Consider the following 57,671-nt stretch of genomic DNA (forward strand, 5'->3'; position numbering starts at 1 on the left):
CACAAAGCTTTGCTTAAATCGTAATCGAATGATTGATTATGGCTATGGAGATGGAGATGACCGCCCGCATGCTTCAGAGCATGGGAAGGTCACAAATGCACTCGCTCATGTTCTTTCGTCAGTTGGGGAGAAGTAATAGAAAAGCTGTAGACATCAAGTGTCTACAGCTTGTTTGTTTTTTAAGAAAATGCTTGAGAGGCAAGAAAATAGAAAAGGGCGGGATCATTTAGTTTTTCTTTCCCGCGAATCATCATAAAAGGCGCTACGTTTGTTTTTGTAAATCCTGCTTCAACAAGTATTTCATGCAGGCGTTCAGCAGTTTCTTCATGCATATCTATACGAATTGCCCCTGAATAAGACGAGATGAGTGATTGGATGAGCGAGAGAGCGGTTTGTTCATCGTTTGCTGTAAGCGGTCCAATCATTAGATTAGCAGGGGTTTCGATGCCAAATGCAAATCCAGTTGTTTCATGATGCTCATTCTTTGCGATCAGCCGGAACGATGCTCGTTCCATTCGCTTTCTTATAAAGCTTGATCGATTGGTGCCTGCACCTTTTTCGTCAAGTGCTTCAATAGACGGAAGGTCCGCTTCATCAGCAGGAGAAAGGTGAATCCCGCCTGACACACGAAAAGCCGATGGATTCGTAGTCTGTGCTTTGTATGTATGAATATAGCCGGCCGTTTGAAATCCGATTTTTTCGTAAACGGGCTGTCCTTGTACAGTAGCAGTTAAAACGACAGGAACACTTTGGTCGCTCCGGCGAAGCAGGGTGTCAATCATTTTCCGCGCAAGGCCTAAGCCGCGATGCGTCTCAGATACAATAACGGCACCAATTGATGCTGCTTTATCATATTGGAAAAGTCCCGCACATGAGATCACTTGTCCATCTGTTGTTGAAAAACCTGTAAAATATCCGTTTGTTAAAAGAGATGTAAGCTCATCCTCATTGTAATCAGGCCAGTCGACCTCTTTTGACAATGCGATCAGATCGGGTATGTCATCAAGGGTTAAGGTTCGTTGTACAACGTTTTCCAATACACGCAACTCCTTCTTAGCTGATTTCATCTATATGTATCGTACCATATGAAAGATAAGAAAAAGGAAAGGAAGATCCTTTTCCTCTCAGCGTGTATCAAAAAAGAACCCCCAATGACGGAGGTTCTCATCTTAATGAACATTAAAATATCGAGCTTCAGGGTGGGAAACGACGATCGCAGAAACAGATGCTTCAGGTTCCATCATGAATCCTTCTGTCAGATGGATGCCGATTTTTTCAGGCTGAAGCAGCTTGAACAGCTTTTCCTGGTCCTCAAGATTTGGACACGCTGGATAACCAAAGGAATAGCGCTGCCCTTGATATTTCGCTTGGAATCGTTTTTCCATTGTAAAATCGACTGGGTCAGGGAATCCCCATTTGTCACGAATCACTTGGTGGGTTCTTTCAGCTAGTCCTTCTGCAAGCTCAAGTGCCAGAGCTTGGACGGCATGCATTTTTAAATAATCTCCTTCCTGCTTAAATTGCTGCGCGACTTCACGTATACGCGCGCCGGCTGTGACGGCGAATAAGGCAATATAATCTTTCTCGTTTTCATCACTTTTCCGTACATAATCAGAAATGGAGCGGTACGGTAGCTTCTCCTGCCTTGGAAATTGGAACGTTTCAATGATGCGGTCAGGTTCTTCAGGATCATAAATATGCAAATCATTTCCGTCTGAACTGGCAGGGAAGAATTGATACACAAATGCTGGCGCAAACCAGTTTTTCTCTCTGCCTTCGTTTAGAAGATCTGTGACAAGCTGTTTTAATTCCAATGCTTTTGGGTGCTGTTCAGCTAATAAAGTTTTGACCTTTCCCTTTAAGCCGAGATGATGACCAATGAGCATTTGTTCATTCACATAAGGCATAATATGATGCAAATCGATGTCTCTCACATAATGGCGTGTGGTATTTTCTGGCGTAAATACCGGTGCTTGCGGGAGAGATGCGCGTTTTTCTAGTAATTCAATGACAGCTTTCGGCTGCTTTCCTTCTTTCTTCTTGATAGGTGCCGCTGGCTCCTCTGGCGGCTTTGTTTGAAATTGCAGTGGATTCGCTTTTAACTCATTGGCTAACGATAGTCCGTCCATGGCATCTTTTGCATAAAGTACAGGTCCATCATAATGAGGCGAAATTTTCATTTTCGTAAATTTACGAGAAAGGGCAGCACCGCCGACCAAAATAGGAACAGAAATATTGGCTTTTTGTAAATCTTGAGCGGTTAGTACCATTTGCTGGGCGGACTTCACAAGTAAGCCTGATAATCCAATCATATCTGGTTTTTCCTTTTGCACAGCTTCAATCAATGTTTGAGGTGTCACCTTGATGCCGAGGTCGACCACTTGAAAGCCATTATTGCTCAAAATGATGTCGACAAGGTTTTTCCCGATATCATGGACATCTCCTTTTACGGTCGCAAGCAGAATTTTTCCTTTCCCGCTCGCATGCTGCTTTTCCATATATTGCTCAAGAAACGAAACAGATGCTTTCATGACCTCTGCCGATTGAAGCACCTCGGCTACAATCAGTTCGTTTTGATTAAAAAGACGACCAACTTCAGCCATTCCCTGCATTAACGGGCCATTGATGATATGAAGCGGCGATTCATATTGCTCCAAAGCAAGGGATAGATCATCGATGAGACCTTCTTTCGTTCCCTCGACGACGTAGAGCGCCAGCCTTTCATCAAGTGATAAGGAGATCTTTGGTTTTTTCTCCGTTTTCTTTTTACCGCGGTAAAATTGGGTGAATTCAGCCAGTGTTTGATCATTTGTTTCATAAAGCAAGGATTCAGCTAGTTTGATTTCTTCCTTTGGAATGGAAGCGAAGCGTTCAAGTTTTTCTGTATTGACAATGGCATAGTCAAGCCCTGCTTGCACGCAGTGATACAAATAGACGGCATTTAAGATTTCTCTGCCAACAGGCGGAAGCCCGAAAGATACGTTACTGATGCCTAAAATGGTGAGGCACTCAGGCAGGGTTTCCTTGATCATTTTAATGCCTTTGACCGTTTCTTCAGCGGCGCCAATATATTGCTCGTCTCCAGTGCCTACGGGAAAGACAAGCGGATCAAAAATGATGTCACTTGCGGGAATTCCATACTTCCTCGTTAGCAAATCGTGAGAACGTACAGCAATTTCAAGCTTTCGTTCTGCTGTCACGGCCATTCCTATTTCATCAATCGTGCCAACAACAAGTGCACCGCCATATAGCTTCACAAGAGGAAGAATCTCTTCAAAGCGTTCCTCGCCATCCTCAAGGTTGATGGAATTGATGATGGCTTTCCCTTGAGAATAGGTGAGTGCCTTTTCAATCACGTGTTTATCCGTTGAATCAATGACAAAAGGGGCTTTCACCTTTTTCATGGCTTCTTGTAAAAAGCCTTCCATGTCTGCTGCCTCATCACGGTCTGGGTCGGCGAGACACACATCAACGACGTGAGCGCCATTTTTCACTTGAGCACGAGCAATTTCTGCTGCTTCTTCAAACTTTTGTTCCGCAATGAGCCGTTTGAATTTGCGAGAACCAATGACATTGGTCCGTTCGCCTACAAAAAGAGGACGCATCGAATCCTCATAAATAAGAGGCTCAATTCCTGATACGGTATGCTGCGGCGATTCGCGAGTGATATGACGCGGCTGAAGCGTGCGTACTTCATCTGACAATGCTTGAATATGCGCAGGTGTAGTCCCGCAGCAGCCGCCGACGATATTTAACCAGCCTTCCTTAGCAAAGGCGGCGATTTTCTTAGCAAGAGAGACAGGGGATTCATGATATTGGCCTTCTTCATCTGGGAGACCAGCATTCGGATAGCAGCTCACCGCTGACTTTGCAATGGAGGATAGCGTGCGAATATGGTCTGTCATAAATTCTGGACCAGTCGCACAGTTAAGGCCCACACTGATGGGTTTCATATGCTCAAGAGAGATATAAAAGGCTTCAATATCCTGGCCAGCAAGGGTGGTGCCCATCGGTTCAATCGTTCCTGATACCATGAGTGGTAATTGAATGCCCGTCTGCTGAAAGGCTTCTTGAATCCCTTTGAATCCAGCTTTTACATTCAGCATATCTTGGCTTGTTTCTAAAAGAAGGGCATCACACTTTCCGTCAATCAGAGCGCGGGCCTGCTCTTCATAGTTTCTGACGAGCTCACTGAAGGTTGTGCCGCCTGTCACAGATAATGTTTTCGTTGTCGGGCCCATTGCGCCTACAACAAAACGAGGCTGCTCCGGTGTGGAGAAACGGTCTGCTTCTGCCTTTGCCAGCTGCGCAGCTCGAACATTGAGTTCATAGGCAAGGTGGCCAAGCCCATATTCATCAAGAACGAGCTCTGTCGCGCCGAACGTATTTGTTTCAATGAGGTCAGCATTTGCTTCGAGGTACTCCCTATGGATCTTAGAGATGATGTGAGGGGCTGTCACATTCAAATACTCGTTACAGCCCTCATACTCTTCTCCGCCAAAGTCCTCTGCTGTCAGGTTGGCGTTTTGAATCATTGTGCCCATTGCCCCATCAAGGACGAGGATGCGTTTTTTGAGCTGTTCAGTGATAGTTGACATGGACGTTAGACTCCTTTTCTTTCTGATGGATGTAGGTGGTCAGTTCTGCTGTTAAATCTGATCGAAGGAAAGGAGTAATTAAATAAATGCCATTAAACAATTCGCAGGCTGTATCTAATAAAGAGCGGGCAATTGCTAAGCCTTCTGCTCGCTGCTTTTCTTTATCCTCGCCAGCTTTGGCCATAATGTCACGAATAGAATCAGATAATTTGATACCTGGAATTTCGTGATGAATAAACTCGGCATTTCGGCTGCTTGTTAACGGCATAATGCCGATATAAATCGGTTTATCCAAGTGGCGGCTTTCCTCATGAATTTTCACAAGCTGTTCCTCAGAATAAACAGGCTGTGAAATAAAATAATCAGCACCGTATTCGATTTTTTTCTCAAGACGTTTGACTGCTTTATCAATATGGCGCACATTTGGGTTAAACGCGCCAGCCACTGAAAAATTGGTCTTTTTGCCAAGGGGCTTTCCTGAGAAAGAAAGGCCTTCGTTAAATTGTTTGATGAGTCGAATCAAATCAAAGGAGGTTAAATCATACACAGATGTTGCACCTGGGAAGTCTCCAATTTTAGATGGATCGCCTGTGATCGCTAAAATATCGGTTAATCCAAGGGTGTCGAGCCCCATTAAATGAGATTGAAGTCCAATCAAATTACGGTCGCGGCATGTGATATGAACAAGAGAACGCATATCGAGCTGCTGCTTTAATAATGCGCCGCAAGCGACATTGCTAATGCGCGGAGTCGCAAGAGAATTATCGGCTAACGTCAATGCATCAATGCCAGCATCTTTTAATTCATTTGCAGCAACGAGAAATTTTTCGAAGTTCAGCTTCTTGGGCGGATCAAGCTCTACGATAATCGAACGTTTTTTCACAGCCAGCTCATCAAGACCTGGCTCAGTGCGCTGATCTTGGATGGAAATGATTTCTTCTTTTAACACCTTCACTTCTTTTTCAGTGATCGGTGCTAAATCTTTGACCGCTTCAGCCATTGCGCTAATATGCTGAGGTGTTGTTCCGCAGCAGCCTCCGATAATACGTGCGCCCTGATTTCTAAATTCAAGTGCACTTTTTCGGAAATAATCGTTATCGGTATCATAGACGAGTCTGCCTGCTTCAAGAGAGGGGAGACTGCTGTTAGGATAGACAGATAAATGCGAATTTTCCAAAAGTGGAACGCCTTCTAGTGCCTGAATCATGTGATAAGGGCCCAGCCGGCAGTTGATGCCGACGACATCTGCGCCAAGAGATGATAACTCAGATAAACCATCCTTCAGCGGCGTACCATCCTGCAAAACGCCTTGTTCATGCATAGAGACGTTCATGACAATCGGAAGAGTCGTTTCTTTGCGGGCAATTTGGAGAACAGCCTTTGCTTCTTCTATGTCATAATACGTTTCAAGCAGCAATCCGTCAGGTTCTTCATTTAATAGGATGTACAGCTGCTCTCTAAAGCTTCTTTTGATTTCTTCTATAGAGTAGGCATTTTTGTTAAACGTCCGAATGCCGCCAATTGTTCCGAGTACATAAGCAGAGCCTGCGGCTGCTTTTGCAATTTGTACCGCTTTTGTATTGATGCGTTTTGTTTCTTCCTCTAAGCCGTAGCGGGATAGTTTAATATAATTCGCGCCGTATGTGTTCGTTTGGATGATGTCAGCGCCAGCCTGCACATATGCCTCGTGAACGCGTTTCACTTCATCCTCTTTCGATAAATTTAATTCTTCAAAGCAGCGGTCAATGCCGTAAGAGTATAAAAGTGTTCCCATCGCTCCGTCAGCTATCAGTACGCGGTTTTGTAAGTCTTGTAATAGGCCCATTGTATTCCTCCTTATTTCTATGTAACAAAAAAAGCCTTCTGATAAGAAGAAGACTTTTTGGCTGTATCGTAATTCTTCTCCTTATCTTCCAAGCAGTTGCTTGCTGGATTTAGCACCTTGGTCATAGAAAATAAATTTCTACTACACCGGTTGCTGAGGCTTCACAGGGCCAGTCCCTCTGCCTCTCTTGATAAGAAAGCGATATGAACATGTCAATGAATTGAACTTCCATCAACTGTAACGAAAAATGCAGAAATAATCAATGGAAAATTTGAAATTTATCGAAAATTTATAAATTGGACATCAATCGGCAAATCAGCCTTGCGCATAAGAGAAATCACTTCTTGTAAATCATCTTTATTTTTCCCTGTCACACGCACTTGGTCATCCTGAAATTGTGATTTCACTTTGATACCAGACTGCTTGATGAGCGCGTTGATCTTTTTGGCGTTGTCTTGATCAATCCCGCTGATCAGCTTCGCACGCTGGCGTACTGTACCGCCTAGGGCATGCTCGGTTTTTCCGTAATCGATGTTTTTAGTTGGAACATTTCGTTTGATCAGCTTTGTCACAAGCACATCTTTTAGCTGCTCAAGTTTGAAGTCATCATCAGAAATGAGAACAAGCTCTTCTTTTTCGAGAGAAATATCACTTTTACTTCCTTTAAAATCATAACGGTTTTTAATTTCTTTCAATGCTGCCTGAACAGCGTTTTGCACTTCAGGCAGTTCAACCTTCGATACAATGTCAAATGAGCTTTCTTTTGCCATCACACATGACCTCCAAGTTTAGATATTGCGTCTATTTTATCATGCAAATAGCAGAAGAAGAAAACTTTATCAAAGAGTACAGCCGACAGCCGTATAAATCGTGTCCAGTTTGTCCACTTTAGCTAACAGAACTAGAGATGTTCATGCGGGAAGAAGTATAGTAGAATAGAGTGAATCAAAAGATGAACGAACGCTCTTTTATGGGCAGATAGGAAGGAAGAGAACATGAGACCAGGTGAGCAACTGACCTTGCAAATAGAGAATGAAATGGAATACGGCTACTTTTTGACAGACGGTGAAGATTCGGTCCTCTTACACCGCAGTGAAATGACAGAAGATATTGGAGACCGAGATGAAGTAGAGGTCTACTTATATGTAGATCATGAAGAAAGACTCGCTGCCACGATGAAAATCCCTACAATTAACGCACATACATACGGCTGGGTAGAAGTCGTGGACGTGGTAGAAGACATGGGCGCATTTGTTGATGTTGGGCTGTCAAAGGATGCACTTGTGGCGACAGAACACCTCCCGCCTTTTGAGGAAGCATGGCCGAAAAAAGGAGACAAACTCTACTGTATGCTGAAAGTCACAAGCTACGGCAGAATGTTCGCAAAACCAGCTACAGAAGACGTGATCAGTGAATTGTTCACTGAGGCACCAGAAACCTTAATGAACAAAGAAATCTCTGGAACAATCTATCGTTTAATTGCGACAGGTTCCTTTATGCTGACTGATACAGGCGTGCGAGGGTTTATCCATCGCACGGAACGAAAGGAAGAGCCGCGATTAGGATCGACCGTTACAGGACGCGTCATTGCAGTGAAAGAGGATGGAACCGTGAACGTTTCTCTGCTTCCTAGAAAACAGGATGCATTATCTGTCGATGCAGAAGAAATTTTAACCTATATGAGAACAAGAAACGGCGCCATGCCTTATTGGGATAAAAGTGATCCAGAGGACATCCGCGAAAGATTTCAAATGAGCAAGGCAGCCTTTAAACGAGCACTAGGTCATCTCATGAAAAATGATCTAGTTTACCAAAAAGAAGGCTGGACATACGAGAAAAAGTGAGCATTTGCTCACTTTTTTATTTTTGTCTTAAATAATGGATTTTTTCTATGAAAAAAGTCACGAAAAACCTTCACTATATCATTGAAACAACGACCCTCAAATCCGATAAAAAAGGAGTAAGGATGATAAAAGGAGTGTGTTTTTGGATGAAAGTGAAGATTTCATTACTTCTGATGGCAGCCATGCTTATGGTGCTCGCCGCATGCGGTAATCAACAGGAGGGGGCGCCAAAATCAACTGCGAAGCATATTGGCGTTATGCTTACAGATGATGGTCTTGGTGATCAATCATTTAACGATTCATCATTTAAAGGATTAGAAAAAGCACGTGATGAGCTTGGCATTGAATTTGATTATAGAGAAATTGCAGAAACTGATACATATGAAAAAGGACTGACAGAACTGGTGAGAGATGGAAATGATCTCATCATTGGTGTAGGTTTCAGTATGCAAGAAGACCTAGAAAAAGTCGCAAAGAAATATCCTAAGAAGCAGTTTCTTCTTATCGATGCCGTATCTGAGCTGAAAAATGTGACCTCTGTGACGTTTAAAGAAGAGCAAGGCAGCTATTTAGCGGGGGCACTTGCTGCAATGACAACGAAAAGCGATGTCATTGGATTTGTTGGCGGTGTTGACGCAGATGTCATCCATCGTTTTGAAAAAGGATTTCAAAAAGGCGCCAAATCAGTCAATCCAAAAATCAAGATCTTATCTACCTATGCCGGTACATTTAGTGATGCAGGCAAGGGGAGTAAAATAGCCAAAGACATGATCAAAAAGAAAGCAGACGTTTTATATGCCGCAGCCGGCTACTCAGGTGTCGGTGTATTAAAAGAAGCGCAGTCACAGGGTAAATATGCTATTGGTGTAGACAGCGATCAGTACTATACTGCTGAAAAAGCGGTCATTTCGTCTATGGTGAAAAAAGTCGATGAAGTGGTCTATCAATTCAGCGAACAGCTCGTTAAGAACAATCAAATGAAAAGCGGGCATGTTGTCTATGACTTAAGCAATGATGGAATCGATATGGCAAAAATTCGGATCCTGAAAAATGCTGAGACACTGACCAAAAAATTAAATGGTCTGAAGCAGACGCTTCTAAAAGAAGAGGGGGACGCATCATGAGCTTACGCGTCAAAATTTTACTCAACTCACTTATCTCACTTCTTTTAGCAGTTGGCGTTATTGCCTTTATCATTGTCAGCATGACAAAAATCCAATCATCAAATGAGACAGATGTCCAAACCTTATTAAATGTACAAAAAACGAAGGCAGGCTTTGAAAGTGTCGAGCAAGCCATGACCAATTATTCGATGACACTCTCAGATGAACAGCTAGAGATCGTTCAAAACGATATTTCTACAGCAAAAAAACAGCTGCAAACGTTAAACAAATATGCGGGAAATATGAACAAAGAGGCATTAACAAGGTTAAATTCAAAATATGACACGTGGACCAAGGAAGCAAACAATGCCATTGGTGAAAAAAACGCATCGGATGCAAGACGTGTGGCAGCAAGAATTGATGGCGTTTTAAACGATGTGCATACGATGAATAAAAGGGCAGAAGAAGCGTATAAACAAAATCTAGAGGCTGCAGCAGACAATGTCCAATGGATTATCACAAGTGCACTCGTCTCAGCCCTCACACTGATTGTCATTGCCGTCTTTTTGAATATTGGATTAACGCGATCCATCGTGACACCCATTAAATCACTATCCTATAGAGCAAAGCAGATCGCAGAAGGCAACCTTGCTGTGGAGCGGATGGATATTCAGCGCAAGGATGAAATCGGCGGCTTGAATGAATCTTTTAATCAAATGACAGATCAGCTGATTAGTCTGATTAAAGAAATCAGCAATGTCTCAAGCCGAGTAGAGACATTCTCGATCCACCTGAATGATGAAAACAAAAAGATGATGGAGTCTGCGAATCAAGTATCTGTTTCGACAGACGAAATGGCTAATGGGTCACAAGCGATTTCAGAAGATCTCCAGCACGGCGTCAGCTTGATTGAGAAAATGGACCAGCATGGACGTAAAAATTCCGAACGCTCACAAACGGTCATCCGCAGTACAGAAGATGCCATCGAAGCCGTAGAAAGCGGAAAGCACACGTTAACAGAAACAAAAAAAGCGATTGAAAAAAATACACATGCGACGAGACAAATCGAAGAATCAGCAGGAGAATTCACGCAATACGCCAGCGGAATCTCAGCCATGGCCAAAACGGTTTCTGACATTGCGGACCAAACAAACCTGCTTTCCTTAAACGCAGCCATTGAAGCGGCAAGAGCAGGCGAAGCTGGAAAAGGCTTTGCTGTTGTAGCAGATGAAATTCGCAAGCTTGCTGATGAATCGTCTAATGCCACAAGACAAATCTTTGACATGGTCAGTCATATTGAAAGAGGCATTCAATCCATTAGTCAAACTGTTCAAGAAGGGGTCAAGCTTTCACTTCAGCAGCAGGATGCGATGGACAAAACCTCACACTCCTTTGAAGATATAGAAACAAAAGCGCAGCATATTAAACAAGAAATGGCGGTCTTAAATGACCAAATTATGCAATCAACAGAACTTGGCGGACAAGTACTGCACTCGATTGAAAATATTAGTGCAGTGGTAGAAGAAACAGCAGCTGGCAGCGAAGAAATTTCTGCTTCAGCCAATGAACAGCTGCAATCGTTCCATCAAATGAACAAACAGGTCGAAGAATTGATGAGTATGACGGCAAGGTTAAATGAAACCGTCCAGCGATTTAAACTTTCATAAGAAAAGCACCCTTCCCGTGATTTGTCAGGGAAGGGTGTTTTTTATGATCATTTGCCTGTAAAAAAGATCGCAAGCGTGCTAGGTCCTGAATGGGACCCAACAGCGGCGCCGATGATCTGAATATCAATTTCCTTTGGATGAAATTCGGCTTCGATCAGCTGTTTCATGTCTTCCGCCAGTGCAGGATCATCACCATGACTAATACCGACCGTTTGGTTCGACCAATCCGTTCCGCGTTCTTTCATTAGTTCAATAATGCGTTTCAGCAGCTTTTTACGTCCGCGGATTTTTTCAAGTGGGATGAGTTTTCCATCTTCGACATGTAAAATGGGCTTAATGCTTAACAAACCGCCAACAAATGCGGACGCTTTACTGATTCTTCCGCCCCTTGCTAAATACGATAAATCGTCTACAGTAAAAATATGTTGTAAAGATTCACAAAAATGCTTTACAGACGTTTCAATTTCTTGTATTGTATTTCCGTCAATGGCAAGTGATTGAGCGTGTTTGACAGCAAGCCCATAGCCGAGTGAAGCGCATTTAGAATCAATGATTCGTAAATCAAAATCAGGGTATTCTTCCTTCACTTCGTTTGCCATCATCACAGCTGTCTGGTATGTACCTGAAAGCTCTGATGAGAAAGCGACATAGATGGCAGATGTATGGGTTTGAGCGGCAGAAACAAAGGTTTCCTTGATCCGGTTTGGTGAAGCCTGTGACGTTTTTGGACTGGCTCCTTGTCTCATCGCATCAAATACTTGTTTTGGTTCAATGGTGATCAAATCCTCAAATTCCTGCTCGCCAAGCAACACGCGGAGCGGAATGAGCGTTATGTTATGTTCATCATAATAAGAAAGAGGCAGATCAGCAGCACTGTCTGCTATGATATGAACAGTCATATAAATCCCTTCTTTCTAAAAAAATAAGCCATATTTTACATCTTTTTAGCCTAACTATATCATAGAAATCATCTTTTCGTGTTCAAATTCTAAATTTTAGGGAAAACCATAGAGAGAATGGTAAGTGGAGGAATGACAACATGTTCATTGGAGAAGCAAAAAAACTCATTGTCGTCGTTATTGGTGCATTACTCAATGCGATTGGACTGAATTTATTCTTAATCCCAGCTGATGTATATGCGAGCGGTTTTACAGGGGTAGCCCAGCTGTTATCCAGCTTAATCGATCAATATGCGCCATTTTATGTATCAACAGGGATTCTATTATTTATTTTAAACATTCCAGTCGGCATTTTAGGCTGGATGAAAGTTGGCCGTTCCTTTACTTTGTACAGCATCATCAGTGTTGCATTGACGACCATTTTCCTTGGCATTTTACCAGAAACGAGTGTTTCCCACGATATTTTATTAAATGCTGTGTTTGGCGGTGTCATATCCGCAGTAGGGATTGGAATCACGCTCAAATACGGGGCTTCGACAGGAGGACTTGACATTGTTGCTATGGTTTTAGCGAAGTGGAAGGATAAACCAGTTGGCACGTATTTCTTCATTTTAAATGGAATCATCATTTTTACAGCAGGATTATTACAAGGTTGGGAGAAAGCATTATATACCCTTGTCACATTATATGTGACCACAAGGGTCATTGATGCCATCCATACAAGACATGAGAAGCTGACCGCGATGATTGTCACGAAGAAAGCAGATGAAATCAAAGAAGCCATTTATGGAAAAATGGTCAGAGGCATTACGACTGTACCTGCAAAAGGCGCATTCACCAACGAGCAAAAGGAAATGATGGTGATCGTTATTACAAGGTATGAGCTGTATGAACTTGAACAAATTATTAAAGAAGTCGATCCAAAAGCCTTTACAAATATTGTGCAGACAACCAATATTCTTGGATTTTTCAGACGAGATTAAAAGGTGGGTAGCAGATGAAAAAAGGGTTGGTGCTTCTTCTTATTCTATTGGTTTTAGCTGCTTGTGGACAACAAAAAAAGGATGAACCAGACAAGGAGGTATCCGGTCAAATGGGAGAAAAAACGGTTGAGCTCACAGTAGACCCCGTCCAGAAAGGTTCTTCAGTTCAATTTAACATGTCACTGAAAAATGAATCAGATCGAGATATAGAATTTACCTTTAACACAAGCCAAAAATTCGAGCTTAGTGTGTATGACGAAAACGGGAATGAACAATACCGCTATTCGAAAGACCGTATGTTCACACAGGCCATCCAAACCTTTGTGCTGAAAAAAGGCGAGGCCTATGATTTTCAAGATACATGGTCAAACGGTGTAAAGCCCGGAACATACGAAGCAGTCGTAACGTTTAAAGGAAAAGCAGAAGGGCTGAAACAAATCACGGAGAAGAAAACATTCCAAGTGAAATAAGTGCAGGAATCAGAAAAATCTGTCCATCTATTGTGGACAGCTCAGCGTGTAGACAAACCCTCGCATTCTTTGTCAGTCCTGCGCGCTGGTGCTCACGAATGTTAAATTCGCTCCGCAAAAGTAGCCGTCCTTCCTAGACTGCAAAGGTTTTCTATCACGCTGAAAAGAAGACAAAGGGTAAAATAAAGATCATTTTAGCCCTTTGTCAACAATCTGAGCTGTCCATCTATTGTGGACAGCTTTTTTATGTTAGAGATCATCAAGCAAGTCTTGGAAGGTATGCAGCTGGTTTCTTTCTGCATCTGTCGAATTGGCAAATGCAGACGATACGGCATTTTTCGCTCGTTTGACCGCCTGCTGACGCTCTAACCCAGATGAAAATGAAGAAGTAAGAGCTTCTTCAGTAAACGATTTGGCTTGATCAAAAAGTTCGTTTCTCACAATGAACCTCCAGAAGCATCAGTCTTCATATTCCCTCTGTCTGACGCTTCTTCAAGTGTCGAACGATAAGGAAAACGTGCGTCATGAAGACTGACTGAATCTTTACCTTGTTGTATAAAGCGTTTCGATTTGCTCCTTTTACCCATTCGGAATCCGCCCCTTTACACAAGCTGACAGGACAACCTGTCTAACGGTAGTATGCCCGCATCCATCTGCTATGTATGAATGGAAAAATTAAAGCGAGAAGTAATTCGTTAGAAACTTTGCAATCCCGTCTTGTTCATTTGTATCAGTGACTTCATTTGAGACACGTTTCACGGCATCAATTCCGTTGCCCATTGCTACACCGCAACCAGCAAATTCAAGCATTTCTAAATCATTGTCTTCATCTCCGAATGCCACAATCCGCTCCTTAGGAACACCGTAATAATCACTGATCTTTTGCAGTCCAACGGCTTTGTTCATGCCTGTTTTAATGATTTCAATTACGTGCCACGGAGCAGCCCAGCGCCTGTGATCAATTACTTCTGCATGAACATCTGATAAATAGCTTCGAATGGCTCCGACATCCTCTTCTTTTGCATGGATTAACACGCTCGTCACATTTTCTCCAAGGTTGTCTCTAAGGTCTCCAACAGTAACTTTGTTTGCATTCATATTAAAGATATCAATGAGTTTTTCATCATGATAATGGAAATACAAATCGTCTAACACTTCAGCTAACACATTGTGCACTTTATACTCTTCACTAATGTCTACAAGCTGTTTGACGACTTGAAGATCAAGTGACGTATGAAATCTGCCCCATGTTTCATCAAGAGGATGATGGACAAACGCTCCGTTAAAATTCACAATGGGTGAATCAAGCTGTAATTGCTGATAATAAGGAGAGCTGGATCGAAATGGCCGGCCTGTTGATATACAGACGTGATGACCGCTGTCTCTCACTTTTTGAATGACGTCAAGTGTGTGCGCAGAAATGGTTTTATCATCTTTTAATAATGTGCCATCCAGGTCAAGTGCGATTAGATAAGGTTTAGTCTCCATAAAATCTCCTTTGATCTGTAAGTGATAGGAGGCAATTCATGTTGGCGCCTCTTTCTATAGTGTATCTTTATCACATCTTTGTTGTCTACATGTTAAAATAAACAAAGACGGGAATGATAAAGGAGGATTCATAGGCTGTGATCACCATTGATGAGCAAATTACGCGCGATATTCCATTTTTACATATCGTAAAAGCTGAAAATAAAGACAAACCGCTGCCGCTTGTATTTTTTATTCACGGATTTACAAGTGCACGCGAGCATAATTTACACTTCGCCTTCCATTTGGCAGAAAAAGGCATGAGGGTCATCTTGCCTGACTGTGCTTATCATGGTGTAAGATCAGAAAACCTCAGTTTAGAGGAACTGGCATCAAAGTTCTGGGAAATTGTCCTGAACGAAATTCGTGAAATCGATATACTTAAAACATACTTTCAAGAAAAACAATTGATTGAAGCCGATTTGATAGGCGTTGCGGGTACATCCATGGGCGGCATCACCACCTTTGGTGCACTTGCCAAGCATGATTGGATCAAAGCCGCTGTCAGCTTGATGGGAAGTCCAAACTATACGACATTTCTAAAAGCACAAATCATGGACATGCGTCACAAAGGGTTGATGAAAGACATTACAGACGAAGAGGTTCATCTGCAATTAGACGCCCTGCGCCCATATGATTTAACGCTGCAAACGGATCGATTAAACAAAAGACCGCTGTTATTCTGGCATGCAGAAAACGATCCTGTCGTCCCTTACCGGCACGCAAAATCCCTATATGATGAGTTAGCAGCCACACAATATAAGCAGGACCCGCAGCTGATTCGCTTTATTACTGATGGACAAGCAGGCCATAAAGTCTCAAGACAAGCGATGTTTGAAACGATTGACTGGTTTGTGACACATCTGAAAAGCACAAACGTTTAGTCATAAGAAAAAGTACGTTATACTAATGGAAAAAGGAGTGGATATCATGGATGAAGCATTGAAAGAAAATATTTTAGGCGCCCTAGAACAGGTGATTGACCCTGAGCTGAATGTCGACATCGTCAACCTTGGACTTGTCTATGATGTCGATCTTGATGAGAATGGAAAAGCGGATATCACCATGACCTTAACATCAATGGGTTGTCCTCTTGCACCAATTATCGTGGATGAAGTCAAAAAAGCATTAAGTGATCTTCCAGAAGTAAAAGAAACAGAAGTTCACATCGTATGGAATCCGCCTTGGACACGAGACAAAATGTCAAGATACGCAAAAATTGCGCTCGGTATTCAATAAGCAAAAAATGAAAAATGCCTGGTATGAGTTGAACTCATGCCAGGTTTTTTTATGAAAAGTTAAGGTGGAGAAAGAGAGTAGCTTGATATAATGGAGGTTTTTCGCCAGCAGTTTGATATTTCCTTTTACATTATTTTTATTAAAAATGTTGGATCAAGCTATTCACAGTTTGGTCTTGCCTAAGGTGTGTTTGGTTTAAGCGGTCCCCAACAGAGAACAAACGAATGAAAGAAGTCGGTCACTATCATTTTTGGACAGCCCTATTTTCATCCATTGCCATTATCCTTGGCGGCCTGTTTGCTGATTTCTTTACCGTTTACTTCATTTTTTATGCAAGCTCCATATTATATTTATGCAGTGCACTCATGGTTCTCTATATCAAAAACGAAAGATAAATCCGCATGTCTCATGAAGATATGCGGTTTTTTTGTTGAAAAAAAATGAAAACAAATATTAAATATACAATTGAATTAATTTTTATACATGTTATAATGTTAAATAATTTCACAAAGATCAAGAGGGTGTATTGACGTTGAAAATAGGTATTATAGGTGCTACAGGGTACGGTGGTGCGGAATTGGTTCGTATCTTCAAGCATCACCCGCATGTGGAGGAATGTATATTGTATTCATCAAGTGGTGATGGGCAATCATACAGTCAATCTTATCCGCATCTAACAACGATTACTGACCAAACATTAAAAGCCATTGACCCAGCTGCCATTGTGCAAGAGACAGATGCTGTGTTTTTAGCGACACCAGCAGGCGTATCAAGTGAACTGACGCCAAAGCTTATGAATCAAGGAGTGCCGATCATTGATTTATCAGGTGATTTGCGCATTCAAGATGGAGCGACCTATGAAGCTTGGTATAAACGAAGGGCAGCGGATGCCACATCTGTCCAACAAGCGGTGTACGGCTTATCTGAACTGAATCGTGACAAAATTCAACAGGCTGAAGTGATTGCCAACCCGGGCTGCTTTCCTACCGCAGTTCTTCTCGGTTTAGCACCGCTCATCAAACAAAATGTCATCGATGAATCCATGATTATAATAGATGCAAAAACAGGGGTGTCCGGTGCCGGACGATCTGCCTCACTTGGCACGCATTTTTCAGAACTAAACGATAACTTTAAAATTTATAAGGTGAATGAGCATCAGCATACGCCAGAAATAGAGCAAATATTAAGAGAATGGAATCCGCAGACGGCGAACGTCACATTTTCTACGCACCTTGTCCCGATGACAAGAGGGATTATGGCGACGATGTATACACAATTAAAAACAGATGTCACAAAAGAAGAATTGATGAAGCGAATGAAAGACTTTTATGAAGATTCCTATTTTGTCAGAGTGAGAGATCACGGCGTTTATCCACAAACGAAAGAAGTATACGGCAGTAACTTCTGTGATATTGGCTTTCATTTAGATGAGCGAACAGGGAGACTGACAATCGTGTCGGTCATAGACAATCTCATGAAAGGTGCGGCCGGTCAAGCGGTTCAAAACTTCAACATCATCAAAGGCTTACATGAAGAGGCGGGCCTCACAATGACACCTCTTTATCCATAAGAGAACAGGGGAGACAACAAACATGATCGAATTGAATGAAAAAAGCATTGTCAAAATAGACGGTGACGTATCATCACCAAAAGGCTTTGAAGCAAAGGGGATTCACATTGGCTTGCGCTATTCAAAAAAAGACCTTGGCCTCATCGTCAGCGAAGTACCAGCAGTAAGTGCAGCGGTCTACACACAAAGTCACTTTCAAGCTGCGCCTCTCAAAGTCACACAACAAAGCTTAAAAAAGACAGGACAATTAAAAGGTGTCATTGTCAATAGTGCCATCGCCAATGCATGTACTGGTGAGCAGGGATTAAAAGATGCATACGACATGCAGGCAGCCTGTGCAGATATGTTAGGTGTAGCACCTGATTACATTGCGGTTTCTTCTACAGGTGTCATTGGGGAATGTCTGGAGATGGATAAAATCAAAAAGGGCATCGCCGAGTTAAAAGAAGCAAAAGCCGAAAAAGGCCATTTTGAAGAAGCGATTTTAACGACAGATACTGTCATTAAAAATACAGCATACACCCTTACGATAGACGGAAAAGAGATCATCATTTCAGGTGCAGCAAAAGGCTCTGGCATGATTCACCCGAACATGGCGACAATGCTTGGCTTTGTCACAACAGATGCAAATGTCGAACAGGAAGCCTTACAGCAAGCGCTTCGTGACATTACGGATGTGACTTTTAATCAAATTACCGTCGATGGAGAAACTTCGACAAACGATATGGTGCTTGTGATGGCAAATGGAATGGCACAAAACGATGCACTCAATGAAGAGCATCCAGAGTGGCCATTGTTTAAAGAAGGATTAAAACTAGCTTGCGAGGATTTAGCCAAAGAGATTGCGAGAGATGGAGAAGGCGCAACCAAATTAATTGAAGCAAAAGTCGCTGGTGCTAAAAATAACTTGGAAGCCGGCATCATTGCAAAAAAAATCGTTGGTTCAAGTCTTGTTAAAACCGCTGTATATGGTACAGATGCCAACTGGGGCCGAATCGTTGGAGCCATTGGTCATAGCGCAGCTTCCGTCACACCGGAAGAGGTAGAAGTCTATTTAGGCGGACAATGTTTGTTCAAACACAATGAACCGCAGCCATTCTCAGAAGAGGAAGCAAAAGCATATCTAGAGCAGGATGAGATTACGATTTTCATTCAAATGAGTGAGGGGAATGGTGAAGCTGCAGCATGGGGCTGTGATCTTACCTATGATTATGTGAAAATTAACGCGAGCTATCGCACATAAAGAAGGAGATAGACATGAATAAAACGATCGTGTTCAAGTGTGGAGGCAGTGTCATTCGAGAACTTTCAGATACATTTTATGAAAATGTCCGCTCACTTCAAGCTGCTGGATTTAAGCTGGCTATCGTGCATGGCGGAGGACCTGAAATCACCGACATGCTGCAAAAATTAGAAGTGAAAACAGAATTTGTTGACGGTCAGCGTAAAACAACGAAGCCTGTGCTAGAGGTAGCCGAAATGGTTCTCTCGGGAACAGTCAATAAATACTTTGTGTCAGAGCTCGCAAAGCATGATATATCATCTGTCGGCGTATCCGGTAAAGATGGGCAGATGCTTGTCGCCGATTTCCTTGACCAAGACGTTTACGGGTACGTTGGTGAAATCAAAGAAGTTCATCCAGAAATGGCAGAAGCACTCATGGAGAAACAATTCATTCCTGTGATAGCGCCGCTGTCTATGACGGAAGAATGCCAAACCTTAAATGTGAATGCTGATTTAGCAGCATCAGCTGTCGCCGGAGCCATGAAAGCTGATAAGCTCATGTTTGTCACAGATGTTGAAGGCATTTTAAAAAATGGTGAACTATTAGATGTCGTCACAGAACAAGAAGCCCTTTCACTCATTGATGAAGGCATTATTTCCGGGGGAATGATTCCAAAAGTACAATCCGCTTTGAGTGCCTTATCAGGTGATGTAGATGAAGTGATGATCGTAAATGGCAAAGGCAGTATCTTTACAGGAGAAACCTTTAAAGGAACAAGAATCGTGAAACAAAAGGAGGCGGTCCTGTGAGTCATCTTTTTCAAAACTATGGACGGTGGAATGTTGAAATTAAAGAGGCAGCAGGTTCTTGGGCAATCGATACAAATGGAAAAAAATATTTAGACTTTATACAAGGCATTGCCGTTACAAATTTAGGCCACAATCACCCAAAGGTCAATCAAGCCATTAAGGAACAGCTTGACCACGTCTGGCATGTATCGAATCTATTTGAAAATGGACTGCAAGAACAAGCAGCAGAAAAGCTGGCAGCAAACAGTTCAGGGGATCTCGTGTTTTTCTGCAATAGCGGGGCAGAGGCAAATGAAGGTGCCATTAAATTAGCACGTAAAGCGACAGGGAAAACAAATATCGTCACATTTTTGCACTCTTTCCATGGGCGCACGTATGCTGGTATGGCTGCCACAGGTCAAGATAAAATCAAAACTGGCTTTGGCCCTATGCTAGAAGGCTTTCACTACGTACCGTTTAATGATCCTGACGCTATGTCAGCGTGTGCAGTCGATGATGTGGCAGCGGTGATGCTGGAGGTTGTGCAAGGTGAAGGTGGAGTGAATCCAGCGACACCAGAATTTCTAAAAGCCGTTCAAGCATTTTGTAAAAAACATGAAGCACTGTTGATTGTAGATGAAATTCAAACGGGCATCGGTCGTACAGGAACAGCATTTGCGTACGAAGAGACGTGTCTTGACCCTGATATTATCTCAGCAGCAAAAGGGTTAGGGAACGGCTTTCCAGTTGGTGCAGTCATAGGAAAAAAAGCTTTAGGAGATGCATTCTCCCCAGGTTCACATGGCACAACATTTGGTGGGAATATGCTCGCTATGGCCGCTGTGAATGCGACACTCGATATCATTTTCAAAGAAGAGTTTCTTTCAGAAGTGAAAGAAAAGGGTGATTATCTGTTAGAAAAGCTGCAAAATGTCAAACAGCTGAATATCGTAAAAGAAGTGCGGGGAAAAGGATTGATGGCAGGTATTGAATGTGATCAGCCAGTCGCCGGCTATATCACAGCTCTTAGAGAGCAAGGGCTGCTGGTGCTTCCAGCTGGTCCAAATGTCATTCGTTTATTACCTCCGCTGAATGTGAAGAAAGCAGAGCTGGATCAAGCGATCGAAGCAATTGTTCAAGTATTAGCTAATAAAACGGTTTCGGTGTAAATTTTTTTACAAACAAACGTATAAAAATGCATTTATATCATTAATTATTCAATTTTGGGGTGACATAAGCATGAAAGGTTATTTAAATTTAGAAGATGGAGCCTCTTTTGAAGGAGATCTGACAGGAGAAGCTGGCATCACAGGTGAAGTGGTCTTTTTTACAGGTATGACAGGTTATCAAGAGGTGCTCACAGATCCTTCGTATAAAGGTCAGATCATTGTTTTCACATATCCGCTGATCGGAAATTACGGCATTAACCATGAAGACTTTGAGAGCAAGAAGCCTCAAGTAAAAGCGGTAGTTGTGTACGAGGCAGCAGAACATTTTTCACATCATCTTGCAGCGGTCAGCTTAAAAGATTATTTACAAAAGTGGAATATTCCGCTTCTGACACATACAGATACGCGCGCAGTCGTGCAAAACATCCGGGCAAATGGCACGATGAACGCTGTGCTCAGTGCAGACGAAAACGAAACGCCGCCTGCAATGAAACAAGACAATGTCGTCGCACAGGTGACAGATAGTGAGATTTACACACAAGGCAGCGGTGAGGAGCATGTGGCACTCATTGATTTTGGCTTTAAAAAATCAATTGCAGATTCGCTTGCAGCGCGCGGCTGTAAAGTAACCGTCATTCCATATAAACAAATGGAAAAGGTATTTGAGATCAAGCCGGATGCGATCCTCTTGTCAAACGGACCTGGAGACCCGAAAACCATGACACCGTATTTAAAAACAATTCATGACATCATGATGTCATTTCCGACACTTGGGATCTGCCTAGGTCACCAATTAATCGCTCTTGCACTTGGCGGAGATACGTATAAGCTGCCATTTGGCCACAGGGGAGCGAATCATCCTGTCCAGGATACAGAGTCAAAACGTGTCTTTATGACAAGTCAGAACCACAGCTATGTGGTGAATGAAAAAAGCATGAATGACAAAGAAGTGGACGTGAAATTCCTTCATGTCAATGATGGATCTGTAGAAGGATTCATTCATAAAGAAAAGCTGATTATGTCAGTTCAATTTCATCCAGAAGCACACCCAGGGCCTGCTGAAAGTGAATGGGTATTCGATGATTTTATTGAGAAAGTGAAACAAGCAAGGAGAGAAGTCGCACATGCCTAAAGATCAAAGCATACAAACCATTCTAGTCATCGGGTCTGGTCCAATCATCATTGGTCAGGCAGCAGAATTTGATTACTCAGGAACACAAGGATGTATGGCCTTAAAAGAAGAAGGCTACAAAGTCATCTTAGTGAATAATAACCCAGCAACCATTATGACAGACGAGTCATTTGCTGATGAAATCTATTTTGAACCGCTTTCAGTTGATTCAGTGACAAGAATCATTGAAAAGGAAAAACCAGATGGTCTTTTAGCCAACCTTGGCGGACAGACGGCTTTAAACCTTGCTGTCGAGCTGGAAAAAGCCGGTGTGCTGAAAAAGCATGGGGTGACCCTGCTCGGAACGTCAGTTGAAACCATTGAAAACGGTGAAGATCGAGAGAAATTCCGTGCTCTCATGAAGCATTTGAACGAACCTGTGCCAGATAGTGAAATTGTGGATAATGCGGAAGATGCTCTTCAATTTGCAAAAGAAGTCGGCTTCCCAGTTATCCTAAGACCAGCATACACACTTGGCGGTAAAGGCGGCGGAATCGCTCTAACAGAAGAGGCGTTTAAGCCGCTCATTGAAGGAGCTCTTTTAGCGAGTCCGATTCACCAGTGTTTAGTTGAAAAAAGCATAGCTGGCTTTAAAGAAGTCGAATATGAGGTCATGAGAGACCGTCAAAATACGTGTATCACGGTATGCAACATGGAAAATATCGATCCAGTTGGTGTGCATACAGGAGACTCGATTGTCGTTGCACCTTCCCAAACATTAACAGATCAGGATTACCAAATGCTCCGTTCTGCAAGCCTGAAAATCATTTCAGCGCTGGATGTAGTCGGCGGCTGCAACATCCAATTTGCCCTTGATCCACTCAGTAAAGAATACTTTGTCATTGAAGTGAATCCTCGGGTCAGCCGTTCTTCCGCTCTTGCATCAAAAGCAACAGGCTATCCGATTGCGAAAATGGCAGCTAAGCTTGCGGTGGGTTATACGCTAGACGAATTGAAAAACCCGCTGACAGGCACAACCTATGCTAGTTTTGAGCCGGCACTCGATTATGTTGTCGTGAAATTCCCGCGCTGGCCGTTTGATAAATTTAAACAGGCAGACCGTCAATTAGGGACAAAAATGAAGGCCACTGGTGAAGTCATGGCGATTGATCGAAATTTAGAGTCAGCCATCCAAAAAGCAGTTGCATCACTTGAAATTAAAACGAAGGGCTTCCACCTGCCAGAACTGAAAGAGCAATCTACAGAACAATTATTTGAACTCATCAAAACACCAGACGATCGCCGGTTTTTCGCTGTTATGGAGCTTCTTTCAAGACAAGAAACAGTTGAAACGATTCATCAAACGACGAAAATCGATCGATTTTTCTTACATGTGTTCCAGCATATGATCACGCTCGAACAAGAATTGAAAGATCATAAGGGGACGCTATCAAAAGATACCTTGAAAAAGGTAAAAGAAAAAGGCTTTCTTGATGAAACGATTGCTCTTCTTACGGGTCAAACGGAAGAGTCCATCAGGCAGCTTCGTCAAGAGTACGGGATTGCTGCTTCATTTAAAATTGTCGACACATGTGCGGCGGAATTTGATGCAAAAACGAATTACTTCTATTCCACCTACTTTGGAAAAAGTGATGGTGAGCATCAAGAAAAAACAAAGCAGCGTGCACTCATCATTGGCTCTGGTCCGATTCGAATCGGGCAGGGGGTCGAATTTGATTATAGTGCCGTTCATAGCGTTCTGACCTTGCAAAAGCTTGGATTTGAAACCATCATGATGAACAATAATCCAGAAACAGTCAGTACTGATTATGAGATTGCAGATCGTTTATATTTTGAGCCGATTACATTAGAGCACATCCTAAACGTTGTGGAAGCAGAACAAATTGATTTTGTCATTGTCCAATTTGGCGGACAGACTGCGATTAACGTCGCAGAAGGCTTGGAAAAAGCCGGTGTCATGTTGTTAGGTACGTCCTTTAGTACGCTGGATGCACTTGAAGATCGTGATTTATTCTATCAGCTTCTTGATGAACTGAATCTTCCTCACGCAAAAGGAGATACGGCTCATTCAAAAGAAGAAGCACTCGTACATGCGAAAAGCATCGGTTACCCTGTATTAATTCGCCCATCGTATGTCATTGGCGGAATGGGAATGATCGTTGTTCAGTCAGAAGCACATTTGGCGTCACTGCTTGATCAGCCAGATCATTTGCCATACCCAATCTTAATTGATGAGTACGTCACTGGAAAAGAAATTGAAGTCGATCTTATTTCTGACGGAAAAAAGGCGTTCATTCCAACCATCGTAGAACATATTGAGAAAGCGGGCGTGCACTCAGGTGACAGCTTTGCCATTTTACCAAGTATCTCAATCAGTGAAGACATCAAACAGCAGGTGCATACCGCGTCTGAACAAATAGCGAAGAAATTAGTGTTCAAGGGCATTATGAATATCCAATTTGTCATCAAAGGGGATCAGGCGCTTGTATTAGAAGTGAATCCGCGGGCAAGCCGGACTGTGCCAGTCGTCAGTAAGGTAATGGGCATTGATATGATCCCAATGGCCACTCAATTATTAGCTGGTGCGTCGCTTGAAGAACTAAACCCTGCAACGAAAAACAAAGGGGGGACGGCGGTCAAATTCCCAGTGTTCTCATCACATGCCATTCAAGATATCGACCTCAAGCTGACACCTGAAATGAAAGCGACAGGAGAAGGAATGTGTGTAGGCAAGAACGCCGAAAGTGCCTTGAAAAAAGTGTTTGCGCCGATCTGGAAGCAAAAAGGAAGCCTCTTTATACAAGGCAGCGAGCAATTGATAGATGAAGCGAAGCATGCAGGCTTTGACGTCTGGACTGGCAGCTTTGAATCTTGGCTGCAAAATGAAGATAAATCCCTGCATATTCATTTAGGAGAAGATGAAGAGGCAAAAGAGCAGCGTGTAAAAGCACTCACACACGGCGTTCAAGTCCTAACCGAATATGAAACAGTTCAAGCATTCCTGCAAGGAAAAAATGGAGATGTGTCACCAGTATCGCTCCATGAATTATATAAAAAGGAAGTGACGGCATGAGCCAAGTCAACGTTCAACCGGCATTATACGGAAAAGACTTTTTATCATTAAAAGATTTCTCAATGCATGAGATTGCTTATTTAATTGAAAAAGCGGAAGAAATGAAACAAAATCCATATCAAGATTTATTCAAAGGAAAAACGTTAGCAATGATCTTTGAAAAATCTTCAACTAGAACCCGTGTCTCGTTTGAAGCGGGGATGACGCAGCTGGGAGGACATGCGCTCTTCCTCAGCTCAAATGATTTGCAAATTGGCAGAGGAGAAACCATCAGTGATACAGCGCAGGTGCTGTCTGGTTATGTCGACGGTATTATGATTCGAACCTTTGAACATGAGAAGGTGGAGGAGCTTGCACAATACGCGTCAATTCCAGTCATTAATGGATTAACTGACTACTCACATCCATGCCAGGCGCTTGCTGATTTATTAACCATTAAAGAAACAAAAGGTACTTTAAAAGGAATCAAAGTGGCCTATATCGGTGACGGAAATAACGTGGCGCACTCCTTGATGGTCGGCTGTGCGCAGCTAGGCTGTGACATTGCGGTTGCATCACCAAAAGGCTATGAACCACTTCAAGAAGTAACAGACACTGCCCGTGAGTTTGCGAAACAATCAGGCGCAGAAGTGACCGTGACGACAGATCCTGTTGCAGCTGTACAAGATGCAGATGTTATTTATTCAGATGTGTTTACAAGCATGGGACAGGAAGCAGAAACAGAGAAACGTCTTGCTGAATTTAAAGAATATCAAGTTAATGACGAACTGATGAGTCATGCAGCCAAGGACTATATTTTCCTTCATTGTCTCCCGGCACATCGCGGGGAAGAAGTGACGGCAGATATTATTGACGGGCCGCACTCAAAAGTATTTCAACAGGCAGAAAACCGCCTGCATGTGCAAAAAGCGTTAATGAAAGAACTTATGTATCAACCATCCAAATAAATCCAAGTGTCCCTGACTCGTATGAGCAGGGACTTTTTGCATAAAGGATTGGAGAGGCAAGGGACGGGACATAATAACATCAATCGAGAAAGGAGGATGAAAATGGGTCAGCAGCATCAGTTTAAATCAGGGAATAAAGCACCGAATAATGGTGTGTATATCGAGATCGGCGAAACTGGAAGTATGGTGAAAGATCCTTTAAAGATTAAGCTTAAAGCAGGCGACGTCTTTCCTGATAACTCGAACCATAATCGTGTTTGGACCTACCAAAGAAAGCCGTAAGTAATTGACTAAGAGTCAGCAGGAATAAGACTTTAGAGGCATGTGTCATGCCTCTTTTTTCTTTATAATAAAAAACAATTAAGTTCAAATTTTCAAATAAATAGTATGAAAAAAAGAGAACTTAAGGTAAAATATGTAATATATTGTTGAAAGGATTTGTGTGATGGAAAAGATGAATCTCAGTGAAAGTGTTTGGAATAAACGCTTCACCTCATTATTCATTTCAAGACTCATTAAAAACACAGGGGAAAGTTTTGCTTTTACATCCGTCCTTTGGCTATTGATTTTAAGAGGGGATGGAGCGCTCGGTACAGGACTTCTTCTAGCAGTAACTGTTCTCCCTTCATCATTGTTAGCCCCAATATTAGGACCTCTTATGAAAAAGCATCATTTGTCTAAATGGATGTTCGCTTCAGATGTTGTTCGAGCAACAATTGTACTCATTATCCCACTTCTGCACTTTTCGCATCTATTACCTCTATGGTTATTGATCTCATTAATGGTTATTCAATCGGCAACAGGTGCAGCTTATAATCCAGCTTCGGTGGCGATCTTACCGCAGATTGTTCCAAAGGATCTCATTCAAAAAGCAAATGCAATCCTGCAATCTTCTTTTGAGATTGTTGCACTTGCAGCAGTCATGGTGGCTGGTCTTTTGGTTAAATTAATTGGCCCTGCTGATACCCTGCTGATCACCACTGCTTTATTTGTCATTTCTGGCCTGTTTATTATCGGGGTTAAGCTGAAGAAAACCGATGAAGAAAAAGCAGCAGGCATTAAACAAGCGAAGAATACATATTTGTATAACTTAAAAAGAGGATTTCTCGTTGTCAAAAACCATCACATTTTATTTGCGCTCACGCTGTATTGTATCTTAATGAATGTCGCTGCAGCTCCGTGGCAGGCACTATCAGCGGTATACGTAGCAGAAGCGCTGCAAAGCGACTCCATGGTGTATTCTATTTTAAGAGGCGTTGCGGCAGTTGGCGCGTTTATGATGGGCTTTGCTCTGGCAAAGGTGAAAATGAAGAGATTTGGTTTGTTCTTTATTGTCGCTGGCATGATTGAAGGGGCTGCGTTCTTTATTACAGGGATGAGTACATGGCTGCCGGTCGTTCTGCTTGCTTCCTTTATTTTCGGAGCTGCTGTCAGTGCGATCAATGTGCCGGAAATGGTCATTATTCAAACATCTGTTGACCAAGAGGATCAGCCGCAAGTATACGCTGTGATCAATGCCTCATCAAATGTCTTTCTCCCGCTTGCAGCTGTCGTATCAGGCGTCCTGGCAGAAAGATTTGGAGCGGGACCTGTCATTGCTGGCGGAGGAATCCTTGAAATTTTATCAGGTATCGCGATCTTCCTGTTTACAGGGCTTGCGAAAAGCCATTTGACAGAGGACAAACAGAAGTCCGAAACCGTCGAGGTATAAACAATAAAAACCCCCTGTATGTTTAAGGCAGGGGGTTTTCGCGTGCCGCAATCATTCTGAAAAAAAGAAAAAAGAGCTAAACATCAATTTAGCTCTTTTTCACAAGTCAGATTAAGAATGTTTTGTTGAACTTTCCGTTTCTTTCATTGGACTTACTTTAGCAAAGATGAATAAAATAACCGTAAACACAACTGCAAGAATGGAAGTGAGCGTAAAATCATAAGCAGCTCCATTCATAGAGGCAACGATGTAACCAGCCATATGTGTCAGCAGAAAAGTCCAAATGAGGGTGATAATATAATGCATAATCCCACCGTCCTTTATGTAACAATCTATTGATTATCATACCATAGATGCAAGTGAAGGGAAAAGACTGTTTTCCGCCTTTATGTGACCATTTTGAGACCTTCTGCTATAAAAATAAAAAGAATTCTTCTGTCTTTAGGGGATTTCCTTATTCCTGCAAGAGTTGTTGTTCATATCATAGAAAGCAGAATCACTGAAAGGAGGCTGGCCATATGGGTGTAAGCGAACGTTTTTTCCAGCTTGGTTCCCAGTGGAACATTATTCACCTTCCTCAAAAACCAAATGGCTTTGGCATTCTAATCCTCGGTGACCGCAATCACTTTGTGCAGGAAAATACATCATTCTGGCTTCAGCATTATGGAAGAAACCAGCTTTTAACTGCCTTAAAGGATGAAGGATATACATTGTTTAATAGTCATCTTCATGGGAATCACTGGGGATGTGAAGATGCTGTTTTTAGTGCCAAGCAGCTTGTGCATCACACACTAAAGCAAGAAATATTAAACCGGGAAATTCATGTGCTCGCAGAGGGAATGGGTGCACTTGTTGCCATGAGACTTGCTGAGGAAATGCCTGAAGTACTAAGGTCCATTGCGATGGTGAATCCATGTCTGAATCTGGATGCACAACGAGAAAGAGAAAAGGAACACAAATTCTTTTATAAGCAGCTGCTCAAAGAGTTAGCAGAGAGCTATGGCTGTTCTGAAAAGGAAGCTGAAACGTATCCACTGCCTTCTTGTCCTGTTCATTCTGCTCATGTACCGATTCATATATGGCAAAGGCTAAACGGCGCACCTTATGCATATGAACTTCACGCAAAGCCTTTTATTGATCAGCATATGAAAAATCCAGAACATTGTCAGGTCGATCTCACGCTGCATATGTTTGATCATCCGAGAAGAATCTTTCAATCCATTCACAAGTTTTATAAATCGCATGAAAGAGAATTGTGATGAATAGGATGATAACAGCCCTTCATAGAAAGGGCTCTTCTTTTTATTCGATATTAAAAAAGGGGACGTGAACATGGAAACAGGACTGATCATAGGGGCAGATGAGTTTTTTGGCCTGACACTTTGTGAATATATGATAAAAGAGGGCATTCAAGTGGATATCACGCGTCCTCATGATCTTAAAGAAGAACAAAAGGCACTGTTAGAAGAGCGGATGATGTGGCTGGGCAGAAATGATCTCGTTCGTGTCATTGACCTTCAGGATAGCAAAGACACGTATGACCTCATTTTTATTCAATCAGAGGAACCGCATAACAGGCAGAAAGACATCAAAGCAGAGCATGGCATGTACCAGATTCTTTATGAAAAGCCTGAAAACGAATCAGCTAAACAGAATGTGCCGGCAGTTATTCTTCCTCGCATGTTCGGACCATGGACACTCAATGAAGATCAAACAAAGCGTTCTGATTCATTTTTTATAGAAGATGTGGCAAAGGACTTGTTACAATGGGCATCGGACACAGGTCAAAGACAGGACATGACGTATGAATTGAAGGTAGAAAGCCAAACAGATGACAAACAAGCAGAAGACATGATTGCAGAATGGAAAAGACAAAACTCAACATTTTTCGACAAAAAGCAAGAATGATCTTCCATCTTATCTTTTTTCAGTATAAAATAAACCTATATTTAACATACAGGTTCATCACTGCATGTTGCAAAAGGGAGTTGAACATGGCATGAAGTACCATCGGCTTGTCATGATCTTTTCGTTCCTTCTTCTATTATCTGCCTGCTCGCAGGCGCCTTTAAAAGGAAAAATTGAGAAGGTGGGTTTACTCGTCCCCGATACGATTAATGATCAAGTTTGGGGAACGAAAGGTTATAAAGGCTTATTAAGTATCCAATCAACATTTGGTGTAGATGTTTATTATAAGGAAGGAATGGTCGACAAGGAGAAAATCGTTGATGCCATTGAAGAATTCCATAAAAAAGGAGTCAATTTGATTATTGGCCATGGCAATGAATATAGCGAAATTTTTAACTTGATCAGTGAAGATTATCCAAATATACAATTTATTACGGTCAATGGAAACAAGCCTCAGGCGGGCAATGTCACAAACGTGACGTTTAAAGGTGAAGCGATGGGCTTTTTCGGAGGCATGACAGCTGCACACATGTCAAAAACAAAAAAGATTGGGATTCTTGCTACATATGATTGGCAAAGTGAAGTAGACGGCTTTATCAAAGGGGCAAAATATCAAGATGAACATGTACAAGTATTAGCAGAGTTTGTCGAAAACTGGGATGATGCGGACAAAGCGGTGGAACTCTATCAAAAATTAAAAAAGCAGGGCGTTGATGTTGTGTATCCAGCAGGTGATGGTTATAATATCCCTGTCATTGAACAAATCAAAGCCGATAATTTATCAGCGATCGGATATGTCACCGATCAATCCAACCTCGGCAGCCATACAGTTTTAACGAGCACTGTACAGCATGTTGATAAAGCGTACAGCATCATTGCAAATAAGTTTAATGAAGGCAAGCTAAATGAACAAAATGAGTACTCCTTTGATTTTAAAGAAGGAGTGGTCGAGATGGGGACATTTAGTTCCACCATTGACGACGCTTTTGTGAAAGAAATTGAAAGTGATATTCTGTCATACAAAAAAACAGGTAAACTGCCAAATGAAGAGTGAGGAGACGAAGACATGCAGCACGAAAAATCGATGGAATTTTTACAAATTGCCATGAAGTATTTTCCGCAGGCAAAGGAAGAGTTAGATAAAGCAGGAATTCAGCTTGATCCTGAAGCTCTTCAGCCGCTTCTAACATTATTCACATCTGTCATGCAGGAAGCATACGAGATGGGAAAAGCAGATGCAGAATCAGAAAAAGCCACAGAATAGTGGCTTTTTCTTATGATAATTTTTTCTTGAAGGCACTAATCATAGGACCAACTTCTTTAAATACAGGCTTCAGCTCATCGATGGAGTTCATAATGTTCCCAATTTGATTCATGACATGCATGTAGTCAATTGAGTCATCACTTGAAGATGTCTCCGCACGTTCCTCCTTTGCCTCTGTCTTGCTTTTCTCCTTTTCAAGCGGCTGTCCAAACATCATTGCTGAGAAAATATCTTTTTGCGCCATATTACATGTTCCTTTCTACTATTGGTATATATCATTAATCTATGAAAAAAGTGAGAGGAAAGGTTAGACGATTGTATTGCCAAGAAGAAAAAAATAAGGTAAAATTAGTACCAGATACTAATATAAGATCACAATATTACATGCTCGTATGAGTAAAAGGAGTCTTATTCAATGAATGCTGGAATTATTGGCCTTGGCCGCTATATACCTGAAAAAGTATTAACAAATCATGATTTAGAAAAAATGGTTGAAACTTCTGACGAGTGGATTCGTACTAGAACAGGTATAGAAGAAAGAAGAATTGCATCTGATGATGTCAATACATCTCATATGGCGCTTGCTGCTGCAAAAAAAGCATTAGCTGATGCAGATGTGGCTGCAGAAGATATCGATATGATTCTTGTGGCGACAGTCACGCCAGATCAAGCATTTCCGACAGTTGCTTGTATGATTCAAGAGCAGCTCGGTGCACATAAAGCATGTGCAATGGATATTAGCGCTGCGTGTGCTGGCTTTATGTATGGGCTTGTTACTGGAAAACAATTTATCGAATCAGGAACTTACAAACACGTGCTTGTTGTCGGTGTTGAAAAGCTCTCTCGCATTACCGACTGGGATGACCGCAATACAGCTGTTTTGTTTGGAGATGGAGCTGGAGCTGCTGTGCTGGGAGAAGTCAGCGAAGGCAAAGGAATTCTATCATTCGAACTTGGAGCAGATGGAAGCGGTGGAAAGCACTTGTACTTAGATGAAAAAGATCATACAATCATGAATGGACGAGAAGTATTTAAATTTGCTGTAAGACAAATGGGCGAGTCAAGTGTAAATGTCATTGAAAAAGCTGGACTATCAAAAGAAGACGTTGATTTCTTGATTCCGCATCAAGCAAATATTCGCATTATGGAAGCAGCACGCGAACGTTTAGAGCTGCCAGTTGAAAAAATGTCGAAGACTGTCCATAAATATGGAAACACATCAGCAGCATCCATTCCAATTTCACTATGTGAAGAAATCGAAGCCGGAAAAATTCATGACGGCGATGTGATTGTAATGGTTGGTTTTGGTGGCGGATTAACTTGGGGCGCGATCGCTATGCGATGGGGCCGATAAAAGAGTGAGGTGCACAAATTAATGGATAAAAAACGAGTAGTTGTTACAGGATTAGGTGCTTTGACACCTCTTGGCAACGATGTAGAGTCAACATGGAAAAATGCTGTAGCAGGTGTATCAGGGGTTGGACCAATTACACGTGTCGATTCAAGTGAATATACCGCAAAAGTAGCGGCAGAACTAAAAGATTTTAACATTGAAGATTACATGGAGAAAAAAGAAGCGCGAAAAATGGCACGCTTCACGCAATATGCAGTCGTTGCTGCTCAAAAGGCGCTGGAAGATTCACGTCTTGAAATCACAGATGAAATCGCACCGCGTGTTGGTGTATGGGTTGGGTCTGGTATTGGCGGACTTGAAACATTTGAAGAGCAGTTCGAAGTGTATTCAAATAAAGGGGCAAGACGCGTCAGTCCATTCTTCGTCCCAATGATGATTCCTGATATGGCGACAGGCCAAATCTCTATTGCACTTGGCGCAAAAGGGGTTAACTCTTGTACAGTGACAGCATGTGCAACAGGAACAAACTCAATTGGTGATGCATTTAAAGTTATTCAGCGCGGTGATGCAGATGCGATGATCACAGGCGGAACAGAAGCGCCATTAACAAAAATGTCGTTTGCAGGTTTCTGTGCGAACAAAGCCCTTTCGACAAATCCTGATCCAAAGACAGCAAGCCGTCCATTCGACAAAAACCGTGACGGATTTGTCATGGGTGAGGGTGCAGGGATTATTGTTCTTGAAGAACTTGAGCATGCCTTAAAACGTGGTGCGACCATTTATGCAGAAATCGTTGGTTATGGTTCAACTGGAGATGCCTACCATATAACAGCACCAGCTCCAAATGGAGAAGGCGGCGTCCGTGCAATGAAAGAAGCGATTCGAGATGCAGGTTTGTCTGTGGAAGACATTGATTATATCAATGCCCACGGTACAAGCACACCTTACAATGATAAATTTGAAACAATGGCGATTAAAGAAGTGTTCGGAGAGCATGCAAACAAGCTTGCGATCAGTTCGACAAAATCAATGACAGGTCACTTACTTGGCGCAGCAGGCGGAGTAGAAGCCATTTTCTCTGTTCTTGCGATTAAAGACAGCGTCCTTCCTCCAACCATTAATCTCGAAACACCGGATGAAGAATGTGATCTTGATTATGTAGCAAATGAAGCACGTTCAAAAGAAGTACAAGTGGCTTTAAGTAACTCACTTGGTTTTGGCGGGCATAATGCGACAATTATTTTCAAAAAATACGAAGCATAATACTTTCTGAGAAAGCGGCGGTCGATAAACAGATCGCCGCTTTTTTGCATATGATGAAAATGGAGGTGTTCAGCGGTATGGGTCTGATCAATACACAATATCTCATTCATCAATCATCATCATTTCAGGAGCTTGCAGCGCGCTTTGTTCCTTATTTTAAAGGGGCCGAGGAAAAAGAAGGGTCGTCTATCCTCGCTCACCTGCAGCATCACGGGATGGTTCGGTCTTGGAGCTCGTGCAAAAACATGATCGACAAGCTCAAGGAAAAAGGGTACTTCAAGCTTGTCATGAAAGAATATCAAACGCTTCAAAAGCAGTGGAAAGGCCCTGACATTCCTGTGTTTATTTTACCTGTCAACGAGAGCAGCAGAGAAATCAGAGAGCAATTTTATTATCAATCCGGCATGGCATTCGATGACAAGGTCTTTCTCTTTTTGTCTCCAAATACCCCGAAGGAGCGAATTGGTACATTGCTGACTCACGAATATCACCATGTATGCAGGCTGCATTTTCTCACAAAAGAAGAAAAAGACTTTACATTCCTCGATACAATCATGATGGAGGGGCTCGCTGAATATGCTGTGTATCATAGATATGGAGAAAACTATACAGCGAAATGGACCACCTTCTATAGCGAAGATCAGCTTCAGCGTATGTACAAGAAGTGGGTATCCAGTCATCTTGATCAAAAAGTCCAGGACGACGAAAGGCTGATACAGAATCTTCTTTATGGAAAAGGGAACTACCCTAGAATGCTTGGTTACGCTACCGGATTTTATATTGTGAAAAAATATTTCAATGAGCACCGAATCAGCGAGGAGTCTATGATCGCAGAGCCAGCAGAAACTTTTTTAAAGGCGATAGAATCACAAAGTGAATAATTCACATAAAAAGAGACATATTACAAATTTACTAAATACTTCTTGATTTCGTCATAGCGATGTAATAATATACAAATAATTCTTTTTATTTTAAAAATGCAGAATATTTGGGTTCGATTCTATTGATCTAGGGAGAAAGGGGCGAATGAATGAGCACGCTGCTTGAAGTGCAAAACTTAAAAACCTATTTTTTTCGAAAAAAAGAACCGATACCTGCTGTTGATGGCGTTGATTTCACCATCAACAGAGGAGAAACTGTCGCATTAGTCGGTGAGTCTGGGTCTGGCAAAAGCATTACGTCCTTATCCATTATGGGTCTGATTCATGGAACGGGCGGGAAAATTATGGACGGTTCCATCAAACTTGATGGAAAGGACCTTGTTACATATAGTGAGAAGGAATTATGCAGCATCCGTGGTAATGATGTATCGATGATCTTTCAGGAACCCATGACCTCACTTAATCCCGTCTTAACCATCGGAGAACAAATAACAGAAATCCTCATCTATCACAAAAAACTTTCAAAAAAAGAAGCGGTCAAAAAAGCGGTTGATCTGCTGAAGCTTGTTGGTTTTTCCCGCCCGGAGCAAATCATGAAAGATTATCCGCATCGTTTATCAGGCGGCATGCGGCAAAGAGTGATGATTGCCATAGCGCTAAGCTGTGATCCGAAGCTTCTCATTGCAGATGAACCGACAACTGCCCTGGATGTGACCATTCAAGCACAGGTACTCACTTTAATGAAGGATTTATGCTCTACCTTTGGTACATCTATTCTTCTGATCACACATGATTTAGGTGTCGTGTCTGAAGTGGCAGATCGAGTGATTGTCATGTACTGCGGACAGGTTGTTGAAAATGGGACTGTCGAAGAGTTGTTTGAACAGCCGCTTCATCCTTACACAGAAGGGCTGCTTGAATCGATTCCTGTCATTGACGGAGACATACAGCCGTTAACAGCCATCAAAGGGAATGTTCCTGCGCCAGATCAGCTTCCAGCCGGCTGCCGCTTTGCTCCTAGATGTCCGCAAGTGAAGGAACGCTGCCTGGGAGAACTGCCTAAGCTGAGAACATTTGAAAATGGCAGAAGCGTCAGATGTTTCTTATATGAGGAGGCAGACAACACATGACACTTGCTCAAAATCAAACACAAATAACAGACTTACCAGAGAAAGAAACGATCCTTGAACTGAAACAGATTCGAAAACATTTTCCGATTAAAGCGGGCGTCTTTCAAAAGAAAGTCGGTGCAGTGAAAGCTGTTGACGGCATAGACTTGAAGATTTATAAAGGTGAAACGTTAGGTATTGTCGGGGAGTCAGGATGCGGGAAATCCACACTAGGCCGGACAATGATTCGCCTATACGAACCAACCGACGGTCAAATCTTTTTTAAAGGGCAAGACATCACGCGCGTATCAGAATCAAAGCTAAGACAATCTACACGAAAAAACATCCAAATGGTTTTTCAAGATCCCTTTGCATCACTCAACCCTAGAAAAACACTTCGAAGCATCATCAAAGAACCCTACAAAACACATCGCTTATATTCCTTAAAAGAAAGAAATGAAAAAGTAGAACAGCTTTTATCAAAGGTAGGTCTTCATCCAAGCTTTGCGAACCGCTATCCCCATGAATTTTCAGGCGGGCAGAGGCAGCGAATCGGCATCGCTCGTGCCCTTGCCATGAATCCCGACATGATCATCGCAGATGAGCCTGTATCAGCACTTGATGTATCCATTCAGGCGCAGGTTATTAATCTGATGGAGGAGCTTCAGGAGGAATTTGACCTTACCTATCTATTTATCTCTCACGATTTAAGTGTGGTCAGGCATATTAGCGATAGAGTCGGTGTCATGTATCTCGGCAAAATGATGGAGCTTGCTGATAAGCATAGTCTGTACGATGACCCGCTCCATCCGTATACACAGGCTCTGCTTTCTTCCGTTCCTGTCACCCGTAAAAAAGGGCAGACGAAAAGAGAACGCATTATGCTCCAAGGCGATCTGCCGAGTCCTGCAAATCCGCCAAAAGGCTGCGTATTTCACACAAGATGCCCGCACGCGAAAGAAATCTGTAAAGAAAAAGTACCAGCATTTCAGGAATTAAAAACGAACCACTTTGTTGCCTGCCACCTCTACAACGCTTGATCAAGCTTGTATGATCTCATCTTTGAGAGGGGGGATGAAACAGGATTCGGTCATTATTTTTAAAAAAGAATAGGGGGAATTGTCTATGAAAGGTAGAAATAGAAAGTCCATTCTGGTCAGTTTACTGCTGATTTTTACATTAATCCTTGCTGCTTGTTCTGGTGGAAATAAAACGTCTGGAGATAGTGGAAAGAAATCCACAGGTAAACCTGTACAAGGCGGCGATCTTGTCATCGGTTCAATTGCAGAGCCAACATTATTTAACTCGCTGTATTCTACAGATGTGGCAAGCTCGGATATTGAGGAAAGAATCTACAGCTTCTTACTTCAAACAGACGGAAAGCTCAACCCTCAGCTATCGCTGGCAGAGGATATTAAAGAATCTGATGACGGCAAGCAGTTTGATGTCACCATTAAAAAAGGTGTGAAGTTTCATGATGGTGAAGAACTGACTGCTGATGATGTTGTGTTTACATACAGCATTCCAATCAATAAGGATTACAACGGGGAGCGCGGATCAGGCTTTGAAGTTTTAGAGTCTGTTAAAAAGACAGGGGACTACTCGATCGAATTCAAGCTCAATAAAAAAGATCCTTATTTTTATAATGTCACACTAGGAAGCTACGGTATTTTACCTAAGCATATTTTAGGTGATGTGCCTATAAAAGATCTCGGTGAAAACGAATTTAACCGAAAAAAACCAATTGGTTCAGGTCCATTTAAATTCGCAGAATGGAAAGAAGGAGACTACGTCAAACTAGAAGCCTTTGACGATTATTGGGATGGACGTCCTTACCTTGATACCGTCACGATTAAAACGATTCCTGATGAAAATGCAGCTATTGCTCAGTTATCAGCAGGCGATATTGATTTCTTTGCTGTACCGGGAGCGGAGCTGCAAACAGCTGAAAAAATAAATAACATCAAAATCGAGTCCGATTTAGGCCTGAATTATTCTTTTATTGGCTGGAATCAGAAAAACGATCTCTTTAAAAGTAAAAAGGTCCGCCAAGCGCTTACCCATGCCATTGATCGTCAAACGATTGTTGATCAAGTGTTAGATGGAGACGGCAAAGTAGCGAACATACCAGAAAGCCCACTGTCTTGGAATTACCCGAAGAATGAAAAATTCCCAGTGTTTGAATTTGATCAAGAAAAAGCGAAAAAGATGCTAAAAGAAGAGGGCTGGAAGGATACAGATGGAGATGGCTATCTTGATAAGAATGGTAAGAAATTCTCCTTTGTATTAAAAACCAACCAAGGAAATAAAGTTCGTGAAGATATCGCTGTCGTTGTACAGCAGCAACTTAAGGAAATTGGTGTAGAAGCGAAGCCGCAAATTGTAGAATTCAGTGCGTTAATCGAACAGACATCTCCACCAAAATGGGACTATGACGCTTTACTTCTAGGGTGGAGTCTAGCTACTTTCCCTGATCAATATAGCATCTTTCACTCAAGTCAGTCTGAAAAAGGTTTAAACAAAGTTTGGTATAAAAACAATGAAGTTGATCAGCTGCTCGTAGATGCTAAAAACTTAAGCGATCGAAAAGATTATACAAAGGCGTATGAAAAAATTTATGAACTAATTGCAGAAGATCAGCCATACACATTCCTTTATTATGCCAACTCACATCGAGCTATGCCAGCTAACCTACAAGGCTACTCTTATCATCCGAAAGATGAGTATTACAAAATCGAAAAGTGGTGGATTGAAAAGTAGACCCATTGTGAAGAAGGGGGGAGTTTCTCCCCTTTCAGCGTGAAGACAAACCCTCGCATTCGGCGTCTGTCCTGTGTGCTGGTGCTCACGAATATTTCATTCGCTCCGAGCAAGTACTCGTCATATCACGCTGAGAAGAAAAATAGGGCTAAAATAACATCATTTTAGCCTTATTTCACAGAATGGCGATCCGATGAAAAAGGAGTTGTGCATATGGTTACATATATCATTAGAAGGACATTGCTCTCGATTCCCATCTTATTGGGGATTACCATTTTGTCCTTTGCCATAATGAAAGCAGCACCAGGCGATCCGATGTCACTCATGATGGACCCTACCATTAGTGCGGCAGACCGGGAAGCCTTTATTGATAAGTACGGCTTGAACGATCCTGAATATGTGCAATATATGAAATGGCTTGGCAATATGCTTCAAGGTGACTTTGGCACATCCATTGTCAAAAAGGGAACGCCCGTGGCTGATTTGATCTTTGCCCGGCTGCCAAATACCCTCATCCTCATGATCTTTTCTACATTAGTTGCCCTGCTGATCGCCATCCCATTTGGTGTTCTTTCAGCAAAACGCCCGTATACAAAGCTTGACTATGGCATTACGGTTACATCTTTTATCGGACTGGCTATTCCAAACTTTTGGTTTGGCCTCATCCTCATTATGGTTTTATCCGTGAACTTAGGGTGGTTTCCAACTGGCGGAGTCTCTACCTTGAATGCCGATTTTAATGTGTTTGACCGGCTCCATCACATCATTTTACCAGCCTTTGTTTTAGCAACGGCTGATATGGCGGGGCTGACCCGGTACACAAGGTCCAGTATGCTTGATGTCATGAGACAGGATTACATTCGCACAGCAAGAGCGAAAGGCTTTAGAGAAAACAAAGTCATTTTTAAGCATGGTTTAAGAAACGGTCTTATGCCTGTCATAACGATTTTCGGATTGATGATACCATCCTTTATTGGCGGCGCAGTCGTGGTGGAACAAATCTTCACATGGCCTGGACTTGGAAAGCTGTTCATTGATTCTGCCTTTTCGAGAGATTATCCGGTCATTATGGCAATGACCGTTATTTCTGCAGTGCTTGTGGTGGTTGGAAATTTAATAGCGGATATTTTATATGCGATCGTTGATCCGCGTATTGAATATTAGAAGGGAGCTGAAGCACAATTGGCACAACCTAATATGGGAACACCTCCTGTTGATATCAAATTAAAGGAGGGCCTTCCGCCAAAGCCAGAGACGATGCTGCGTTTATTTTGTGAGAAATTTTTCAAAAATAAATTGGCGGTTGCCGGCTCCGTGATCTTATTGATCATTATCTTTTCTGCCATTTTCGCTCCAGTGATTGCTCCATATGCACCAGAGCATCAAGATTTATTGAAGCGGCTCCAGCCGCCAAGTGCTGAGCATTTTATGGGTACTGACAAGTTTGGCCGCGATATTTTCTCAAGGGTGTTATATGGCGCGCGGGTCTCTTTATTGGTTGGTTTTGTCTCGGTGGTCGGTGCAATCACCATTGGCACTGTCGTTGGCGCGGTCGCGGGGTATTTCAAAGGATTTGTTGATTCCTTGTTAATGAGGTTTGTGGATGTTGTGTTGTCGATTCCAGACATTTTTCTATTGATCACGCTCGTCACCATTTTCAAGCCGGGCATTGATAAATTGATTTTAATCTTTGCTTTGACCGGCTGGACAACAACGGCCAGACTGATCCGTAGTGAATTCCTATCACTTCGAACAAGAGAATTCGTACTCGCGGCGAGAACCATTGGAACGAAAAATCATGTCATCATCTTTTCGCATATTTTACCGAACTGTATCGGTCCTATTATTGTGTCAGCTACATTAAAAGTAGGCACCGTCATTTTAGCTGAATCAACACTCAGCTATCTTGGATTTGGTATTCAGCCGCCAACGGCAAGCTGGGGGAACATGCTGCAAGATGCACAAAATTTCTCGATTATGGTGCAAGCATGGTGGTACCCGCTTTTCCCAGGTCTCTTTATTTTAATAACGGTTCTTTGCTTTAACTTTTTAGGAGATGGCTTAAGGGATTCATTTGATCCTAAGAGGATATGAACGAGTCATAATCAGGCTGTAGAAAAATCTCAATAGCCTGATTATATGGTTCATTCCCACTTGATATCTAGAAGTATATAGGTACAAGAAAAGTAATTGATAGAGTTTGGATTATTTAATGATTGAAGGTTTGGTAAACTCCTTTTCCTGTTGCTAAGATATTGTTAAGGGACCATTTCGTTTCAATAGTTTTTTTAACCTATTTAAGGGCTGAAAAGCTGTCCTTTATTGTAACAGGTAGTCAATTACGGAGGAGATGGAGTTTATGGTCGATTTTTTTAGTATTTCTAATTCTAATGGCATTTTAGATATAGAGATGAAGGAAGATTATACTAAATTAATTTTCATAAGAAAAAAATATATAAAAACCAAAAAATATAATATCTAATTATTTACTTAAAATGAATAATATGGTAGAGTAATATATAGATATTCTTTATAATCTACCCATAATAAGTAGCACATTACTTTCCTCAAAGAGTAACACAACATTTTATCTTCGTATTTCTGCAATTTATATCACATTTATTTCTCTAATTCATTATTAATATCTCCCAATCAATGACTTTTTTCTTGAAAACAATCCCTATTTAGAAAAAAATAATTTGTGTGATTCATTTTATTAAGTATAGAGAGGTGAGGAATTTTGGTATGATCAAAAACTTAAAATTCAAGTATATAGAAGCAGGCGAATTTCATTTTGGAACAGAGTGGAACAAAGAAAAGTTTATAAACATGGTAAATAATTATAATGTTCCGCTTGAATGGTTATTAAAAGAAGTCCCTCAGAAAAAAGTATATTTAAATGATTATTGGATTTCTGAAACTCCAGTTACGATTGGAATGATGAAAGAATTTTATCAAAATAATCCATATGTGCAAATGCCCTTAGTCATAAAAAAACATATTAATAATAACGATTTAGATTTCCCAGCATATCACATTAATTTTGAAGATGCGTTGATGTTTTGTTACTGGGCTTCAGAAACCTTGGGAGAGTGTATAGATCTTCCAACTGAACCCGAGTGGGAAAAAGCCGCTAGAGGAAGTTGGGATGATAGAGAATTTCCATGGGGCGATGAGATAATTGAGAATGTAAATATAAAAGGTCAATACAATTCTTTGCCTATCCCAGTAAAGAACATAAAGGAAAATAGATCTCCCTATGGGGTCTATGATCTTTCTGGAAATATAGAAGAGTGGACTAGAAGTTACAATCGACCTTATTTAGGTTCGCCCTTAAAATATTCTAAATCATTAAATTACCATATTTTGAGAGGTGGGACGTGTGAACATGGATTAGATTTAGCTAGATGTTCAAGAAGGCACGGAAATATTCCCAGTGTATTTAGAGGATTCAGAATTGTAAAAAGGAAAGAGGATAATATATTTCAAAATGATATATATTCTGAACATTCAGAATTTAATGAAGGTGATTTTATATTAGCAAGAACTTCAAAGTTAGACCAGCAAAACTTGATCGTTGATATAGATTTAAATAAAAAAGCTTATTTGGACATTCAAACATGTCAATCCAATGAAATAAAATTATTCAAAGGTTTTTCCAATCCAGGTTCAGAAATTTTGGTTCAATTTGAAGGAGATGTTGGAGGTCAATTAAAAGTAAGAAAACCTTCATTATCTGAATTGGATTCTTTATTAAGGAACTTAGACGTCAATAAAATAATTCAATAGGAAACAACTTAATATGCAATATCGTGGAGGATTAGATTAGTGAGCACAGGTTGTTTTTAACCCAATGCTTATTTTTTAAGGGTGTACTTTTCATCGCAATAGTAGTGAAAATGCTTCTACAAATGGGAGTTACAAAAAATAAAGTGAGGAGAACAAAATTGCAACTTAAACTGGATGATTATAAGTTACTTGCCCAAAAATTAAAAATCATACCCTATAAAAAGAAATATATGTACTTTTTCGGGCCTATTGAATTGCCTATTAATTTAAATGGAGAAATTATTATTTTTAATTGGTATACCTGGTTTGTACATAATGAAAAATGGTCCTTAAAAAAAACGCTGGAAAAATTACCGAGCCTATCTCAAAACGAATCTCAACAAAGCACTGTTTTGATATACGGAGACTTTGAAAACTCAGAAATGGCAAAAGTTAGATTACACAGTATCTGTCACACTGGAGATATTTTTGGAAGTGAAAAATGTGACTGTGGAATTCAGTTAAAACTGTCACTACAAAAAATTTATCAAGCTGGAACAGGTGCATTATTTTATTTATCAAATCATGAAGGAAGAGGGATAGGTCTATTTAGTAAATCAATGACCTATGTTTTACAGCAGAAAGGTTACACCACGTTAGAAGCTAATTTGTTGCTGGGGTATAAAGTAGAATGTAGAGATTATGAAGAAGCTTCCTATTTATTAAAAACATTAAGAAATAAGCCAATCATTCTACTGACGAATAATCCTGATAAAATAAATAATTTGAAACAAAGTGGAATTGCGATAGAGAGCTGTGAAAATGTGATTGGTGAAGTTAATCAATTTAACATTAAATATTTAGAGACAAAGGTAAATGATATGAATCATTCTTTTAAATTAGTAAAGGAGGATGAAAAATGCATACAGGGCCATTAAGAGCAATAGTAATTGACCAAACAGGGAAGTATGCATACACTGGCGGCTATGATAAAAGAGTTTACAAATGGGATTTAAATAGCGGATCCTCATATCTTCTTACTGAACACGAGCATTTAGTCGGAGGATTAACACTAAGTAAAGATGGAGGATATTTACTCACATCCTCTTCTGATTATTCTATGAAATTGATTGATACTAAGACTGAATCGGTAATAAAAACTTTTTTAGGTCATACTGACGACATCGAATATGCAATTTTCGCAGAGGACGATCAATATATTATATCTACATCCTTACAACATGATGGCAGAGTTTTAGTGTGGAATGTTGAAAACGGTAATATTATTCGTGAATTTAATGAACATAAAAGCAGTGTCAAATCTGTATGGACATTTAACAATAAAGTTTTTTCCTGTGATAATAACGGGAATGTTTTGGTGTGGAATTTAATTACTGGGGAAGTGCTCGATAATTTAGGTCCATATACTTGTGACATAGATACCATTAATGGAGATGTAAATAGAGGGATTTTATTAATAGGGTTAGATAATGGTGATATAGATGTATATGATGCTCTAAAACATACAAAAATGAAAACATTAAAAGGTCATAAAATCGGTGTTAAGACTATAGAGATATCTCCATCTGGAAATTACGTATTAACTGCTGCATACGATCATCAAATTTTTATTTGGGATCGGAATTTCAAAAGGCTTTCATCATTACCTCAATACAAATATCAGTGGGAAGTAGGGTTTGCTTTTAGTAAGGATGAAAAAAACGTATATGGTTGTACATTTGGATATAAGTTTTGTGAATGGGAGTGGGAAAAAAATCAACTAATTGATAATAACATAACATGTGCAACCCCTTCCATAAACGATATAGCTGTTAGTGAAAATGGAAATGTCGCTACTGCTTCAGATGATGGTGTGTTTAGACTAAATGGAGAAAAGATTTTGTCGGTAAATCATGTTTTGAATAACGCCGTAGGTATGACGAATGATGGTTCTATAATAGCTTGGGGAGATCATAAAGGATATTTGCATTTGGTAGATGCTGAACTGAAGACAATGATTAAATCAATTGATTTTTCATCTGGGCCACTTAATTCAATTGTTTATGATAGAGAACATCACTCGTTTTTTATAGGTTCATATAGTGGGAATGTATTTGAAATAAACCTTTACGATTTCAGCATCGTTGATCAGTTTCGTGCACATAATGGGGCCATTAAAGGAATGGTAGTAGAAAGAGAATTTATTGCTACGGGTTCTTCAGGTGGGGAAGTGCATATTTTTAATCGAAAAAATATATCAGAATGTATTCGTTTAGTTGGTTCCTCATTTGTCATAAATGATCTTTCATATAATGAAAAGAAAAATTTACTTGCAACAGTTAGTAGAGACAGAATTGTAAGAATTTATGATGCATCAAACGGATCTTTAAAAGGTCTTCACAATATGCATAACTACTCAGTAAAAACAGTATGCTTTAATGCTTCAGGAGTATTATTTGCAGGTGATTATTGGGGATATATTAGTGTATGGGATTTAAATGATGAAAAGAAAAACATATTTAAAGTAGCGAATAATGGAATAAGTTATATGGAGAAATTAGGTGAAGAAGTTCTTGCTGGATCTTATGATGGAGGAGTATATTCAGTGAATAAAAGTGGTGAAAATTCAGAATTTATAAGATTATTTGATCAATCTGAAAATTATCATGTTTTAAAATGAGATATAAATTTATTTTCATTCTTATTTAAAGGAGGTGAGAGAAATGGGTCGTAAAATTAAAGTTCAACCAATCCGCAGCTCAGTAAACACACGTAAATAATTATAGGTTTGGGTAGGGATATAGAAAAGTATCCCTACTTAATTTTAATATAAAAAGGAGGAGAAAAAATGTTAATTAGACCACTTAGGGTTGATTATGTAGCTAGTAAAAATTATATTATCACTGTTGATACGCAAGGTGTACTACACCGTTTAAATGATAAATTAGAAGTTGTTAAAAGTTCAGCAGCACCGCTAATTAATACGAAGGTTTATTGTCTTACTGCAACGGACGATTATATTTATACTCGTGATTACTTTGGAGTCTTAAGTAAATACTGTATTGAAACCTTAAAAAAATTACAGACACTACATACTGAACATTATGTATTATCAGAAAAAATATTACAAAATGAAGAGCCGTCACCTTCAAATGCGAGAGGTATTCGAGTGTTCGGAGAGTTTCTATATACAACTAATGGTTTTGGGCAAATTATGAAATTAAATAAAGAATCATTGGTTGTTGAGGAGATAATTGAACACCCTAGTAATGAAAAGACATTCATTGATTATTTTAATGTGGAAAATGATATTGAACAAATTATTACAGATAAGGAAGGAAATTTGTTTTTCGGTGATTTAAGTAAGCTTGAATTTAACAGAAAAATTAAAGTTGATGAGGGAAGTGTACATGTAGTTAGGTATGATCCTAAGAATAACCGTTACATCGCTACACAAGATTATGGTTTGGAAAATTCATATGGTATTGAGTCAGGTCTTGCAATCATTGATCCCGAATCACTCACGTTTACAAGTCACCCATTCACAACAGATGATGTTGAATTTATTTTCTTTGACAAACACTTCACTGAAATTTATACTGGAGGATTTGATGGGAAAATTTATGTATTTGATAATATGACCCCTAGTCTTAAACTTAAGCGAACCTTGGGTCCATTTAATCACCAGATTTCATATGGTCTCATGCTGAATGATGATAGAATATTAGTTCTTTTACAATCTGGAGAAATGCTGATTGTTGATAAATATGGAAATGAATTAGAAAAGTTGGATTTTGATTATGTTTGCTATTGGGATTTTGTGAATGGTGAAAGTTCAGATGAATTCTATGCTCCAAATGGCAAAGGGATTACTAAATTTGTTGTTGAGGAGGTCAATGATTCAGATATTATAATAAGAGAAAAAGAGAAATTTGTATATAACTTTGGCTTAATATTTAAATTAGTGCGTGTAAACAGCTCAAGATTTGTTGCTTTATCTAGAAAAAATTTAATTTTTAGCTTTGATGAAAATGGCTATGTTCTATGGAGTACAAATTTAGAATATCTGCCTAAAAGTATATCGTGCTGCTCGAATAAACAAGTTGCAATGGTAGGGTTAGATAATGGAATAATGCAAGAAATAGACTTAAATAATGGTAGATTATTAAGAAGAAAAAATTTCGATGCGGCCGTTACTACTTCTATATTTAATGGGGAAGATGTTGTAATAGGAACTTCCAATGATTCTCTTCACTTTATTGATTATGTCACATTTGAAGAAAGTCATAAATCGCTCAATTTAAAAGGGTATCCAAAAAGAATTCGACTTGAGGGACAGTATCTAGTTTTAACAGGTGGTGGATTCGGTTATATTGAAATTGATAAAGATACCTATGACATTAACAAAAGAATGGTAGGTGACTTGCTTTATAATACAAGAGAAGAATCTATAAGAATAGATGATTACATTTTAATTTCTTCTTATGGCCACCAAATGGGTGTATATAATTACGAAAATAATCAGATTGTTTATTTAATTGAGAGGTTGCCAGACTATGTAAAAGCAATTAAACATTATAAGGGAGGAAATGGGGAGAATTATTTAATTATTGGTGGAAATAATGGATTCTTACAATGCTATCGAGTCAATAAAGATGGATCACTCCTATTAATAAAGGAATATATTTTTTAATGCGAAAGTTAAGGTTACTATTAGCGGCTAACCTGATTTCAACTGTGGGAACCGGAGTAACTTCTTATTTAATCATTTGGTTGTTGATAGACCAATTGAATCAATCAGTATTGTATGGAATTTTAACCATTGCCACGATGATTTTTGTGTTCTTTGCTTCGCCCTTTTTAGGAAGCTTGGTTGATAGACACTCTCGGAAAGCTATCTTCCTGCAATTAGAATTAATAGGTGCGTTCATGCTGATTGTTTTTCTCATCCTCTTTGATATTTCAAATTTCCTTAATATTTTTCTTGTCGTTTTATTAACACTATATAATACAATTTATGATTCAATAAAATACCCAACGTTATCAGCTTTAACTCAAGAAATGTTTAAAGAGGATGAGTATAGTAAAGTCAATAGTAGTTTAGAAGTTCAGGGGCAAGCAGCTTTGATGATTAGCTCTAGTTTAGCCGCTTTTATGATCGGTCAAATATCCATCACCCTTATATTGGTTATGAATATCATGACATTTCTTGCCGCTTCAATTATCATATACAAACTTCCTTATCAACGAAGTCGTGTGGTAGAAGAGGAGACCAATGCCACGAAGAGTGTATCATACTGGGTTAACTTTAGGTCTTCACTTCAATACCTAACTCAACGGAAAGTTTTGTTCGTAATTTTATTAACGACTTTTGTGCCTAGTATTGTTATTATTGTGGCAAATTATTTGGATCCAATTTTTATTTATCAATTTTTGAATGAAGGTCCCTCAGTAATTGGTATTGCAAATATCTTTTACGCAGTCGGAGCAATTGGCGCTGGTTTCGTAGCCTATCAAATGTCAAAGAGACTTCCACATATTCAAGGTGTCATTATGTTTATGATCGTATTTGCTATTTCAACAGTTGTTATCTTTCTTTTCCCTCACTCTGTGACATTTATTGTAGCAAGTTTTTTTTGGGGTCATTCAAATGCTGCCATTAGAGTATTTAGAAAAAGTTATATGTTCCAACATGTTGATAATGCATATATGGGACGTGTCAACTCATTAATTAATGCATGTAAGTTATTAGGTCAGATTGCTTTAATTGGAACTTTAACTATAACTGTTGTGCCAGCTGGAAAATCTCAATATGGATATCTTATTTTATTCATCATCGTATTTGCTGCTCTATTCATCACATCATATTTATGTATGAAAAACTTTAATTACAAGAATGAAAAAAAGTATACTTCTGTCTGAGAGTTGACTTAAGATAGAGGAGCGTTAACGGAAATTGGTTATATGAATTGATCAATTGTTTTGTGTGTTTTAATTTTGCTAAAATAAATATTAACATTGAAATCAGAAAAAGCAGACTTTACTTTAAAACACATCCCACTCCATCTTGCTGCACGAGTTTCAAGTATTAGGTTTTCATTTTAGGATGATTGAAGCTTTTTCCTTACTTGCTTGGAAAATTAAAACCAGGTTGTATTTTAATTACAACGACAATCATTATGGGATTTTGTATGAAGTTTATCATACCAGTTGAGTTTCTAGAAGCACTGTTTGGGTTACAGTCAGTCTACCTTTTGGTTTTTTTATCGGGTCCAATGAATGCCTTATTAAATGTGCCGATTAGCAGTTTATTTCTGGGACTTACTCATTACTCCACATGCTTATAGGAGTCATGCGATTCCCATCTTACAAATGTTATCTAACTTCATTCTTGGCATTGCCAGTATTTTTTCTAAATATATTGGTGTCATATGGATTACTGATATCTCTGGTGTTTTCCGTCTTATTAACTGCCGCGAAAAAAATAAAGGCAAACCACCTGTCGCTCAGCTTGAAGTTTTGATAAAGTTGGAATAATTTCTCTATCCCTTGCCCATACTGTGGACAACAGTTTTTATAAAGTGAGGGATTGGTTATGTTATTTCTTCATGACGTATGGGTGAATTGGTTTGAAGGGGAAGAAAATGGCTACAATGTGTGTCATTTTCATGAGTGGCGTAAGGAGGACAGCGTTGAACTGTTAGATCAAGTGCCTTTACTTAAGGTGCAGAGCCCTTTGTTTGATTACATAGAGAATGATCTATCAGAGCTGCCGAAGACACTGCTAGAGTCTGTATTTGAGAAATCCTATATTCGAAAAAATCATGAACGCCGTAAATTAGAGTATTGCTTTGTGGTCACAGACGGCATTCGAATTATTGCTGTAGATACGATTGGGTATTCCATACCTGTGAGAAAAAGCCGCTTGATCCCAAGGCAGGAGCAATTGGTTTATGAAATGGTGAAAGATGTGAAGGCAGAGGAATATGAATTTTCTAAGGACAGCCTTGAATCGACGAAGGAGTATCACATTCTATCACTGCCGCCGCAGCATATCAGCGGATTAACGAGAAAAGAAAGACAGCTGAAACAGCTGATGTTTATGGCGCTCGATCAATTAAAAGGGCTCAAAAACAGGGCGGAGATTGCGTATTGGTATACGGAATGGAACCCGCGCATGTACAACCAAATCAAACGAATGTCTTTCGAAGAGATTTGGAACATGCTTTACAATGAAACGATTGATGGGTGGTCAGAGAATCATTTAGCCTTCTGTGAAAAAATGATTAAAGGACAGCCTTTTTTCGAAAAGCTTTGGGAAATGGAAAACGAATCAAAAGTAAATTAAAAAAAGCTTGCAGCGAGTGGGACTGACCCCCGTTTTTGAGACAGGGATCAAAACACCTTTATACAGCCAATTGCCGATAGTTTATCGGTGATTGGTTGTTTAGTTTCGTTTGAATACGAATGTTGTTATAATAATAAATGTATTCTTTGACAGTGCGTTCTACGATGTTGGTCGTAGTTCGATCAATGCTGTTAAGATAGAACGTTTCAGACTTTAGTGAGGAATGAAACGATTCGATGGAGGCATTATCAGCGGGTGTCCCTTTACGGGACATGCTCATGGTAATGCCTTTTATATGAACAGCTTTCTGATACTCGTAAGATGTATACACAGAACCTTGGTCGCTATGTAACACGCAGTTCTCAGGCAGTGCTGGGAGCTGATCAAGTGTGTTTAAGATAAAGTCTGTGTCCTGCTTATCACCAATCGTAAAAGCAATCACTTCTCCATTATATAAATCCAATATACTGGAAAGGTACAATTGTTTCTGTCCATAAGGCAAATACGTGATGTCCGTTACTAGTTTTTCAAGAGGGCGATCAGACTGAAAGTTCCGATCGAGTATATTACCAGCCACGGCATAGGGTTGCCCATTCTTCTTACGCTTTTTCATTTTAACCCGGCATTGCCACTGGTTTTTCTGCATGATACGTTGAACAGTTTTATGGTTAATACGCATTCCCACTTTTAGTATGGCTGTAATTTTTCGGTATCCATATCGATACTTGTGCTCTCGGCACAACGTGCCGATTTGTTTCTCTAGTTGTCTTTTAGAATGATTCTGAGTCAGATTCTTTTTCCATCTATAGAACGAAGCGCGTGAGATGCCTAAATGGACACAGATGTCCTGTACTGTCATCTTTTTGCGCAATTCTTCTACCAGTTTGATTGACGTTTCCTTATCAACTTCCTTTCCAATTCGTTGTACTTTTTTAAAACTTCATTCTGTTGACTCAGATAGCGATTTTCTGCCCGCAGTCTCTCTAATTCGGAAGAGTACTCGGGACCCTTTCCATAGGTATATTGTTTTCCAACAGGCTGTTCGAACCGGTGTGTATCCCCAGCCTTATGCCACCTCACCCATGTTTGAACCTGCGTTTTATTTTTGATATTCAATTCTTGCATGATCTCTTTCATAGGTACGCCTGCCAATCTCATGTCTACAGCCTTCTGTTTGACTTCAACCGGATAACTCACTCTTGTCCCCATAGAAAAACACCTCCATGTTTTATATCGGATCACAACGATCCGTTTTCAAACTTGAAGGTGTTTTTTATTTGTCTCATCTTATGGGGTCAGTCCCAGTCGTGCTGCAAGCTTTTTTTATTTGCGTTTTCTGCCAAGACCCATCGCATTCTCCATTTTTTTCAGCATTTTGTTTGCTGCGCGGTTTGCTTTTTCAGCACCTTCGTCTAGAATGCGGTCAAGCTCGTCTGATTCAATGAGTTCATAGTATCGATCTTGAATTGGTTTTAAAGCATCAACGACAACGTTCGCAAGATCTCCTTTAAACTCACCATATCCTTTGCCTTCGTACTTTTGCTCCAGCTCTGCAATGGGTATGTTGCCTAATACAGAATAAATCGTCAGCAAGTTGGCAATTCCAGGCTTGTTTTCTTTGTCATACTTGACGATGCCTTCTGAATCCGTCACAGCACTTTTAATTTTCTTTTCAAGCTGCTTTGGTTCATCTAATAAGGTAATGAAAGATTTTTGGTTCGGATCGGATTTGCTCATTTTTTTCGTTGGATCTGTTAAAGACATAATCCGAGCGCCTTCTTTTGGAATTTTCACTTCAGGCACAGTGAAGATGTCATTGTACTTTCGGTTAAAGCGTTCAGCAAGCGTTCTAGTCAATTCAAGATGCTGCTTTTGGTCTTCTCCAACAGGGACTAAATCAGTACCATATAATAAGATATCGCCAGCCATTAATGGGGGATACGTTAATAGACCTGAAACAACTGCTTCTTTTCCAGCGGATTTGTCCTTAAATTGGGTCATTCTTTCTAATTCCCCAATATAAGCAACACATTGAAGCATCCATCCTGCCTGGGCGTGAGCAGGTACCTCTGATTGGATAAACAATGTCGCTTTCTCTGGATCAAGACCAACCGCTAAATAGAGAGCTGCTAAGCTTCTAATATTTTGGCGGAGAGCTAATCGGTCCTGACTCACTGTAATCGCATGCTGATCCACGACACAAAAATAGCCATTATAGTCATGCTGCAAATCGACAAATTGCTTCATTGCTCCAATATAGTTCCCTAATGTGACAGAACCGCTCGGCTGAATGCCTGAAAAAATTGTCTTCTTTGTCATACTAAAACCTCTTTTCTTCAATATAAAAAGGCCCACCCATCACTTTTCAACAGAAAAGGGACGAATGAACCGTGGTACCACCCTTGTTATTTCACATAGAAATCACTCAAGACGTTGATAACGGAGACTGCTCCGTCTAAGCCTACTCACTTTTTTAGAAGTGTTCGGTTAGCTGCTCCAAAGCCCATTCCATACATGCCATTATCTGCTCACACCGGCCGCAGACTCTCTGTAAATGGTGAATATATGTACTCTTCTTTTTCATCGCAACAGTATGTCTATCTATTATAAAGGATGACCATGAAAAAGTCACGAAGCCATTATGTGACCTTCTCATCATGCCTATTGACACTTAAAATTTTAGATAAAATACCAAATATCTGTCAGATTCTTTTAAAAAAGGATGATTAATTATATGTATAAAACATTATTCCAGCTGAATTTGTTAAATTATTTTAATCAATTTACGCTTTAATTTGTTGAAGTGATTGAGACTTTAGTTTATAAAAATCCCTCTTTATCCCCATTTACGTTTTTAAAAAATATATGAAATTGATATTGCAATAAATTATTCTATTCATTATAATGAATTTGTTCACACGTTTGTGCTAGGCTCTTTACATAGTGAAAATTCAGAAAAAACAAAAGAAATAGAAAGTAAGCTATTTAGGGACTTTTTTACGCTATTTCTTAAATCTGAATCTCATCTTCTATCGAGACCTTTGAACTAAAAACATATTATAAGGGGGAATACAGTTGAAAAAGCGTTGGTCTGTTGTTACTTTAATGCTTATTTTCACACTTGTATTAAGCGCTTGTGGTTTCAGCGGAAACAAATCAGGCGACAGCACGAGCAGTTCTGGAGAGGCTAAAACAACATTAAATGTGAATATCTCCACTGAGCCTTTTTCTCTACATCCGGGATTGGCAAATGATTCAACTTCAGGCAGTGTCATCCGTCAGACTTTTGAGGGATTAACAAGAATTAACGCTGAAGGAAAGCCAGAAAATGCAATGGCTTCTGATATCAAAACAAGTGCTGATGGTAAAACTTATACATTCACACTTCGTGATGCAAAATGGTCTAATGGTGACCCTGTAAAAGCAGAAGATTTTGAATATGCTTGGAAATGGGCATTAGATCCTAAAAATGAATCTCAATATGCTTACCAGCTTTACTATATTAAAGGTGCTGAAGCAGCAAACAAAGGGAAAGCGAAAGTTGCTGATGTTGGCATTAAAGCTAAAGATGACAAAACGCTTGTAGTTGAGCTAGAGAATCCAACACCGTTCTTTACTGAACTAACTGCATTCTATACTTATATGCCAGTCAACAAAAAAGTGGCTGAAAAGAATAAAAACTGGTACACAAATGCTGGTGAAAACTACGTATCTAACGGACCATTCGTTCTTTCTAAATGGAAACATGGCGGTTCTATCACGCTTGAAAAGAACAATGAATACTGGGATAAAGATACTGTGAAATTGAAAAAAATCAACATGTCTATGATCAAAGATACAAACACTGAACTTAGCATGTTCAAAAAAGGCGAGCTTGACTGGGCTGGTATGCCAACTGGAAGCCTTCCAACTGAGTCTTTAAAAACATTGAAAAAAGAGGGCGGTCTGAAAATCCAAACGATCGCTGGTATCTATAACTACAAATTCAACACAAAAGTAAAACCTTTAAACAATGCAAATATCCGTAAGGCCTTGACATACTCAATCAACCGTCAAGCGATCGTTGACAAAATTACGCAAGGTGAGCAAGTTCCAGCAATGGCAATCGTTCCACCAACAATGGAAGGATTCACAGATAACAAAACTGGCTACTTCAAAGATCACGATGTAGATACAGCTAAAAAGCTTCTTGAAAAAGGTGTGAAAGAATTAGGTTATAAGTCTGTTTCTGATCTTCCAACATTGAAACTTTCTTACAACACAGATGAAGGCCACCAAAAGATTGCACAAGCAATTCAAGAAATGTGGAAAAAAGATTTAGGTGTGAAAGTTGAACTTGATAACTCTGAGTGGAACGTATACATCGACAAAATCCACAGCGGAGACTACCAAATCGGACGTATGGGCTGGTTAGGTGACTTCAACGATCCGGTGAACTTCCTTGAGCTTTACAAAGATAAAGACGGTGGAAACAATGATACTGGATGGGAAAGCAAAGAGTACAAACAATTGTTGAATGATTCGGCAAAAGAAACAGATAAAACGAAGCGTGAAGAAATGCTGAAAAAAGCAGAAGAAATTCTCATCAACGATATGCCTGTTGCACCAATTTACTTCTACACTCAGCCTTGGGTACAAGATCCTAAACTAAAAGGTGTAGTTGTATCTGGACTAGGTGATGTTCAATACAAATGGGCACATTTCGAAAAGTAAGAGTAATAGTGTAAGAGATCTACGGCAAGGATCTTAAGGTATATGGAGGATGTCTCTCCATATACCTTTCTTGCTGATTAGAGAAATTGTTGTAAAATCATGGAGGTGCAATTCCGTTGCTTAAATATATCGGTAAGCGATTAATATATATTTTAATCACACTGTTTGTAATTGTAACTGCAACTTTCTTTCTCATGCAGGCAGCACCTGGTGGTCCATTCTCTGGTGAGAAGAAACTTCCTGCTGAAATTGAAGCAAACCTAAACGAGCACTACGGGTTGGACAAGCCCTTATTTGTTCAATATGTAAGCTACCTAGGTTCAGTTGCAACATTAGATTTTGGTCCCTCATTTAAATATAAAGGACAAACCGTAAATGACTTAATCAGTTCTGGATTCCCCGTTTCCTTTACCCTCGGAATTGAGGCAATTCTCCTCGCATTAGCATTTGGTGTATTGTTTGGGGTCCTTGCAGCGCTCTATCATAACAAGTGGCAAGACTATACGATTGCCATTTTAACGATCTTTGGAATTTCAGTTCCAAGTTTCATTTTAGCGGCGCTACTACAATATGTATTTGCATCTGAGGCAAGTATTATAGCGATCTTCCCAGTTGCAGGATGGGAGTCTTGGGCAAGCACCGTACTACCTTCTATTGCACTTTCCTTCATGCCGATGGCATTTATCGCTAGACTTGCACGGTCAAGTATGCTTGAAGTACTAAATAGTGACTACATTAGAACGGCTAGAGCGAAAGGATTAACAAAATCTGCTGTGACGATCAAACACGCCATCCGAAACGCATTGTTACCTGTTATCACATACATGGGACCAATGGCTGCTTCAGTTTTAACAGGTAGTTTTATCGTTGAGAAGATTTTTGGTATCCCTGGATTAGGCTCTCACTTTGTCACAAGCATTACAAACCGTGATTACACCGTCATCATGGGTGTCACAGTCTTCTACAGTATTATTCTATTAATCAGTATTCTAGTCGTTGACGTCCTCTACGGTATTATCGATCCTAGAATTAAACTGACGAAGGCGAAGAAAGGGGTCTAACACATGGAAGAGATGAGAAAAGATTTATTTGTGCCTGCGACAGCTGACGCAGCAGAATCTGAAAAAATTTCTAAACCTAGTCTATCTTTATGGAAGGATGCCATGCTTCGCTTCCGTGCAAATAAACTTGCAATGGTTGGACTTACAATCATTTTTATTATTGTGATGCTGGCCATCTTTGTTCCGATATTTTCTAAATATGATTACTCCACAACTGATTTGCTGAATGCTGACCAGCCGCCTTCAAAAGAGCACTGGTTTGGTACAGATGATTTAGGACGTGACATGTTTGTCCGTACATGGGTCGGGGCAAGAATTTCGATCTTCATCGGTCTTGCTGCAGCGGTTCTTGACGTGATCATAGGTATTATCTGGGGAAGTATTGCTGCGTTCAAAGGCGGCCGTACAGATGAAGTGATGATGCGTATCGCAGACGTTTTATGGGCAATTCCAACACTATTAATGGTTATCTTAATGATGGTTGTTCTGCCAAAAGGATTATTAACGATTATCCTCGCCATGACAGTCGTAGGCTGGATTAACATGGCACGTATTGTTCGGGGACAGGTTTTACAATTAAAGAGTCAAGAATACGTTCTTGCAGCACAAACATTAGGTGCGAAAACATCTAGACTTTTATTTAAACACTTAATTCCAAACTCAATGGGACCAATTCTTGTGACGATGACATTAACGATTCCTTCTGCTATCTTCACAGAGGCATTCCTAAGCTACCTAGGGCTTGGTGTGCCGGCTCCGTTAGCGAGCTGGGGAACAATGGCGTCTGACGGAATTCCAGCCATGACGTACTATCCTTGGAGATTATGGTTCCCAGCCGCATTTATCTGTATTACAATGTTTGGTTTTAACGTGGTTGGAGACGGACTAAGAGACGCTTTAGATCCGAAGTTGCGTAAATAAGGAGTGATTAGGATGGAACGTGAACGTATTCTAGAGGTGAAAGACCTTGCAATTTCATTTAAAACATATGGTGGAGAGGTTCAAGCCATTCGTGGTGTGAACTTCCACTTAAATAAAGGCGAGACACTTGCTATTGTAGGTGAATCTGGCTCTGGTAAAAGTGTGACATCACAAGCGATCATGAGATTAATTCCGATGCCGCCGGGTTATTTCAAGCGCGGACAGATCCTGTTTGATGGGCAAGATATTGTCAAGAAAACTGAAAAACAAATGCAAACCATTCGGGGAAAAGACATCTCAATGATCTTTCAAGATCCGATGACGTCTTTGAATCCAACGATGAAAGTCGGGAAACAAATTACAGAAGTGCTGTTCAAGCATGAGCAAATTTCAAAAGAAGCGGCTGAAAAAAGAGCCATTGAACTATTGGAGCTTGTAGGAATTCCAATGCCCGAAAAAAGAATTAAACAATATCCACACGAATTTAGTGGCGGGATGAGACAAAGGGTTGTCATCGCCATGGCGCTTGCTGCAGATCCAAAGCTGCTGATTGCCGATGAGCCGACGACTGCACTTGATGTAACAATTCAGGCGCAAATTTTAGAATTAATGAAAGAAATTCAGCAAAAGGTTGAAACTTCGATTATCTTTATTACGCATGATCTAGGTGTTGTTGCCAATGTCGCTGATCGTGTAGCCGTTATGTATGCAGGACAGATTGTAGAGACAGGGACTGTTGATGAAATTTTCTACAATCCAAAGCATCCGTATACATGGGGACTTTTAGCATCAATGCCGAGCCTTGACACAGATGGCGGAGACGAAGGAAAGCTGACTGCCATTCCAGGAACACCGCCAGATCTGACAAACCCGCCGAAAGGAGATGCATTTGCACTCCGCAGCGATTATGCAATGAAAATTGACTTCGAACAAGAACCGCCAATGTTCAAAGTATCAGATACGCATTATGTGAAATCATGGCTACTTCATCCGAATGCACCTAAAGTTGAACCGCCTGCTTCTGTAAAGGCGAGAATGCGTGAACTAGAAGGTAGCTACGAAAAACCTGTATTAGTAAAAGAGGGTGAATAGCATGGCAGAAAAACTGTTAGAAATCAAAAATTTGAAACAGCATTTCCATACAGCAAGAGGAACTGTGAAAGCAGTTGACGGGGTTTCATTTGATATTTACAAAGGTGAAACGCTTGGTCTTGTAGGTGAGTCTGGTTGTGGTAAATCCACTACGGGCCGTTCGATCATTAGACTTTATGATGCGACAGATGGTGAAGTTCTTTATAAAGGGGAAAATGTACACGGGAAGAAATCAAGACAAAAAATGCTTGAATTCAACCGTCAAATGCAGATGATCTTCCAAGATCCATATGCTTCACTTAACCCTAGAATGACAGTGCTTGACATCATTGCAGAGGGCATCGACATTCATGGCCTTGCAAAAACAAAACAGGCACGTAAAGAGCGTGTGTACCAATTACTTGAAACTGTTGGCTTGAACAAAGAGCATGCGAACAGATACCCGCATGAATTCTCAGG

Annotated in this window: 52 protein-coding genes, 1 pseudogene, 1 riboswitch and 1 other annotated feature (2 of these 55 only partly in view); of the genes and pseudogenes, 41 read left to right on the plus strand and 12 right to left on the minus strand. The window is 40.4% G+C overall.

The window, feature by feature from the left end:
• Positions 1-136, plus strand: the 3' portion of a protein-coding gene (locus tag M1D81_RS05445; protein ID WP_456265395.1) for an IucA/IucC family protein. It extends 1,679 nt beyond the left edge of the window; the window shows 136 of its 1,815 coding nt (coding positions 1,680-1,815); its start codon lies off the left edge, out of view; the stop codon is at positions 134-136.
• A 43-nt stretch (positions 137-179) separates the two neighbouring features.
• Here the strand turns inward: M1D81_RS05445 and M1D81_RS05450 are convergent, their stop codons facing one another.
• The 4 genes from M1D81_RS05450 to M1D81_RS05465 form a co-directional block, all read right to left on the minus strand.
• Positions 180-1,037, minus strand: a complete 858-nt coding sequence (locus M1D81_RS05450; protein WP_456265394.1) for a GNAT family N-acetyltransferase — start codon at positions 1,035-1,037, stop codon at positions 180-182.
• A 132-nt stretch (positions 1,038-1,169) separates the two neighbouring features.
• Positions 1,170-4,598, minus strand: coding sequence for a methionine synthase (metH, locus tag M1D81_RS05455; RefSeq protein ID WP_456265393.1), 3,429 nt, complete (start codon positions 4,596-4,598; stop codon positions 1,170-1,172).
• The gene (locus M1D81_RS05460; protein ID WP_034621789.1) at positions 4,582-6,423 is read right to left on the minus strand and encodes a bifunctional homocysteine S-methyltransferase/methylenetetrahydrofolate reductase; all 1,842 of its coding nucleotides are present in this window, start codon (positions 6,421-6,423) and stop codon (positions 4,582-4,584) included. Before M1D81_RS05460 ends, metH begins: the two co-directional genes overlap by 17 nt.
• A 78-nt stretch (positions 6,424-6,501) precedes the next feature.
• Positions 6,502-6,620, minus strand: a riboswitch (SAM riboswitch).
• Positions 6,621-6,701: 81 nt separating this feature from the next.
• Positions 6,702-7,193: a YajQ family cyclic di-GMP-binding protein gene (locus tag M1D81_RS05465; RefSeq protein WP_012009527.1), complete on the minus strand. Its 492-nt coding sequence runs from the start codon at positions 7,191-7,193 to the stop codon at positions 6,702-6,704.
• A gap of 225 nt (positions 7,194-7,418) precedes the next feature.
• Between M1D81_RS05465 and M1D81_RS05470 the strand changes: the two genes are divergently transcribed.
• The 3 genes from M1D81_RS05470 (at position 7,419) to M1D81_RS05480 (ending at position 11,037) form a co-directional block, all read left to right on the plus strand.
• A complete protein-coding gene (locus tag M1D81_RS05470) occupies positions 7,419-8,267 on the plus strand; it encodes a CvfB family protein (protein ID WP_456265392.1) in 849 nt (282 codons plus the stop codon).
• A gap of 146 nt (positions 8,268-8,413) precedes the next feature.
• Positions 8,414-9,391 carry a BMP family lipoprotein gene (locus M1D81_RS05475; protein WP_456265391.1) on the plus strand — a complete coding sequence of 326 codons (978 nt, stop codon included), beginning with the start codon at positions 8,414-8,416 and terminating at the stop codon, positions 9,389-9,391.
• The gene (locus M1D81_RS05480; protein WP_456265390.1) at positions 9,388-11,037 is read left to right on the plus strand and encodes a methyl-accepting chemotaxis protein; all 1,650 of its coding nucleotides are present in this window, start codon (positions 9,388-9,390) and stop codon (positions 11,035-11,037) included. Before M1D81_RS05475 ends, M1D81_RS05480 begins: the two co-directional genes overlap by 4 nt.
• A 47-nt stretch (positions 11,038-11,084) precedes the next feature.
• Here the strand turns inward: M1D81_RS05480 and M1D81_RS05485 are convergent, their stop codons facing one another.
• Positions 11,085-11,936 (minus strand): DegV family protein, encoded by an 852-nt coding sequence (locus M1D81_RS05485; RefSeq protein WP_024425073.1) that lies wholly within the window; start codon positions 11,934-11,936, stop codon positions 11,085-11,087.
• 140 nt (positions 11,937-12,076) lie between these two features.
• On the opposite strand from M1D81_RS05485, the gene M1D81_RS05490 reads away from it, so the two are divergent.
• Complete coding sequence (locus M1D81_RS05490) at positions 12,077-12,919, plus strand: YitT family protein (protein WP_024425072.1); 843 nt, start codon at positions 12,077-12,079, stop codon at positions 12,917-12,919.
• 14 nt (positions 12,920-12,933) lie between these two features.
• On the plus strand, positions 12,934-13,389 hold the full coding sequence (locus M1D81_RS05495; protein WP_456265389.1) for a BsuPI-related putative proteinase inhibitor: 456 nt from the start codon (positions 12,934-12,936) through the stop codon (positions 13,387-13,389).
• A gap of 249 nt (positions 13,390-13,638) precedes the next feature.
• Here M1D81_RS05495 and M1D81_RS05500 read toward each other — a convergent pair whose 3' ends face one another.
• The 3 genes from M1D81_RS05500 to M1D81_RS05510 form a co-directional block, all read right to left on the minus strand.
• Complete coding sequence (locus M1D81_RS05500; protein ID WP_024425070.1) at positions 13,639-13,830, minus strand: DUF3813 domain-containing protein; 192 nt, start codon at positions 13,828-13,830, stop codon at positions 13,639-13,641.
• Entirely contained in the window at positions 13,827-13,976 is a 150-nt protein-coding gene (locus M1D81_RS05505; protein WP_024425069.1) for a hypothetical protein, read from the minus strand. The genes M1D81_RS05500 and M1D81_RS05505 overlap by 4 nt, the downstream gene beginning before the upstream one ends.
• A gap of 88 nt (positions 13,977-14,064) precedes the next feature.
• Positions 14,065-14,877 carry a Cof-type HAD-IIB family hydrolase gene (locus M1D81_RS05510; RefSeq protein ID WP_456265388.1) on the minus strand — a complete coding sequence of 271 codons (813 nt, stop codon included), beginning with the start codon at positions 14,875-14,877 and terminating at the stop codon, positions 14,065-14,067.
• 137 nt (positions 14,878-15,014) lie between these two features.
• Between M1D81_RS05510 and M1D81_RS05515 the strand changes: the two genes are divergently transcribed.
• The 12 genes and pseudogenes from M1D81_RS05515 (at position 15,015) to M1D81_RS05570 (ending at position 27,770) form a co-directional block, all read left to right on the plus strand.
• A complete protein-coding gene (locus M1D81_RS05515) occupies positions 15,015-15,800 on the plus strand; it encodes an alpha/beta fold hydrolase (protein ID WP_413550059.1) in 786 nt (261 codons plus the stop codon).
• Positions 15,801-15,846: 46 nt separating this feature from the next.
• The gene (locus M1D81_RS05520; protein ID WP_024425066.1) at positions 15,847-16,155 is read left to right on the plus strand and encodes a metal-sulfur cluster assembly factor; all 309 of its coding nucleotides are present in this window, start codon (positions 15,847-15,849) and stop codon (positions 16,153-16,155) included.
• Positions 16,156-16,267: 112 nt separating this feature from the next.
• Positions 16,268-16,550, plus strand: a pseudogene (locus M1D81_RS05525) (hypothetical protein).
• A 137-nt stretch (positions 16,551-16,687) separates the two neighbouring features.
• Positions 16,688-17,725 (plus strand): N-acetyl-gamma-glutamyl-phosphate reductase, encoded by a 1,038-nt coding sequence (gene argC / locus M1D81_RS05530; RefSeq protein WP_456265387.1) that lies wholly within the window; start codon positions 16,688-16,690, stop codon positions 17,723-17,725.
• 22 nt (positions 17,726-17,747) lie between these two features.
• Positions 17,748-18,968 carry a bifunctional ornithine acetyltransferase/N-acetylglutamate synthase gene (argJ, locus tag M1D81_RS05535; protein ID WP_456265386.1) on the plus strand — a complete coding sequence of 407 codons (1,221 nt, stop codon included), beginning with the start codon at positions 17,748-17,750 and terminating at the stop codon, positions 18,966-18,968.
• A 14-nt stretch (positions 18,969-18,982) separates the two neighbouring features.
• The gene (argB, locus tag M1D81_RS05540; RefSeq protein ID WP_025093396.1) at positions 18,983-19,759 is read left to right on the plus strand and encodes an acetylglutamate kinase; all 777 of its coding nucleotides are present in this window, start codon (positions 18,983-18,985) and stop codon (positions 19,757-19,759) included.
• On the plus strand, positions 19,756-20,907 hold the full coding sequence (locus M1D81_RS05545; protein WP_456265385.1) for an acetylornithine transaminase: 1,152 nt from the start codon (positions 19,756-19,758) through the stop codon (positions 20,905-20,907). The genes argB and M1D81_RS05545 overlap by 4 nt, the downstream gene beginning before the upstream one ends.
• 70 nt (positions 20,908-20,977) lie before the next feature.
• On the plus strand, positions 20,978-22,039 hold the full coding sequence (locus M1D81_RS05550; RefSeq protein WP_456265384.1) for a carbamoyl phosphate synthase small subunit: 1,062 nt from the start codon (positions 20,978-20,980) through the stop codon (positions 22,037-22,039).
• Positions 22,032-25,112 (plus strand): carbamoyl phosphate synthase large subunit, encoded by a 3,081-nt coding sequence (locus M1D81_RS05555; protein ID WP_456265383.1) that lies wholly within the window; start codon positions 22,032-22,034, stop codon positions 25,110-25,112. The genes M1D81_RS05550 and M1D81_RS05555 overlap by 8 nt, the downstream gene beginning before the upstream one ends.
• A complete protein-coding gene (gene argF, locus M1D81_RS05560) occupies positions 25,109-26,059 on the plus strand; it encodes an ornithine carbamoyltransferase (protein ID WP_456265382.1) in 951 nt (316 codons plus the stop codon). The genes M1D81_RS05555 and argF overlap by 4 nt, the downstream gene beginning before the upstream one ends.
• A 102-nt stretch (positions 26,060-26,161) precedes the next feature.
• A complete protein-coding gene (locus M1D81_RS05565) occupies positions 26,162-26,341 on the plus strand; it encodes a YjzC family protein (RefSeq protein WP_008348517.1) in 180 nt (59 codons plus the stop codon).
• A gap of 163 nt (positions 26,342-26,504) precedes the next feature.
• Positions 26,505-27,770, plus strand: a complete 1,266-nt coding sequence (locus M1D81_RS05570; protein ID WP_456265381.1) for an MFS transporter — start codon at positions 26,505-26,507, stop codon at positions 27,768-27,770.
• A 111-nt stretch (positions 27,771-27,881) separates the two neighbouring features.
• On the opposite strand, the gene M1D81_RS05575 is transcribed toward M1D81_RS05570, so the two are convergent.
• Positions 27,882-28,076: a YjzD family protein gene (locus tag M1D81_RS05575; RefSeq protein WP_456265380.1), complete on the minus strand. Its 195-nt coding sequence runs from the start codon at positions 28,074-28,076 to the stop codon at positions 27,882-27,884.
• Between the two features lie 212 nt (positions 28,077-28,288).
• Between M1D81_RS05575 and M1D81_RS05580 the strand changes: the two genes are divergently transcribed.
• The 4 genes from M1D81_RS05580 to M1D81_RS05595 all read left to right on the plus strand — a co-directional run bounded on the left by M1D81_RS05580 (position 28,289) and on the right by M1D81_RS05595 (position 30,942).
• Positions 28,289-29,029 (plus strand): hypothetical protein, encoded by a 741-nt coding sequence (locus tag M1D81_RS05580; protein ID WP_456265379.1) that lies wholly within the window; start codon positions 28,289-28,291, stop codon positions 29,027-29,029.
• Between the two features lie 73 nt (positions 29,030-29,102).
• Positions 29,103-29,678, plus strand: a complete 576-nt coding sequence (locus M1D81_RS05585) for a nad binding enzyme (RefSeq protein WP_456265378.1) — start codon at positions 29,103-29,105, stop codon at positions 29,676-29,678.
• Between the two features lie 91 nt (positions 29,679-29,769).
• Complete coding sequence (locus tag M1D81_RS05590) at positions 29,770-30,732, plus strand: BMP family ABC transporter substrate-binding protein (protein WP_456265377.1); 963 nt, start codon at positions 29,770-29,772, stop codon at positions 30,730-30,732.
• A 12-nt stretch (positions 30,733-30,744) separates the two neighbouring features.
• Complete coding sequence (locus M1D81_RS05595; RefSeq protein ID WP_456265376.1) at positions 30,745-30,942, plus strand: ComZ family protein; 198 nt, start codon at positions 30,745-30,747, stop codon at positions 30,940-30,942.
• 10 nt (positions 30,943-30,952) lie between these two features.
• Here M1D81_RS05595 and M1D81_RS05600 read toward each other — a convergent pair whose 3' ends face one another.
• Positions 30,953-31,186 (minus strand): hypothetical protein, encoded by a 234-nt coding sequence (locus M1D81_RS05600; protein WP_456265375.1) that lies wholly within the window; start codon positions 31,184-31,186, stop codon positions 30,953-30,955.
• Positions 31,187-31,357: 171 nt separating this feature from the next.
• On the opposite strand from M1D81_RS05600, the gene M1D81_RS05605 reads away from it, so the two are divergent.
• The 14 genes from M1D81_RS05605 (at position 31,358) to M1D81_RS05670 (ending at position 49,425) form a co-directional block, all read left to right on the plus strand.
• Positions 31,358-32,296, plus strand: coding sequence for a beta-ketoacyl-ACP synthase III (locus M1D81_RS05605; protein WP_024425052.1), 939 nt, complete (start codon positions 31,358-31,360; stop codon positions 32,294-32,296).
• 21 nt (positions 32,297-32,317) lie between these two features.
• A complete protein-coding gene (fabF, locus tag M1D81_RS05610) occupies positions 32,318-33,559 on the plus strand; it encodes a beta-ketoacyl-ACP synthase II (protein WP_456265374.1) in 1,242 nt (413 codons plus the stop codon).
• Positions 33,560-33,636: 77 nt separating this feature from the next.
• Entirely contained in the window at positions 33,637-34,440 is an 804-nt protein-coding gene (locus tag M1D81_RS05615) for a DUF2268 domain-containing protein (RefSeq protein ID WP_456265373.1), read from the plus strand.
• Between the two features lie 149 nt (positions 34,441-34,589).
• Positions 34,590-35,570, plus strand: coding sequence for an ABC transporter ATP-binding protein (locus M1D81_RS05620; protein WP_456265372.1), 981 nt, complete (start codon positions 34,590-34,592; stop codon positions 35,568-35,570).
• Positions 35,567-36,589, plus strand: a complete 1,023-nt coding sequence (locus M1D81_RS05625) for an ABC transporter ATP-binding protein (RefSeq protein WP_456265371.1) — start codon at positions 35,567-35,569, stop codon at positions 36,587-36,589. The genes M1D81_RS05620 and M1D81_RS05625 overlap by 4 nt, the downstream gene beginning before the upstream one ends.
• A gap of 85 nt (positions 36,590-36,674) precedes the next feature.
• On the plus strand, positions 36,675-38,309 hold the full coding sequence (locus M1D81_RS05630) for a peptide-binding protein (protein ID WP_456265370.1): 1,635 nt from the start codon (positions 36,675-36,677) through the stop codon (positions 38,307-38,309).
• 213 nt (positions 38,310-38,522) lie between these two features.
• Positions 38,523-39,473 (plus strand): ABC transporter permease, encoded by a 951-nt coding sequence (locus M1D81_RS05635; RefSeq protein ID WP_034621771.1) that lies wholly within the window; start codon positions 38,523-38,525, stop codon positions 39,471-39,473.
• 33 nt (positions 39,474-39,506) lie between these two features.
• Positions 39,507-40,403, plus strand: a complete 897-nt coding sequence (gene opp4C, locus M1D81_RS05640; RefSeq protein WP_456267154.1) for an oligopeptide ABC transporter permease — start codon at positions 39,507-39,509, stop codon at positions 40,401-40,403.
• Positions 40,404-41,054: 651 nt separating this feature from the next.
• On the plus strand, positions 41,055-42,098 hold the full coding sequence (locus M1D81_RS05645) for a formylglycine-generating enzyme family protein (protein ID WP_456265369.1): 1,044 nt from the start codon (positions 41,055-41,057) through the stop codon (positions 42,096-42,098).
• Between the two features lie 122 nt (positions 42,099-42,220).
• A complete protein-coding gene (locus tag M1D81_RS05650; protein ID WP_456265368.1) occupies positions 42,221-43,015 on the plus strand; it encodes a GTP cyclohydrolase II in 795 nt (264 codons plus the stop codon).
• Positions 42,997-44,757 carry a WD40 repeat domain-containing protein gene (locus M1D81_RS05655; RefSeq protein WP_456265367.1) on the plus strand — a complete coding sequence of 587 codons (1,761 nt, stop codon included), beginning with the start codon at positions 42,997-42,999 and terminating at the stop codon, positions 44,755-44,757. The genes M1D81_RS05650 and M1D81_RS05655 overlap by 19 nt, the downstream gene beginning before the upstream one ends.
• Before the next feature lie 168 nt (positions 44,758-44,925).
• Positions 44,926-46,770, plus strand: a complete 1,845-nt coding sequence (locus tag M1D81_RS05660; RefSeq protein WP_456265366.1) for a hypothetical protein — start codon at positions 44,926-44,928, stop codon at positions 46,768-46,770.
• Positions 46,770-47,999: an MFS transporter gene (locus tag M1D81_RS05665; RefSeq protein WP_456265365.1), complete on the plus strand. Its 1,230-nt coding sequence runs from the start codon at positions 46,770-46,772 to the stop codon at positions 47,997-47,999. The genes M1D81_RS05660 and M1D81_RS05665 overlap by 1 nt, the downstream gene beginning before the upstream one ends.
• Before the next feature lie 673 nt (positions 48,000-48,672).
• The gene (locus M1D81_RS05670) at positions 48,673-49,425 is read left to right on the plus strand and encodes a YjbA family protein (RefSeq protein ID WP_024426484.1); all 753 of its coding nucleotides are present in this window, start codon (positions 48,673-48,675) and stop codon (positions 49,423-49,425) included.
• A 58-nt stretch (positions 49,426-49,483) separates the two neighbouring features.
• Here M1D81_RS05670 and M1D81_RS05675 read toward each other — a convergent pair.
• Both M1D81_RS05675 and trpS read right to left on the minus strand, forming a co-directional pair.
• Positions 49,484-50,634, minus strand: a protein-coding gene (locus M1D81_RS05675) for an IS3 family transposase (protein WP_456265364.1) whose coding sequence is annotated in 2 segments (ribosomal slippage) — positions 49,484-50,361 and positions 50,361-50,634 — 1,152 coding nt in all. Because the reading frame shifts where the segments join, the coding sequence is not laid out codon by codon here.
• A 114-nt stretch (positions 50,635-50,748) separates the two neighbouring features.
• Positions 50,749-51,744 (minus strand): tryptophan--tRNA ligase, encoded by a 996-nt coding sequence (trpS, locus tag M1D81_RS05680; RefSeq protein WP_456265363.1) that lies wholly within the window; start codon positions 51,742-51,744, stop codon positions 50,749-50,751.
• 53 nt (positions 51,745-51,797) lie between these two features.
• Positions 51,798-52,018: a binding site (T-box leader), on the minus strand.
• A gap of 482 nt (positions 52,019-52,500) precedes the next feature.
• On the opposite strand from trpS, the gene M1D81_RS05685 reads away from it, so the two are divergent.
• The 5 genes from M1D81_RS05685 to M1D81_RS05705 all read left to right on the plus strand — a co-directional run.
• Positions 52,501-54,138 carry a peptide ABC transporter substrate-binding protein gene (locus tag M1D81_RS05685; RefSeq protein WP_456265362.1) on the plus strand — a complete coding sequence of 546 codons (1,638 nt, stop codon included), beginning with the start codon at positions 52,501-52,503 and terminating at the stop codon, positions 54,136-54,138.
• Between the two features lie 116 nt (positions 54,139-54,254).
• Positions 54,255-55,199 (plus strand): ABC transporter permease, encoded by a 945-nt coding sequence (locus M1D81_RS05690; protein ID WP_456265361.1) that lies wholly within the window; start codon positions 54,255-54,257, stop codon positions 55,197-55,199.
• A 3-nt stretch (positions 55,200-55,202) separates the two neighbouring features.
• On the plus strand, positions 55,203-56,120 hold the full coding sequence (locus tag M1D81_RS05695) for an ABC transporter permease (RefSeq protein WP_429943881.1): 918 nt from the start codon (positions 55,203-55,205) through the stop codon (positions 56,118-56,120).
• Positions 56,121-56,132: 12 nt separating this feature from the next.
• The gene (locus tag M1D81_RS05700) at positions 56,133-57,212 is read left to right on the plus strand and encodes an ABC transporter ATP-binding protein (protein WP_060699594.1); all 1,080 of its coding nucleotides are present in this window, start codon (positions 56,133-56,135) and stop codon (positions 57,210-57,212) included.
• Position 57,213: 1 nt separating this feature from the next.
• Positions 57,214-57,671, plus strand: the beginning of a protein-coding gene (locus M1D81_RS05705) for an ABC transporter ATP-binding protein (RefSeq protein WP_456265360.1). The gene runs 463 nt beyond the window's last position; the window shows 458 of its 921 coding nt (coding positions 1-458); the start codon lies at positions 57,214-57,216; the stop codon falls past the right edge of the window.

This window comes from Bacillus sp. JZ105 (assembly GCF_053903125.1).

What these genes read in the sequence shown, in the direction of transcription:
- metH (WP_456265393.1), bottom strand. Translation starts at nt 4,598, where the DNA reads ATGTCAACTATCACTGAACAGCTCAAAAAACGCATCCTCGTCCTTGAT.
- M1D81_RS05460 (WP_034621789.1), bottom strand. Translation starts at nt 6,423, where the DNA reads ATGGGCCTATTACAAGACTTACAAAACCGCGTACTGATAGCTGACGGA.
- M1D81_RS05465 (WP_012009527.1), bottom strand. Translation starts at nt 7,193, where the DNA reads ATGGCAAAAGAAAGCTCATTTGACATTGTATCGAAGGTTGAACTGCCT.
- M1D81_RS05470 (WP_456265392.1), top strand. Translation starts at nt 7,419, where the DNA reads ATGAGACCAGGTGAGCAACTGACCTTGCAAATAGAGAATGAAATGGAA.
- M1D81_RS05475 (WP_456265391.1), top strand. Translation starts at nt 8,414, where the DNA reads ATGAAAGTGAAGATTTCATTACTTCTGATGGCAGCCATGCTTATGGTG.
- M1D81_RS05480 (WP_456265390.1), top strand. Translation starts at nt 9,388, where the DNA reads ATGAGCTTACGCGTCAAAATTTTACTCAACTCACTTATCTCACTTCTT.
- M1D81_RS05485 (WP_024425073.1), bottom strand. Translation starts at nt 11,936, where the DNA reads ATGACTGTTCATATCATAGCAGACAGTGCTGCTGATCTGCCTCTTTCT.
- M1D81_RS05490 (WP_024425072.1), top strand. Translation starts at nt 12,077, where the DNA reads ATGTTCATTGGAGAAGCAAAAAAACTCATTGTCGTCGTTATTGGTGCA.
- M1D81_RS05495 (WP_456265389.1), top strand. Translation starts at nt 12,934, where the DNA reads ATGAAAAAAGGGTTGGTGCTTCTTCTTATTCTATTGGTTTTAGCTGCT.
- M1D81_RS05505 (WP_024425069.1), bottom strand. Translation starts at nt 13,976, where the DNA reads ATGGGTAAAAGGAGCAAATCGAAACGCTTTATACAACAAGGTAAAGAT.
- M1D81_RS05510 (WP_456265388.1), bottom strand. Translation starts at nt 14,877, where the DNA reads ATGGAGACTAAACCTTATCTAATCGCACTTGACCTGGATGGCACATTA.
- M1D81_RS05520 (WP_024425066.1), top strand. Translation starts at nt 15,847, where the DNA reads ATGGATGAAGCATTGAAAGAAAATATTTTAGGCGCCCTAGAACAGGTG.
- argJ (WP_456265386.1), top strand. Translation starts at nt 17,748, where the DNA reads ATGATCGAATTGAATGAAAAAAGCATTGTCAAAATAGACGGTGACGTA.
- argB (WP_025093396.1), top strand. Translation starts at nt 18,983, where the DNA reads ATGAATAAAACGATCGTGTTCAAGTGTGGAGGCAGTGTCATTCGAGAA.
- M1D81_RS05550 (WP_456265384.1), top strand. Translation starts at nt 20,978, where the DNA reads ATGAAAGGTTATTTAAATTTAGAAGATGGAGCCTCTTTTGAAGGAGAT.
- M1D81_RS05555 (WP_456265383.1), top strand. Translation starts at nt 22,032, where the DNA reads ATGCCTAAAGATCAAAGCATACAAACCATTCTAGTCATCGGGTCTGGT.
- argF (WP_456265382.1), top strand. Translation starts at nt 25,109, where the DNA reads ATGAGCCAAGTCAACGTTCAACCGGCATTATACGGAAAAGACTTTTTA.
- M1D81_RS05565 (WP_008348517.1), top strand. Translation starts at nt 26,162, where the DNA reads ATGGGTCAGCAGCATCAGTTTAAATCAGGGAATAAAGCACCGAATAAT.
- M1D81_RS05570 (WP_456265381.1), top strand. Translation starts at nt 26,505, where the DNA reads ATGGAAAAGATGAATCTCAGTGAAAGTGTTTGGAATAAACGCTTCACC.
- M1D81_RS05575 (WP_456265380.1), bottom strand. Translation starts at nt 28,076, where the DNA reads ATGCATTATATTATCACCCTCATTTGGACTTTTCTGCTGACACATATG.
- M1D81_RS05580 (WP_456265379.1), top strand. Translation starts at nt 28,289, where the DNA reads ATGGGTGTAAGCGAACGTTTTTTCCAGCTTGGTTCCCAGTGGAACATT.
- M1D81_RS05585 (WP_456265378.1), top strand. Translation starts at nt 29,103, where the DNA reads ATGGAAACAGGACTGATCATAGGGGCAGATGAGTTTTTTGGCCTGACA.
- M1D81_RS05590 (WP_456265377.1), top strand. Translation starts at nt 29,770, where the DNA reads ATGAAGTACCATCGGCTTGTCATGATCTTTTCGTTCCTTCTTCTATTA.
- M1D81_RS05595 (WP_456265376.1), top strand. Translation starts at nt 30,745, where the DNA reads ATGCAGCACGAAAAATCGATGGAATTTTTACAAATTGCCATGAAGTAT.
- M1D81_RS05600 (WP_456265375.1), bottom strand. Translation starts at nt 31,186, where the DNA reads ATGGCGCAAAAAGATATTTTCTCAGCAATGATGTTTGGACAGCCGCTT.
- M1D81_RS05605 (WP_024425052.1), top strand. Translation starts at nt 31,358, where the DNA reads ATGAATGCTGGAATTATTGGCCTTGGCCGCTATATACCTGAAAAAGTA.
- fabF (WP_456265374.1), top strand. Translation starts at nt 32,318, where the DNA reads ATGGATAAAAAACGAGTAGTTGTTACAGGATTAGGTGCTTTGACACCT.
- M1D81_RS05615 (WP_456265373.1), top strand. Translation starts at nt 33,637, where the DNA reads ATGGGTCTGATCAATACACAATATCTCATTCATCAATCATCATCATTT.
- M1D81_RS05620 (WP_456265372.1), top strand. Translation starts at nt 34,590, where the DNA reads ATGAGCACGCTGCTTGAAGTGCAAAACTTAAAAACCTATTTTTTTCGA.
- M1D81_RS05625 (WP_456265371.1), top strand. Translation starts at nt 35,567, where the DNA reads ATGACACTTGCTCAAAATCAAACACAAATAACAGACTTACCAGAGAAA.
- M1D81_RS05630 (WP_456265370.1), top strand. Translation starts at nt 36,675, where the DNA reads ATGAAAGGTAGAAATAGAAAGTCCATTCTGGTCAGTTTACTGCTGATT.
- M1D81_RS05635 (WP_034621771.1), top strand. Translation starts at nt 38,523, where the DNA reads ATGGTTACATATATCATTAGAAGGACATTGCTCTCGATTCCCATCTTA.
- opp4C (WP_456267154.1), top strand. Translation starts at nt 39,507, where the DNA reads ATGGGAACACCTCCTGTTGATATCAAATTAAAGGAGGGCCTTCCGCCA.
- M1D81_RS05645 (WP_456265369.1), top strand. Translation starts at nt 41,055, where the DNA reads ATGATCAAAAACTTAAAATTCAAGTATATAGAAGCAGGCGAATTTCAT.
- M1D81_RS05650 (WP_456265368.1), top strand. Translation starts at nt 42,221, where the DNA reads ATGGGAGTTACAAAAAATAAAGTGAGGAGAACAAAATTGCAACTTAAA.
- M1D81_RS05655 (WP_456265367.1), top strand. Translation starts at nt 42,997, where the DNA reads ATGCATACAGGGCCATTAAGAGCAATAGTAATTGACCAAACAGGGAAG.
- M1D81_RS05660 (WP_456265366.1), top strand. Translation starts at nt 44,926, where the DNA reads ATGTTAATTAGACCACTTAGGGTTGATTATGTAGCTAGTAAAAATTAT.
- M1D81_RS05665 (WP_456265365.1), top strand. Translation starts at nt 46,770, where the DNA reads ATGCGAAAGTTAAGGTTACTATTAGCGGCTAACCTGATTTCAACTGTG.
- M1D81_RS05670 (WP_024426484.1), top strand. Translation starts at nt 48,673, where the DNA reads ATGTTATTTCTTCATGACGTATGGGTGAATTGGTTTGAAGGGGAAGAA.
- trpS (WP_456265363.1), bottom strand. Translation starts at nt 51,744, where the DNA reads ATGACAAAGAAGACAATTTTTTCAGGCATTCAGCCGAGCGGTTCTGTC.
- M1D81_RS05695 (WP_429943881.1), top strand. Translation starts at nt 55,203, where the DNA reads ATGGAAGAGATGAGAAAAGATTTATTTGTGCCTGCGACAGCTGACGCA.
- M1D81_RS05700 (WP_060699594.1), top strand. Translation starts at nt 56,133, where the DNA reads ATGGAACGTGAACGTATTCTAGAGGTGAAAGACCTTGCAATTTCATTT.